The organism is Pseudomaricurvus hydrocarbonicus (assembly GCF_011602365.1).
Taxonomy (GTDB): Bacteria; Pseudomonadota; Gammaproteobacteria; order Pseudomonadales; family Cellvibrionaceae; genus Pseudomaricurvus; species Pseudomaricurvus hydrocarbonicus.
The window spans coordinates 230,686-288,356 of sequence record NZ_JAAONZ010000003.1; the positions used below are offsets into that span (position 1 = coordinate 230,686).

Genomic DNA, 57,671 nt, shown 5'->3' on the forward strand with positions numbered 1-57,671 from the left:
CGAAACTGTCGTTGGTGTTTGGCGAAACCGTCGTCAATGTTTAGCGGAACATAGCACTCAGAGATTCTTCGTTGCTCAGGCGGCGTACCGCTTCGGCCAGCATGGCCGACAAAGTGAGCTGGCGGATTCTACCACAATTCTTGGCGTCGTCACTCAAAGGAATGGAATCGGCGACAACTAATTCATCCAGCACGGAGTTGGTGATGTTGCTCATGGCCTTGCCCGACAGCACGGGGTGAGTACAGTAAGCGATAACTTTCTTTGCGCCGAACTCTTTCAGGGCTTTGGCGGCGCCACAGAGGGTGCCAGCGGTGTCCACCATGTCATCCACCAGCAGGCAGGTGCGGCCTTCTACTTCACCGATCAGGTTCATGACCTCGGCCACATTGGCTTTCGGACGACGTTTATCAATGATCGCCAGCTCAATGCCAATCTGTTTGGCCAGGGCGCGGGCACGTACCACGCCACCGATGTCCGGAGAGACAATGATCATGTCTTCGTAGTTCTGTCTGTGGATGTCGTCGAGCAGCACGGGAGAGCCGTAAACGTTGTCCACCGGGACGTCAAAGAATCCCTGAATCTGCTCGGCGTGAAGATCAACGGTGAGTACGCGGTCAATGCCGGCGCCGACCATCATGTCAGCCACTACTTTGGCGGTGATGGGGACACGAGAAGAGCGAACGCGGCGATCCTGGCGGGCATAGCCAAAGTAGGGGACGACGGCGGTGATGCGGGCGGCGGAGGCGCGGCGCAGGGCGTCGACCATCACGATCAGCTCCATCAGGTTGTCATTGGTGGGTGCGCAGGTGGACTGAACCACAAAGACATCGCGACCACGGACGTTTTCATTCAGCTCAACGGTGATTTCGCCATCGGAGAATTTGCCAACGGTCGCGTCACCCATGGGAATGCCCAGGCGATCGACGATTTGGTTGGCCAGTTCAGGGTTTGCGTTGCCGGTAAAGACCATTAATTCAGCCACGTGCGGTACCTTTTCTTGGTTAGGACAGTTCTGAGTGCGTCAGTGCAATTTCATGTTTGTACAGCAGTCGGGCGTTGTACAAAATTTGTAATAAAAGAGGTTAGCAGTTTTCGCCAATACTGGTCACTTATCGACATTCACCTGAAGGTGTTAACCACAGGATGAGAGCGTCTCATTCTCACGGCTGCTAATACAAAAACAGCCGACCTTTTCAGGTCAGCTGTTTTTATTGAGCTTTTACCAAGCTCTAAAATGGCTGGGGTGGAAGGATTCGAACCTTCGCATGACGGGATCAAAACCCGCTGCCTTACCGCTTGGCTACACCCCAGTGGTGTTCACCGGTTTAACAGTTGATGTACTTCTGATTGATTGACTCCGCGAGCAACAAACCCTTTCAGGTGATCCGGCGCTTTGGCCAGTACCGCCTCAGCAGAGGCTTTGTCGTCGAACGGGGCAAACACGCAAGCACCTGTTCCGGTCATCTTGGCATCGCCATATCGGCTTAACCATTCCAGTGCAGAATCCACTTCAGGGAAGAGGTTTCTGACCAGTGGTTGGCAGTCGTTGTGACCACCCTGCTCAAGAAAGGCCGCTACTGTAATGTCCGACGTGCCTCTTGTCAAATCTTTGTGTGAAAAAATTTCAGCGGTGGAAACGTGGCAGTCGGGGGTTAGCACCAGGAACCAATCTTCTGGCATTTCAACAGCTTGCAGCTGTTCGCCGATGCCTTCTGCCCAGGCAGTTTTGCCGCGGATGAAAACCGGTACGTCGGCGCCAAGCTGGCGCCCCAGTTCGGCGAGAGTGTCAGTATCGAGCTGCAGCCCCCAGAGGTGGTTAAGGGCCAGCAAGGTGGTCGCTGCGTTGCTGCTGCCGCCGCCGATACCCCCTCCCATCGGCAGCCGCTTGTCGAGATGAATGTCGACACCCAGTGGCGGGTTGTCCAGATCCACTCGGGCCCGATGTTGTTGAGCATAGCCCTGAAGTAAGCGGGCTGCGCGTACAATGAGGTTGTCTTCGGTGGCGACGCCGGGGATGTCCGGCTGCAGGGTGATCTGCTCATCCTGGCGGCGCTGATAGTGCAGCTGGTCGCCAAAATCCAGCAGCTGAAACAGGGTCTGCAGGGTGTGGTAGCCGTCACTCCGTTGTCCGGTGATGTGTAAAAACAAATTCAGTTTGGCCGGCGCCGGCAGCGTTATCGAGTTCATGTGGGTATGGGTCTTGAGTAAGGTCTTCAGTGTAAGTGGGTCAGTTAGTGTCAGGGAGCGCGGTATAAAGGCGCCAGACACGCCGTCAGGCCGGGTTTCACCGCCCGACTCAATGCAACTGCCACTGGTTAATGATGAAGGTCAGTTTGATGTCGCTGTCCTGGTCCGCCAGGCGATGGCGTGCCACCACTTTACCGGGTAGTTGCCAGCCATCAATCTGCTGATAGCGGGGGTAGCTGATGTCCCAGCCGTTTTGCTGCAGCGTTTGCAGGGTGCCATCCTCATAGTGGATGCTTTGGTTCACCGGTTGATTGGGGGCCGGGATGCCTTTTACCCAATAGTTCAGTTCGCTGACCGGCAGCCACCAGCCCAGGGTGTTGTACATCAGTTGTTCGGCGGTGGCCGCGAACCGCGCTTCCTGTCCGGCTTGCTCTAAAGAGACCTGGTTGTCAGTGCCGCGCACCCAGGTGCTACCCTGCCCCAGAGGGCCGTTGAGCAGGATGGCGAATTGTTCCGGCAGCTGTTTCCAGTTGAAATAAACGCTGCCGGAGTGATCGGGGACGCGGATGCCAAGTTTGCCCTGCACCTGCCAGTGGGCGATATTTCCGAGAACGGTGCGGTAATCATCCCACTGGGTCAGCGCGGAGGGCGCGGCGGGTAATGGGGGTGTTTGTTGGGCACTGTCGGGCATCTGTTGACCGGCACAGGCGGTGAGCAAAAGCAGGATCGTTGCCGCACTGGGCAGCCGGATGGCTGGCACCGACGAAAGGCAGTAAGCAAAAAAACGGGTTGGTGTTTGTGTCATGAGTATGGTCGGTTGCAGACCAAAGGTTCGCACCGGGGTGCTGACAGTGGCTTGGGTATCGCCGCTGTCGCGCGGGGCTGATCTTTGGTTGGGTGTCGGGTCATTAAGTTGCCGGTGGAGAATGTAGTGTTCCGAGCGCGGCGCGGTGCGCAGATGATAGCGCGTTTTGGTCAGGGCGTCGTGTTTGACGCCTCTGAGGATTTCAAGCGATCCATCACGGCGGGAATGACCCGGCTGCTGGGTTCCAGTCTCATGCCCTCTGCCCAGACTTTTTCGGCCTCGTCGTGCTCACCGTTCATCCACAGCACTTCACCCAGATGCGCAGCAATTTCATGATCGGGAAAGGCTTTCATGGCTTCTCTCAACCTCAGCAGGGCCTCTTTCATGTTGCCCAGGCGATATTGCACCCAGCCCATGCTGTCAATGATGGCGGGGTCATCAGGTTTCAGTTGCAGAGCCTGGGAAATCAGGTCGTGGGCTTCGCTGTAGCGGTCGGTTCGATCGGCCAGGGTATAACCCAGGGCATTTAAAGCGGTGGCATTGTTGGGGTCCTGTTGGATGATGCTGCGCAGATCACTTTCCAGCACATCGATCATGTCCAGCTGTTCGCTGACCATGGCGCGGCTGTACAGCAGGGCCGAGCTGCCGGGAAACTGGTTCAGGCCCTGGGTCAGAACATTCTTCGCATCCACCAGGTTGAGGTGACGGCTTAACACTTCGGCTTCGAGCAGGTAAAACCGTTCAGCCTGGCTGGGGAATCGATCGCGAGCGGCATTGAGTCGTTTGTGGGCGGCTTTGAGTTGTCCGCCACGGACCAGAATGTCGGTGGTTTGCAACATGGCCGGCATGAAGTCTGGCCCGGGTCCCACCAGAATGTAATTCTGCAGGGCCTGGTCCCAGAGCTGGCGCTTTTCGGCAATTCGGCCGAGATAGTAGTGTGCCGAAGAGCGGTGGCGCTCGAAGGTGGTGAGTTCGGTAAAGTACTCTTCGGCTTCGTCCAGCAGGCCGCGTTCGTTGCAGATCAGGGCGAGAGAGTACAGCAGCTCTGGATCGTTAGGGGATTCTTCCAGCAACAGGGTAAATTGTTCCTGCGCTTTTTCGAGGTCGGTTGATGCCAGGAGGCGGGCGTACTGCAGCCGCAGGCGTTTGTTTTCAGGGTGGCGGTTGACCAGTTGAGCCAGGCGTTTGATGGCTTTTTCAGGCTGCTGTAACTGGGTCAAAATGGTGGTTTCCAGAATCACCGCGGGTATCAGTTCTTCGTCCACGTCCAGAGCCTTGCCCGCCATCTCCAGAGCTTTTTCCAGCTCATTTTGCTGTTGATACAGCAGCCCCAGACCAATCAGCAACTCGGTATTTTGCGGGTATTGCTCATGCAGTTGCAGAAAGGATTGTCGCAGTTCTTCGCGTTCGGGCTCCGTGGCTTTGGAGGCTTGAGCGGCAATGCTTTGATAGATCGGGGTGCTGTGGTGTTGCAGCAGGTAGTTGGAGTGCTCGACGGCTTCCATCAGGCGTCCGCTGCGGGTGAGTTCGGTGGCAGCAATAAAGTGGGCTTCCAGGTCATCCGGGCTGATTTCAACCCACAGCAAGGAGGTGTTGAGCGCCGCCTGGCGGGCATTAAGGTAACGGGCAATGCGGGTGGCTCTTGCCGCAACACCCGGGTCGCGAGTTTTGTGGGCCTGCTGGATGTAGTTGCCGAGCGCGATGTCGTAACGTTCGCGACTGCCAGCCATTTCGGCAACCAGTAAAGAATAGAGCGTCTCGGGGGCAAAAGGACGACTGGGTTTTTTGACCTCTGCGGCAGATTCCGGGTCAGTAGCGGTGTCGCTGGCCGTCTGGTTGGCGGGGGCGGTGAGTTGAGTGGCGCAACCCTGCAGGAACAGGGCGGTGAAGATCATGGTGCTGAGAAGTCGTCGTGTCATGAAAAGGCTGCTTTTCTCTCTCGGGAATTAAGGTGGGCTGAGGATGGAGTGCTCCGCTCTATGACCCGCGTGAAAGCGACCAACCATCCGTGTCATAAAACGAGTGTGAACCATCAACAGGCGTCCCAAAGTTAATAATGGCCATATGAGAGCCACAATCTTTGAGACAACCATACCGGTGAAAGGTTGCCAGGCTCAATAGCCAGTATAGTTTTGAATTTGCCGAACCGGCAGTTCTTTGCATGCAATATGCCATTTCTTGTGAATTATCAACGGCATATGGCGCAGACTCGGGTTGCGTGAGGGCATTTGGGGCGCGGCATATCACCGAGTTTGCCGGGGGCCTGCCGGAAACCCTCTGACACGAGCTGGATTCAGACTGAAAGACCGTCCTGATGCAGTGGATTGTTGGGCGCTGATTGCACTCTCTGCAAGTAATCCGGCGTCAATTTTGTAATAATGGCCCATTATTCAGGGTAGGGCCTCTTGCCAGAAAGTGGCTGTAGCCGGAAAATCACGCCCTTTGACTTGTACTTGTGAACATTATTAGCGCTCTATGACTCTGCTGGCTTTTGGCATCAATCACAATACGGCTTCCCTGGACATCCGGGAACGCGTGGCCTTTGCACCCGAGCAGATGCGGGAGGCCTTGTTGAAGGCCTGCGACTACCCTCATTTGGAAGAAATTGCGATTCTTTCCACCTGTAACCGCACCGAGGTTTACGTTGACCTGCTGGAAAGCGCTGACCCCGCAGCGGATCCGGCCAAGCTCTATGCGCCAGTGCAGCATTGGCTGGAAAGTTTTCACCAACTCAACCCGGCGGATTTGGACAGTTGTCATTACTGTTATCGAGACGAAGAGGCCGTTGGCCACATGATGAAAGTGGCCAGCGGGCTGGACTCGCTCGTGCTGGGGGAGCCGCAGATTCTGGGGCAGATGAAATCCGCCTATTCCGTCGCCTGCGACGCCGGTACGGTGGGACGCAGCTTGCACAATGCCTTTCACCAGGTCTTCGGGATAGCCAAGCGGGTTCGCACCGAGACGGCCATCGGTGAAAACCCCGTGTCGGTGGCCTATGCCGCGGTGTCTCTTGCGCAGCAAATTTTCTCTGACCTCAAGCAGGATACTGCGCTGCTGATCGGTGCCGGTGAAACCATTGAGCTGGTGGCTCAACACCTGGCGCAACAGGGAGTTGGGCACATCATTGTGGCCAACAGAACACTGGAGCGCGCCAGTCTGCTGGCGGAGAAGTTTTCGGCAGAAGCGGTGTTGCTGGCTGACATTCCGGATCATTTACACCGCGCTGACATTGTCATTACCTCCACCGCCAGTCAGTTGCCGTTATTGGGCAAGGGCGCGGTAGAGTCCGCCCTGAAAAAACGCCGGCACAAGCCGATGTTTATGGTGGATATCGCAGTGCCACGTGATGTGGAGCCGGAAGTGGGCGAATTGGATGACGTGTACCTGTATAGCGTCGATGACTTGCGGGAAGTGATTGATGAAGGCAAGCGCTCCCGCCAGCAGGCCGCAGAAAAAGCGGCAACCATTGTCGCTGATGGTGTCCGCCAATACCTGCGTGAACAGCGGGCGCTGGATTCGGTTGCCACCATTAAAGCGTATCGGCAGAAAGCCGAGAGTGTTCGCGATCAGGAATTGAGCAAGGCGTTAAAATCCCTCGAATCCGGTGCCGCCCCGGAACAGGTGTTGAGTCAGTTGGCGCGTGGTTTGACGAACAAACTGTTGCATGGACCGACCACACGTTTGAAGAAAGCCGGCGCTTCTGGCGATAACCAGTTGCTCGATTTGACCCATGAATTATTTGATTTGTCGGGCGAAGATACGGTGCGTGCCGATAGCAAGCCGACCGCAAACGGGCCGCTTACCTCTGCCGTGCCGGATAGTGCTATGTCTGCAGGCAAACCCTGTAACGATGAGCCGTTGGCCACTGAGCGGCCCGGCAGTGAATCAGCTGACGCGGTGTGTTCTGGCCGTAAGCACCCTGAGAACACCCTGCCTGACCATCAGCCCTCTGAGCGTAAACTGCACGACTTGTAGCACCCTTTAACCTCCGCTGGGTGGCAGGCCTGCTGATGAGCGCCTGCCTGCTGGCGTATCAGAATATAATGACATAACCCAAAATCATCGAGCTGCGTGGTGTTAGCCAGGCTCACTGAATATTTTGAGAATTCGACTATGAAAGCTTCAATCCGGGAAAAACTGGAAAATTTGCAGGACCGTTACGGTGAGGTTGCCGCGTTATTAAGCGATGCGGAAATCATCTCGGATCAAAACCGTTTTCGTGACCTTTCCAAGGAATACGCTGAGCTGGAACCGGTGGTGAAGTGCTTCGCGGAATACTGTCAGGTGATGGAAGACATTGATGAAGCCAAATCCCTGTTGAAAGACGGCGATGCGGACATGCGGGAAATGGCCCAGGAAGAGCTAAAGGAAAGCGAATCCCGACAGGAGCCTCTGGAGCTGGAACTGCAACGGTTATTGTTGCCCAAAGACCCCAATGATGAGAAGAATGTGTTTTTGGAAATTCGCGCCGGAACCGGTGGCGATGAGGCGGCTATCTTCTCCGGTGACCTGTTTCGCATGTACTCCAAATACGCAGAAACCCAGAAGTGGAAGATTGAAATTCTCAGTGAAAATGAGGGCGATCACGGCGGTTATAAAGAAATCATCACCCGTATCGTGGGGCAGGGGGTGTATTCCAAGCTGAAGTTTGAGTCCGGTGCGCATCGGGTGCAGCGGGTACCCGACACGGAATCCCAGGGCCGCATTCACACATCCGCCTGTACGGTAGCCGTTATGCCGGAAGCGGACGCCATGGAAGAGGTGGAAATCAACAAGGCCGACATTCGCGTGGATACATTTCGGGCCAGCGGTGCCGGTGGTCAGCACGTCAACAAAACCGATTCGGCAATCCGCATTACCCATCTGCCCACGGGCCTGGTGGTGGAGTGTCAGGACGAGCGCTCCCAGCATAAAAATCGCGCCCGGGCGATGTCACTGCTGGCGTCGCGGCTGAAAAATGCGCAGGAGGAAGTGGCGGCCAAAAATATTGCCGATGAACGGCGTAACCTGGTGGGTAGCGGGGATCGCTCCGAGCGCATTCGCACCTACAACTTCCCTCAGGGGCGGGTGACTGACCACCGTATTAACCTGACCCTTTACAAGTTGCAGGAAGTCATGGAAGGCGAGCTGGGTGAAGTTATTCAGCCACTGGTGAATGAGTATCAGGCCGATCAGTTGGCGGCACTGGCCGATTAGGTTGAAGAGGTCTTATGCTGAAAACGATTCGTGAATGCCTGCAGCGGGCCGGTGAGTTGGTTAACAGCGACTCGGCCCGTTTGGACGTCGAGCTGCTGTTGGCTCACGTGGTGCAGCGGGACCGCACCTATGTGTTCACCTGGCCGGAGCGGTGTCTGTCGGACTCAGAGCAGGCAGCATTTGATCGCCTGATGTCTGAGCGCGCGGCCGGCCGGCCGGTTGCGCACCTGCTGGGGAGTCGTGAATTCTGGGGCCTGGAGTTGGATGTGGATAACTCTACCCTGATACCCAGACCGGATACCGAAACGCTGGTTGAAACCGTGTTGGGGTTGTCGTTGCCCGCACACGCGCAAGTATTGGATCTGGGCACGGGCACTGGCGCTATTGCGCTGGCGTTGGCCAGTGAGCACCCGCAATGGCGTGTGACGGCCGTCGATTATTCTGAGCCGGCTGTCGCGCTGGCTGAACGCAATCGGAAAAAGTTTGGCCTGAGTAATGTTACGGTGCAGCTCAGCAATTGGTTTGAGCAGGTCGAGCCTGCCCATCTCGAAGAGCCGCTGGCACAAGAACCGCTAGTAGAAGCACAGCCGGACGGAATTCAAGCGGCCGTCGGTTTTCAGCTGATAGTCAGTAACCCGCCCTATATTGATGAGGCGGATCCGCACTTAACCCAGGGCGATGTGTGCTTTGAGCCTTTGTCCGCATTGGTGGCGGCTGATGCAGGTCTTGCCGACCTGAAGCACATTATTGAAGTGGGGCGTGAGTATTTGTTGCCGGGAGGCTGGCTGGTGCTGGAACATGGCTATCAACAAGGCGAATCGGTGCGGGCGTTGCTGAGTTCAGCCGGCTACACCGAGGTCAGGACGGTTCAGGATTATGGTCGCAACGATCGTATTTCCCTGGGGCTTTTTTGGGGCGAGGCGGGGTGAGCGTCTTGCTGGGGATGCTCTGGCTTTTATTACCGGAGCCACGTTTGTTAAATTTAAACTCCGCGGTTGTCAATTTTAAGTTCCGACGTTGTTCGCCCAACGTTGTTTCGAATCCGATAAACTGGCCGATACCTGAGACGTGCTATGAATGACGAACAGTTGCTGAGATACAGCCGACAAATTATGTTGCCACAGTGGGATATTGCCGGTCAGGAAACACTGTTGGCCAGCCGGGTTCTGATTGTGGGATTGGGGGGACTGGGATGCCCCGTTGCCATGTACCTGGCCGCTGCGGGTGTTGGGCAGCTGGTGTTGGCAGACTTTGACGATGTGGATCTGTCGAACCTGCAGCGTCAGATTGCGCACGGTGTAGCTGACATTGGTCGGGCCAAGTCGGTATCGGCGCAACAATCCTTAAGTTTAATTAATGATGATATTGATGTCATTGCGCTGACGGATCGCATGGAAGAGGCACAACTGCTGGAGCAGGTTTCCCTGGCCGACGTGGTGGTCGATTGCAGTGATAACTTTTCAACCCGTCACGCCATTAACCGGGCCAGTGTGGCGACCGCTACCCCACTGGTGTCCGGGGCCGCGATTCGGTTTGAGGGGCAGGTGTCCGTGTTTGATCCCCGACAGACGGAGGCGCCATGCTACCGATGTCTGTACGCGGAAGAGTCCGATGAAAATTTAACCTGTTCGGAAAGTGGTGTGATTGCTCCGCTGGTGGGCATCATTGGCTCGATGCAGGCGCTGGAAACCCTTAAGCTGCTGGCCCAAGTGGGACAGACTCTATCAGGTAAGCTGTTGATGTTTGATGGGCTGACCTCAGACTGGCGAAGCCTGACCTTGCCTCGTGATCCGGCCTGCCCGGTGTGTGCTCCTTGATCCTTGCCGCTCGGTAAGCGCTGTTTTTGTCTGCCCAGGTAAGCGCTTACCTGTCATTCGTTAAGACGGTTCCGTCGTACCCCGAAATCCTTTTTAAACTCAGTTCCTTGGGTGATGTTTAAATAAAGCCCGAGACAATGGTTTGTCTTGGTGAAGAGCGGGGTAATTGGGTCGGCTGGTTTGGAGTATTCCACGCCACTGGACTCTGATAGGATATCGGCCCCCCATCAATGTTGTGAATCTGGACGCGAACGCAGTTCAACGTTGACATGCCTGAGTGCTTGCCGTCGGGGCAGTGTTCGCAGTCGGGGCAGTGATTCGCATTAGGGATAGTCATTAGAAGTATGGATAGACATTCGCCGGAAGAGATGCCAGTGGAATACAGCATCGGAGAGCGCATCAGAGCGCTTAGAGTTCAGTTTGACGGCCTGGACTATTGTCAGGCTGCCCAACACCTTGTGACGCTGGTTGCCGAGCAGCAGGCGATTGATCGCTGTGTGCTGGTCAGTTGCACTGAGGGTGAGTTGTGCGCTGACGCTGTGTATTCTGAATTTGCTACGGAAACCCCCAATCGTTTTCTGCCTGCGTCATTTTCAGACCTGGAGTTCTGTTCAGGTCTCAGTCCGCAGGCCGGTTTTAATTCCATTCCGCCCGCAGTCATTCATCAGGTTTTCCAGTCGGGCAAGCCCATCGAATGGGAAATTCCCCATGACTCGACACGCAGCACAGGTGATTTTTTTGAAATAGCAAAAGGTGAGCGGCAGCCTGGCATTCGCAGTTGGTGTCTGAAGGTGATCGGTGACCCCCAAAAACCGGCCGCGGTGTTTTGTTGTGGTTCCACAGGGGAGCTGGAATCCTTGCAGAAGGCTATGCAGAGCCTGGACTGCCTTTGGGTGTTCAGTGATTTTCAATTCCAGCAGATGGCGATTGCTCGTCAGGTTCAGGCGTTAGAGGCAAAGCTGCAACAGCAGACCTCTGCCTTGCCGGTCAGTGAATATTATTTGAGTTCTATCCTGGCTCATACCCCGGCCCTGATTTCCGTGAAAGACAGTCAGGGCAGCGTTGTCATTGCCAGTGATTCCTTCAAGCATGTCGAGGGCCTCGATAAACTGAGTTATGTGGGAAAGACGGCCTTTGGTGTTTTTGATGAGGGGCTGGCCAGTCGCTTGACAGCGCTTGATGAGACGGTGTTAAAAACGCTGCAGATTCATGAGCACGATGGCGAGGTTCTGCATGTGGATGGGCGCAAGCATACCTATCGTGCGGTTAAGTTTCCAGTGAAGGACGCTCAGGGCAATTACTCGTATGTGGGTACCATTTGTACCGACACGACTGCGCTGAAAAATGCTGAAGATGCGTTGAGGCAGCAGCAGTCCAGGCTGAATTTTATGGCGTTTAACGATTCACTGACGTCCCTGCCAAACCGGACGTTGTTCTACGACCGGATTAATCACGGTATTGCCCGCGCTCGGCGCCAAGAGCAAAAATTGGGCGTTATGTTGTTGGATCTGGATCGGTTCACTGCCGTCAATGATCGCCATGGTTACGAGGCCGGTGACTTGTATCTCAAAGAGGTGGCCAGGCGCCTGACGCGAAATATTCGTAACATGGATACGGTGGCTCGACTCGGTGGTGATAAATTCGGTTTTTTGGTGGAAAGCCCTCGCTCGCACAGTGATGTAAGGGTGGTCGCTGAAAAAATTCTGGCCACCATTGCGGAACCGGTTTATGTGATGGGGCAGCGGCTGGAAGTGACTGGCTCGCTGGGGGCAAGTGTATTTCCTCAAGACGGTACAGACGCCAATAGTTTATTGGCCCACGCGGATATTGCCATGTGCAAGGCGAAAGAGACGCACAGGAATAAAATTGAATTTTATGTTGAAGGGATGAGCGCGGCTCTGGGCAGTTTTGTTCTACTCGAAAATGATCTGCGAGCAGCCATTGAACATGATCAGCTGAAGTTACTGTATCAGCCGCAGTTTGATTTGCAGACCAACAGTCTGGTTGGGATGGAGGCTTTGGTTCGCTGGCAGCACCCGGATAGAGGGATGATTGCTCCAGAAAACTTCATTCCCCTGGCGGAAGAAACCGGATTGATTGTTGAGCTTGGGGATTGGGTGTTGCGTGCCGCCTGCCGGCAACAAAAGCGCTGGCTGGAAGCGGGCAATTATTGTCAGAGTGTGTCCGTGAATTTGTCGCCTCGCCAATTTCGGGGAGATGCCTTTGTGCAGCGATTGGCGGATATTTTAATCGAAGTGGAATTGCCAGCCCGTTATCTGGAACTGGAAATTACGGAAAGCTCAGTGATGGAACATGCGGCCGAAAGCATTCATATGATGAATGAACTCAACGGTATGGGAGTTTCTCTGGCGATTGATGATTTTGGTACCGGGTATTCTTCACTGTCCTACCTCAAGCGGTTTCCCATTCAGAAACTCAAGATTGATCGCAGCTTTATCAGTGATGTGGCCACCGATCAGAACGATGCGGCGATTGCCAAATCCATCATTAACCTCGCCCATAACATGGCGTTGAACGTCGTGGCAGAGGGGGTCGAAAATGAGCTTCAGGCTGAGTGGCTTCGGGACAAAGGCTGTGATATGGCTCAGGGGTATCTTTATTCCCGACCCTTGTCGGCACAGGGTGTTGATGAATATTTGATGGCGGGTGAGTTTTTCAGTCAAGAGAATCTTGGCGCTCTGGGTAGTACGGCCAAGCGCGGCTAAACAACATCGCCTGCGGCATGGCAGGGTATGGTAATATTCATCAAGTTGGTGTCATGGAACATAGACCGTTGGGGTGCTTATGGAAGGTTTAGAGTATTGGATTTGGGTGGCTGCGGGCATCCTGTTGGTGTTGATGGAAATTGTGATCCCGACGTTCACCGCCTTGTGGTTTGGTGTCGGCGCGATTGTCGTGGGTGTGGCCACACTCTTTTTTCCCGAATTAAGCTTGACGATCCAGTTGCTGATGTGGGCCGTTTTGTCGACGGCCATTACCGCTTTCTGGTTTAAATTTGTCCGCCCCATGAAGTCGGGCATGGAAATGGCCAAACTGTCGCGGGAATCCATCGTGGGCGAAGTGGGAATGATCGTTAAAGACATCAATGCTGAAGGCAAGGGTGTAATCCGTTTTACGGTACCATTATTGGGCAGTAATGAATGGAATGTGATTTCCACAGAACCCCTCAAGGCGGGTGATCGTGCCATTGTGAAAGACTTTTCCGGCAATTCTCTGATTGTTGAATCCATCAAATAAGGACTGTTAACCATGTTTCCAGCAGACTCGAATCTTTTTCTGGCCGCGATCATCGTGATTGCGGTGGTCGTCACGGTGGCCAAGGGCGTGCGCATTGTGCCGCAAGGCAGCAAGTGGCTGGTGCAACGTTTGGGTAAGTACCATACGACTTTAGACCCAGGCTTGAACTTCACCATACCTTATGTCGATGACGTGGCGTTTAAGATGACCACCAAGGACATCGTTCTGGATGTCCCGAGTCAGGAGGTCATTACCCGGGATAATGCGGTCATCATCACCAACGCAGTGGCTTACATCAATATTGTGGATCCCAATAAAGCCGCCTATGGGGTGGAGGATTTTGGCATTGCCATTCAGACCATTGTGCAAACTACTCTGCGTTCGATTGTGGGTGAAATGGATCTGGACGATGCCTTGTCGTCGCGGGATTTGATTAAGGCGAAACTGAAAGATGCCATTTCGCAGGACATCGCTGACTGGGGGGTGACGCTGAAAAACGTCGAGATTCAGGACATTAATCCATCTACGACCATGCAGTCTGCCATGGAGGAGCAGGCGGCCGCAGAGCGTCAGCGGCGGGCGACGGTAACCAAAGCCACCGGTGACAAAGAGGCGGCGATTCTTGAGGCAGAGGGTCGTTTGGAGGCCTCACGTAAGGACAGTCAGGCGCAGGTGGTGTTGGCGAAAGCGAGTAAGGAAGCCATTGAAATGGTGACCACCGCCATCGGTGAAAATGAAATGCCGGTGATGTATTTGTTGGGCGAAAAGTACGTGCACGCTGTGCAGGATTTGGCGCAGTCACCCAACAGCAAAATGGTGGTGTTGCCGGCGGATATTCAGGCGACGCTGAAAGGTATTCTGGGGCGTTAGGTTCGGGTTGACGTCAACCTGGCTCGTCACCGCGGCTTCAGGTGATGGCCAGCGTCAGCTTCTGTACCGACGGTGACAGGCTAAAAGTGCCGCTCAGGTTCAGGGTCAGGTCCATCAGCTCATCCCAGGCATCGGCATTGCGCAGCCCTTTGATGGCTTTGTCGATGCCGTTGGCTTTTCTCAGTAACATCTGCAATTGAGTCAGTTTTAAGCGGCGGGTGGCGGCTTGCACTAACGGTTTGCGTTTGTCCCAGACACCTGCGCTTTTGGCGGCTCGGTCGAAAGCTTGCCCCTGCTGCATGGCGTGCGAGATTTGTATCAGAGTGCGAATTTCACGCGCCAGTGCCCAGAGGATCACCGTGGCATCGGTGCCTTCACCTTTGAGCCCTTGCAGTGTGCGCACGGCGGCTCGGGCATCCCCGTGCAGGGCTTTATCAATCAAACTGAAAACATCAAAGCGAGCGCTGTCGGCAACTGCGCCGGCGATCATCTCGGCGCTGATCTGGCCGTCAATCGCAATCAGTTTTAATTTTTCAATTTCCTGGGCGGCCGCCAGGAGGTTGCCTTCGATTCGGGCTGCCAGCATTTCGATGGCATCTCGACTGGCAGACATGCCCGCCTGCTGTATGCGCTGGTCAATCCAGCGAGGTAATTGCGGGGCGGCAATGGGCCAGATCTGTACAAAGTCAGCGACTTTTTCAACCGCCTTAAACCACTTGCTGCGTTGGCTGCTGCCATCCAGCTTGGGCATGATGACCAGCAACAGGGTGTCTTCGGGAGGCCTTTCGCAGAAACTGGTGAGGGCTTTGCCGCCCTTGTCGCCGGGTTTTCCGTTATCGATACGAACCTCGAGAATTTTCCGCTCGGCAAATAACGACAGGCTGTTCGCTGAAGTGAGCAGCTGATCCCAGTCGAAATTAGGTTCAGCGTGATGCAACTCCCGCTCGGTAAAACCGTTTTGACGGGCCGCTGCGCGAATCAGGTCGCAGGCTTCCTGGACCAGCAGGGGTTCGTCACCGCTGATAAGGTAAACGGGAGCCAGCCGTTTGCGCAGAGCTCCGTTCAGTTGATCAAGGCGAAGTTTGGCCATTGTTCTCGTCGGTCAGGGGTTCGATGGGCTGCTGGGCTTCACGGACGGCGTCCGGATCGGGTTGCGGAACCGTCGCAGTCCCGGACGCCTGCGCCTGGCTGGCAAAGCGCAGGCGTGTCAGAATCTGCTGCACAATGCTGTTGCGCATTTCCTGCTGAATCAAACGCTCTTCCTCGGCCTTGGCAACCACGGCATTGCTGTCAAAACTGTAGGAGCGCACGTTACTGGCGGTGGTGGCCGGGACGGTCAGGGTGCCGGCGGCATCTTCAATGCGGTAATCCACCTCCAGGGAGAGTTCATACTCGGCGGCTAAGGCGGCATTGCCCACAGAAACGGTGCGTCGCTGCTGTTTTTCCCGGCTGATATAAATCCGGTATTGGGCGTCGTCGGCGGATGGAGTCGCGCTGACGTCGTTTGAAGCCAGGGCGCGTTTTAGGTCGGTGATCAATGCGCCGTGACTGTCCTGGGCGCTGACATACACGCTGTTGATCTCCAGCGGTATACTGGTAGAGCCTCTCAGGTGCCAGCCGCAAGCGCTTAATAGTGTGGTGGTGATAGCGGTGGCAACAAACGTTGTGATCAGTCTTCTCATACTGCTTCCATATTGTCGTTATGTGTTGAGTGCCAAGAGCGTTTTTCAGCTGGCGCGTACTCATCGAGGCTAACGGTAAACCGTTCAAACCAGCGTCTTTGAGCTTCCGTAGTCGCTTGGGGCTCAGGCATCATTACTTGTCAGCCGCAACCTCCGTTCGGGTGCCGCGGCGACTGTCTTCCATCTTTTTGTGATATTGGTGTGGGGTTATTTCACCGCAAAGGTCACCAGCTTGCCGGGAATCACCTTGCACATTTTGATCTCTTTGCCTTCCAGAAACTTTTGCACATTCGGGTCGCTTTTGGCCAGGGCAATGATACTGTCCTGATCGGCATCAGCGGCCACATCCAGCTTGGCCCTTACCTTACCATTAATTTGCACCACCAGTTGAATGGAGGTTTTCACCAGGGCGGCTGCGTCCACTATTGGCCAGGCGGCGTCTACCACCTGATCGCCGTTGCCCAGAGTTTGCCACAGGGCGTGAGCAATGTGAGGTACGATCGGTGCCAGTAACAGCGTGGCGGACTCCAGAGCTTCGCGTTCGACCGCGCGGCTTTCCGGGGTGGCGCGATCGGCGTTGCGAGTGATGTCGTTGAGCAGTTCCATCACCGCTGCAACGGCGGTGTTAAAGGTCTGGCGGCGTCCGTAATCGTCGCTGACCTTGGCAATGGTTTCGTGCACCTTGCGGCGCAGGTCTTTCTGCGCGTCGCTCAGCGCAGCCACGGTTTCGGTCGTCAGCTCGGCGACAGCACCGGCGGCCAAATGCCCGTGAACGGTTTTCCACAGGCGGCGCAGGAAACGGCTGGCACCTTCCACGCCGGAGTCGCTCCACTCCAGAGTTTGCTCCGGGGGGGCTGCGAACATGGTGAACAGGCGCACGGTGTCCGCACCGTACTGATCCACCGCCGTTTGCGGGTCGATACCGTTGTTTTTGGATTTTGACATCTTGGTCATGCCGCCCATCAACAGCTCGCCGGCTTGTGGGTGGGTGGCTTTGATGACTTTGCCCTTGTCGTCTTTTTCCAGCTCGACATCGGCGGGGTTAAACCAGGTTTTGCTGCCGTCGTCGTTTTGCAGGTAGAAAGAATCGGCCAGTACCATGCCCTGACACAGCAGTTGCTTGAAGGGCTCGTCGGAGCTGACCAGGCCTTCATCGCGCATCAGCTTGTGGAAAAAGCGGGCGTAGAGCAGGTGCAGAATGGCGTGTTCGATACCGCCCACATACTGATCCACTGGTAACCAGTAGTTGGCGCGCTCAGGATCCAGCATGCCCTGTTCGAAGTCCGGGCAGGTGTAGCGGGCGTAGTACCAGGAAGACTCCATGAAGGTGTCAAAGGTGTCGGTTTCGTGCTCGGTACCGGCACGGTACCAGTCGGCTTTACGCCATTCGGTGTCGGACTTGATGGGGCTGTTGGTGCCGTCCATGATCACGTCTTCGGGCAGCAACACCGGCAGCTTTTCCATCGGCACCGGAATTTCACCGCCGTCTGGCAGGTTCAGCATGGGGATCGGGGTGCCCCAGTAACGCTGGCGGGATACCCCCCAGTCGCGCAGTCGAAAGTTGGTCTTGACGGATCCTTTGCCGGCGTCGTACAGCGCCTTGGCAATCGCGTCGAAGGCTTTCTTAAAGGTCAGGCCGTCAAACTGGCTGGAGTTCACCAGCTGAATGTCGGTTTTACGCGCGTACCACTCCTGCCATTCGGTGCTGGAAAACTCGGTATCGCCCTTGGCGGTGCTGGCGATAACCTGCTGGATGGGCAGTTGATATTTGTTCGCGAAAGCGAAATCACGCTCATCGTGAGCCGGTACGGCCATGACGGCACCGGAGCCGTAATCCATCAGCACGTAGTTGGCGACCCACACCGGGACTTCTTCGCCGGTGAGTGGGTGGATGGCTTTCAGCCCGGTATCCAGCCCTTTTTTGTCCATGGTGGCCATATCGGCTTCGGCCACAGAGTTGGTTTTGCACTCTTTGATGAAGGCCGCGAGCTCGGCATTGTCTGCGGCCAGCGCCAGGCTGATGGGGTGTTCGGCTGCCAGGCTGACGTATGTGACGCCCATCAGGGTGTCTGGACGAGTGGTGTAAACGTCAAAGCTGACATGCTCTCCCACCGCGGTGGCCAAATCAAAGGTCATCTCAACGCCTTTGGACTTGCCAATCCAGTTCTTCTGCATGGTTTTGACCTGTTCCGGCCAGTCGGGCAGGCCATCGAGGCTGGTCAGCAGTTCGTCGGCGTAGTCGGTGATTTTGATAAACCACTGGGGAATTTCCTTGCGCTCCACCAGCGCGCCGGAGCGCCAGCCGCGACCGTCGATGACTTGCTCATTGGCCAGCACCGTTTGGTCCACAGGGTCCCAATTGACGGTGGCCATCTTCTTGTAGACCAGGCCTTTCTCGTACAGGCGGGTGAAGAACCACTGTTCCCATTTGTAATAGCTGGGCTGGCAGGTGGCCAGCTCACGACTCCAGTCAAAGCCAAAGCCCAGGCTTTTCAGCTGGCCTTTCATGTAGTCGATGTTGCTGTAGGTCCATTTGGCCGGGGCCGTTTTGTGGGCAATGGCGGCGTTTTCAGCCGGCAGTCCAAAGGCATCCCAGCCCATGGGGTGCAGGACATTCTTGCCCAGCATGCGCTGATAGCGGGAGATCACATCGGTGATGGTGTAGTTGCGCACGTGCCCCATGTGCAGCTTGCCGCTGGGGTAGGGGAACATGGCCAGACAATAGAATTTCTCTTTGGTGGTGTCTTCTGTGACTTCAAAACACTGCTGAGTGTCCCAGTCTTGCTGGGCCTGGGCTTCAATCGCCGATGGGTGGTATTGCTCTTCCATTGTCTCCGTGAACCTGTTACTGGACAGTCAGACGGTCTGATGTCGCGGGAATTTAGGGGTGCGGGAACACCGTAAGGGCCTGTCCAGAAGGTGTTGCAGGCGTGGTTACGACTGCCTTGCCTCGTCCCGGCCGGGGTGCCACAAAGCGCAACATTATAGGCCCAGTCGAGTGAGAAAGCGATGCGACATTGCCCCTATAGAAGGACTGGTCAACAGAATGTTCGTCCCCATCGGCCCTGCAGCCGGATCTGGAATTCCCGGTCGCGAAAAACATTCAGCCGATCAAGCGCTTAAACAGGGGGCGCCGGCGCCGGGCAGTGCACTCTTGTGCCGCAGGAGCGGGCGCGAGGAGCATAAAGCTTAAAATAGGTTGACAACGTTGTCTCAGGTGTTTAGTTTTACATCAAGACAACGTTGTCCTCCTGCTGGGGTTGTGTGAGCGGGGAGTTGTTTTCTAAATAACTAAGAGCAAGTGAACTCTAGTCTGAGGAGAGTTAATCATGGCGATAAATCTAAGGGGTGCTATCCGCTCGATCAACAATGCAGTGTTGGTTGGCGGATCTTTAAGTGCGTTGGCGTTATCCGGAGTGGCGTTTGCTGCCGAGGAATCTGCGCAAAAAATAGAAGAAGTTGAAGTTCTGGGTATTCGCCAGAGTTTGCAGAGAAGCATGGATGTGAAGCGCTTTTCTAACTCGGTGGTCGATGCCATTACGTCAGAAGATATTGGTAAATTCCCGGACAAAAACGTGGCGGAGTCTCTGGCCCGTATTCCCGGTGTGGCGATTTCACGAGAGTTCGGGGAAGGCCAGGGCGTCACCATTCGTGGTATGGATTCGTCCCGTAACTTGACGCAGGTCAATGGCCAGGCAGTCGGTACCTCCCAGTGGTTTGTACTGGCGGATGCGACCCGTAACTTTAACTTCGAGCTGCTGTCGCCCGAGATGATCGGCAGTGTCGAAGTGTATAAGTCGGCGCAGGCGGATATCGATGAAGGTGGTTTGGGGGGAACAGTAATCCTGAATACCCGTAAGCCATTGGATATGGACGCTAACACCATCAACTTGTCCGTCGATGCGCAGTATGGAGATCTGGCCGAAGAAACCGATCCTTCTTTCTCCGGCTTGTACAGCTGGAAAAACGACAGCGAAACCTTTGGCGCCATGATTGCGGTCTCACGTCAGGAGCGTACGGTTCGTCGTGAAACCACTGAATTATTTACACCGGCTTACTTTACCCAGTATGACCGTGACTGGAACGCCGCTGAAAACCCCGGCACGCCTTTCATGGCACCTGCTGGTGCCAGCGAACAGGGTATGGTTCCCTGGGGCGTGGGTTCTGCCCTGTTTGAACAGGAGCGTGAACGTACCGGTGTTGATGTAAACCTGCAGTGGGCTCCGACTGAGTCGTTCACCACCAGTCTGCATTATTTCAACTCAGAGATGACGGCTGATAACGTTAACTCCAACCTGATTGCTATTCCGTTCCGCGGTATCTTTGGCCCCAACGATGTGTCCGAAGGTACGGTTGAAAATGGCATCATTACTGAATTGGCGGTAGACGGTGGCGATCCTGCCGGCTGGGCAAACCATGTAGCCTTCGATAATATTTATCGCGACGGCTCCACTATGGAAACTGAAATCGTCGATCTGGACTTTGAATTCCAGGGCGATACGTTTGGCATCCACGCGCAGCTGGGGACCACTTCCGGTGAAGGGGTTAACAATGACTTCTTTACGGAGTTTTTTGCATACTCGCAAGATACTCGCGTTAATTTTGATTTCACCAACCCCGGTGGTGATGCGCCTGCCATCGATTACACTCGCAGTCCATGGTTGAGCAACCCGACGGATGAAATGGCGCTGACGGGCGTTTTTGATCAAACCAACAAGACTGACGATACCGAAGATTATTTGCAGGTGGATGCCAATTTTGATGTGGCTCTGGGACCGGTCAATGAGCTGAAGACGGGTATCAAGTTGCGTTCGCGCTCTTTTGAGCAGGAACGTATTAAGTCGGAAATGGCCGGCGGCGCAGCGGGTACAGAATCCTTGGGCTGGGCTGGAGATTTCACCACTGGCAGCTTTACCGTTGACCACGATGAAACCAGCATGGGCTCTACTACGGTATTCCTGCCGAGCCAGGGTATGATGCTCAATGCGTTTAATGCTCTGCCGATCTGTTCTGACGGTGGGCCAGCATTGTGCCGTACCGATTACGCCATTGAGCGCACGTCCTCTTACGAAATTGAAGAAGACATTAACTCAGTTTATGCCATGGCGTCCTTTGAGGGTGAGCGTTTCCGCGGTAATGTGGGGGTTCGCTATGTTGAAACCGAGACCACTTCCAGTGGTTGGGATATCGCCAATGATCGCCCGGTTTCTGGCGATGGCTCCTACGATAACGTGCTGCCCAGCCTGAACTTTGTGTATGACCTGACCGATGATGTTCTGGTGCGTTTCGCGGCCGGCAAGACCATTGCTCGTCCAGCGCCGTTCGCACTGTCTTACGCGGTTAACCTCACACCTGAAACCAGTTCAGGGACTGCGGGGAATCCAAACCTGGCGCCGGAAGAGGCAACCCAGTTTGAATTGGGGGCGGAATGGTATCTGTCGGATGCGTCTCTGCTCAGTGCTACGCTTTTCACCAAGGATATTGATGGTTATATCTACACCACCACCAAGTCTGGCACCATTAATGGAACTTACATTAACGCTCTGACAACTTTCGAAAATGGCGACAAAGCCGGTTTGGAAGGGGTTGAGTTGAGTGCACAATACAGTTTCGACAACGGTTTTGGCCTGGGTGCGAACTACACCTACACCAACCAAACGGATGGCGATGTTAATTTGCCCGCGTTGTCTGAAGATGTCTTCAATGCGACGGCTTATTACGAAGGCAACAGCTTCACGGCCCGTGTGAACTACAGCTATCGTTCAGAGTTCTTCCGGACTCTGCAGGAGAACGGCATGTTGTTCGGCGATGATCAGGTGCAGTGGGATGCGCAACTTTCCTATGCCTTGACCGATAATGTAACGCTGCGCGCTGAGCTGCTGAATATCACCGATGAAACCATTGATGATGTGTACTATGCCGGTAATGGTCAGAAGGTGACGGGTACCCAGATCTATAACGGTCGCCGTTTCTTTGTTGGCGCCAACTTCAAGTTCTAATCCTTGAAGGCGTATGACATCAGTGCATGAGAGAGTGAGCGAGTGTTGTTTTTTCGGGCAAGTTTTCTCTGGCAAAGTGGCTTGATATAAGGCCATTTTGCCCTGGTCCAGGGACGGGCCGGATGCACCGGATGAGGCTGAGATGGCCTCTATGACGTGTAAATTACAGAATTTTAATTGATGGCCAGGTATGACAACGTTAAACAGTTGCTGGCGGTCAAGAGGTTTGGAAATGTCTTCCACAGTTATGAATGATGACACCTTGTACCTGGGTGTGGATGGCGGCGGAACCAAGTGCCGCGCTTGTCTGGTGTCATCCTCAGGAGAGGTGCTGGGAACAGGTTTGGCGGGCCCGGCGAACCCCTTGCATGGTTTGACGCGGACTTTGGCTTCTATTACCGAAGCCGCTGAGCAAGCAGCCGCCTCCGCAGGCCTTCCGCAGTTGGTCTTAAAAGATGTCGTGGCCGGTGTGGCCCTGGCGGGAATCAACCTGCCGGGCATGTTTGTCACCATGAGTGAGTGGCAGCACCCCTTTGCAGAAATGCATTTGACCACCGATTTGCACGCTGCCTGTTTGGGGGCGCATCGCGGTGGCGATGGCGCCGTCATTGTCGTGGGCACCGGCTCGTGCGGTTTTGTGTCCGTCAAGGGGCAGAGCGCGACTTTGGGGGGGCATGGCTTTTTACTGGGTGATATGGGCAGCGGCGCCTGGATGGGACTGGAAGCAATCAAAGCTGTATTGAAGGCTGAAGACGGTCTTTCATTACCAACCACTCTGGTGGATCAAGTCACAGATATTTATGGCGTCAATGGTTTGCAAATTGTCGAGCGTATGAGCAAAGCGTCTTCGTCGGAATTTGCCCGCCTGGCGCCGTCGGTGTTGGCGGCGGCCGCTGCCGGTGACGACGTCGCTCGGGCCATTGTCGCGCAGGGCGCTGGATACATTGATGATCTGGCGAAAAAACTGTTGTTGATGGCGCCGCCGCGCTTGTCCATGCTGGGGGGGATTTCGGCTCCCCTGCAAAAATGGCTGTCGGATGACGTCTCCAGCAAGGTGCAGCCTCCGCTGGAGCAGCCAGAAATGGGCGCCGTCTATTTTGCTCGGGAGCGTCATGGCTTGAGCGCGACAAAAGCGTTGGCGTGAACAATCTGAGTGGCCGTGGTCGCTCCAGCGCCAGATGATTTTTTTACAATAAAACTTATAAGGTAAACATGATGGATACGGTAGTGAGTCAAACAGAGCGGCATGGGTCCAGTGTCATGCCTATGTTCATTGTAGGCACATTGTTTTTTATCTTTGGATTTGTGACCTGGCTGAATGGCTCGCTGATTCCTTTTTTACAAATTGCCTGTGAGTTGACGCACATGGAAGCCTATCTGGTGACCATGGCGTTTTACATTTCCTACACGGTCATGGCGCTGCCCATGTCGGTGATACTGCGCCGTACCGGTTACCGCAAAGGCATGATGTTGGGGTTGGTGATCATGGCTGTGGGCTCACTGATTTTTATTCCCGCGGCTGAAGCGCGCATGTTCAGCATCTTTCTGGTGGCACTGTTTATTCTGGGGACCGGCCTGACCATTCTGCAAACGGCTTCCAATCCGTACATTGTGCATATTGGTCCACATGAAACTGCTGCGGTTCGCATCAGTATCATGGGCTTGATGAACAAAGGTGCCGGTATTGTGGCGCCATTGGTATTCACCGCGTTCATTCTCAGTGATATGTCCCAGTTTACCGAGGCGCATCTGGCAACACTGGATCCGGCTCATAAAATTGCCGAGCTGGAAGCCCTGTCTTCTCGCCTGGTTGCCCCTTATCTGATTATGGCGGTGATGTTGCTGGCGCTGGCGGCTATGGTGCATTTTTCACCGCTGCCGGAAATTGAAACTCAGCAGGATGACAGTGATGACAGCGCTGCCAGTGTCATGCAGTACCCCAACCTGATTCTGGGTGTGATTGCCCTGTTCTTTTACGTCGGGGTCGAGGTGATTGCCGGGGACACCATTGGCCTGTTTGGTAAAGAGATGGGCGTGACCAACTTTGGCCAGCTCACTTCTTACACCATGGTGTTCATGGTGTCGGCGTATGTCGTGGGGATGATTGTGATCCCGCGCTGGATTAAGCAAGAAACGGCGCTGGTGATTTCAGCCGTGCTGGGGCTGGTACTGTCGGTGATGGTGATGACCGGCAGCGGCGACAGCTATGCCGTCTGGAACGCGATGTTTGCCTGGACCGGTGTGCCGGAGATTCCCAATGTGGTGTTATTCATCGCCTTGCTGGGCTTTGCCAATGCGCTGGTGTGGCCGGCTATCTGGCCGATGGCACTGACCGGTTTGGGGCGGTTGACCAGCACCGGTTCTGCACTGTTGATTATGGCGATTTCCGGTGGCGCGATCTTCCCGTTTCTCTATGGTGCGATTGCCGATGCTTCCGGTGATTCACAGGGTGCCTACTGGGTTATGATTCCGTGTTACCTGTTCATTCTTTTCTACGCGTTGAAAGGCCATAAACTTAAGAGTTGGACGGGTCGTTAAGTGAAGCTGGAATCCGGTCGGGGGAGTGCCCGTTTGGGCCGCCGGGCTTCACTCACAGGGGATGGTGCATGAGTAAACCTGAACATATCATTGTCGTGGGTGGCGGTACCGCTGGCTGGATGGCCGCCTGTTTGTTGAGTCAGGCATGGGGCATTAGTGACAAGCGGCAGGACTCAGCCCCGACCCGAGTGACCCTGATTGAATCGGCTGACATTGACACCATCGGGGTCGGTGAAGGCTCCACCCCATACATGCGCGAGTTTTTTAAGCGACTCGGGATCACCGAGAAGGAGTGGATGCCGGCCTGTAATGCCACGTATAAATGCGGGATCAGTTTTCCCGAGTGGTCCACCAAGCCCGGACATGAAAGCTACTTTCACCCGTTTTTTTCCCAGCTTGACCTGGAGCCGGCCGCCGATTTTTTCAATAACTGTAATTTACGCCGACGCGGCCAACGGGTGGCGGCTCATCCCGACGAGTATTTTGTCGCCGCTGAATTGGCTCGGCAACAACTGTCGCCCATTCCCCGACAGTTGTTTGAGTTTGAGCACGACTACGCCTATCACTTTGATGCCGGATTGTTGGCGACTTTTTTAAAGAACTTTGCCCGCACGCGGGGTGTTAAACATGTGATTGATAATGTCACCGACGTAGCGCTGTGCAGCGAGGGGAATATCAAGCACCTGGCGACCGGTGAGCACGGCTGTGTGACTGCAGACGTGTTTTTTGACTGCAGCGGATTCGCGTCCCTGCTGATGGGCAAGGCGCTGCAGGAACCGTTTATTGCATACTCCGATACCTTGTTTAACGACCGGGCGGTGGCGCTGCCCACGCCGCTGGATGCCCGTCAGCCGATTCCTTCGGACACGGTTTCCCGGGCAGCCTCTGCTGGTTGGATGTGGCGTATTCCCCTGACCACTCGCTACGGCAATGGCTATGTGTATTCTTCTCGGTATTTATCGGCAGAAGCCGCCGAGCAGGAGCTCAGACAGCAGTTGGGTGCCGAGGCCGAGGGCGTTGAGGCCAGACACCTGAAGATGCGTGTGGGCCGGGTCAGCCAGCACTGGAAAAACAATTGTGTGGCTGCCGGTCTGTCGCAGGGTTTTATTGAGCCTTTGGAGGCGACGGCGATTGGTTTGATTCAATTTACCGTTGAACGTTTTATTGAACACTTTGAAAAAGGCGGCTTCACCGATGTACATCGCCAAAGCTTCAATGATCACGTGAACAAAGCTTTTGACGGCACCAGAGATTATGTGTCACTGCACTACCGACTCAATTCCCGCGATGACACAGCCTATTGGCGGGATAGCCGGGAACAGGGAAACACCTCCGCAAGCCTTGCCAAACTGATGCAAAGCTGGGAACAGGGAACAGATTTCGATGCAGCGTTAACCGCCGAAAAAGCGTTTCAGATCTATATGCGGCCTTCCTGGTATGCCATTTTCTCCGGTATGGGGCATTACCCGGAATTTTCGGATGATACGCTGGAAGACACCCGCTCAGCAGAGCGTTCGCGCCGCTTGTGTCGTCGCACGGCCAAAAAATTCAAGCCCCATCACGCCAACTGGCTTATGGCGATGGGCCAGTAGTTCAGCTTCTTTCGTTCTCCTTGTCTGTTCGAGGCTTTTGGGTAAATGTGTATTTACCCTTTTTTTTGCCTGAAATAAAACCGATGCAGCTTTGCCGTTGCTGTCTTAAACCCGTATCGACGCTCTGATGTCACTGGGTACCAATATTTGCATTGACGAAATTGATTATTTCCCGGAGTGCTTTTTGTCTGCCGGCTTCGCTCATCAGGTGATGGTTTTCGTCTTCCAGCTTGATCAGTGTGGTGGATTTTTTGGCCCGCTTTAGGCTTTTGTACATGCCTTTGGATTGACGAAAGCGCACGACTTCATCATTTTCGGCATGAATCAAGAGGACGGGGGCCTGGAACTGATCCGCAAAGTTGATTGGCGATCTGTTCTCCAGTTGCTGGTCATTCAGCCTGCGATTCGCGATCAGCCGTTTCCAGTAATTAGCGCTGAGTGACTTTGTGCCATGCTCAAACTCTTCCGTTGTTATCAGCCGGTTCAGATCGGAAACACCGTTAATGGCAACAACACACTGGTACACATCTGGCGTGAAAGCACCACCAGCAAGGGCGGCATAACCACCGTAACTGGCACCGACAGTACAGACTTTGTTGGGGTTGATGATGCCCTGAGCTGCTAAAAACCCCACGCCATCGGTAATGTCATGCTGGACTTTTTGCCCCCATTCGCCGTGACCGGCTTTGGCGAACGCGGCACCGAAGCCGGCAGAGCCACGAAATTGTGGCTGCAGCACCAGGTACCCCTGGTTGGCGAAGGCCTGGGCCAGCCAGTCAAAACGGATGGTGTCGTTGGTTTCGGGTCCGCCGTGGGGAAGAATGATGGCCGGCAAGTTTTGCAATGTCTCAATCTTTTCTCGGGGCACGGTCAATAAGGCCGGGATAACAAGTCCGTCCCGGGCTTGATAGCGAATGGGCGTAACCGGATGAATCGTGCTGGCAGGGATGTTGGGACGCGTCGAGCCCAGATGCACCGGATCGGCATGGCGAGAAAATAAATAATAGTCACCGGAGTAGCCGGATCCCTCAACCTGGATCAACACCTGCCCCAAAGCCTGATTGGCGTCGATCAGGTGTACGGATTGTTGAGGGAATTGCGCCATGATGTGTTCGAGCTGTGTCTGCAAAGCCGGGTCAAACATTTGATAGCTGGGGTGAAAGCCTGTGTACCTAATGCCCTGAGCAATGCGGTTGATGTCGGTGATGATCGCATCTATGTCTGCATCCGGTTTGCCAAACTGTGTTTTATGAAGACGGCCGTCCACGAGTGACATTTCATAGTAGGAGTCATGGTCGCTGGTGGCGTCTTTTTTAATTGCGATGATGGCGTTCAGGTCGGGGGTGAGCGCGGCAAATTGATAGTTGGGCAGATCGGTGGTTTGTTCGAAAATGACTTTTTCTGTGCCCTGATTGTGAACGATGACGGCGTGTTGGCTTTTCAGCGGATTGTAGACAACTTCGACGACAAGCTCACCAGCGGGGTTTAAAAAATAATCCCGTGTGTGGTCGCTGCCGCGCTCAAACAGTTTGGGGTTTTTCGGATGTGCCAGATCGACCATCATCAGCGCATAGGCGGGGGTTGGGTCAGAGTTGGATTTGCCTACGAAAGCCGGCATATAGACGGAGGTGTGGTCGGGATTGATACCGACAATTTTTCCCAGGCCAGTCTGCCCTTTGTAGATAACGTCACCGGGAGTGAGCAGTTGTTGTGGTTTGCGGTTGTCTTTATCCAGTAAGAAGGCGGTTTGCAAACTGAAGGCTCTGCGGTAGCCGGACAGTTTTTTATAGTGAGAGCCAATCAAAATGAGTCGCTCATCATCAATAAAGGACAGCTTGTGCGGCAGAATGGCGGAGATGTCGTACGCAGCCTCCATGGTTTTGTGCTGTCGAGAATAAATAACCACAACGTCGTTATCGTGTTTGGTGTTGCGAAAGGCAAGGTAATTTCCGCTCGGTGACACGGTCATCAATTGCAGCGCCGGCAAAGCCGCGTAGTCACTCAGTGTCGGCGTGGCGGCGGGGGCCGCTTGCAGTGGGCAGGTGGTCAAGACCCAAGTGGTCGCCAGGCTGCCAAGCCAGGCGAATTTTCTCAATGTTAACATCCGTTGTTTCGTCCTTGTGGCTCGCTGGGGGTGGTAAGCTTTCCGCTAATTGTCTTTGAGGCTGCTTCCCGCCGCTAACGCGCGGCCGTTGCGTTGACCATTGGCCGATTGTGCTCGGACGTGAACCTTACCCGAGACGTTAACCGGTGCCGAGTATGGGTGCCAGTTGCTGTCTCCGTCCTGGTACTCCAGTGGCAGACCCGGCAAAGGGGCTTTGATTTCCAGAACTCCGTTGCTGAGTTTAGCGCCCACGGTAGGGATTCGATAATGGACATTGTACTGGTCCAGCTTAGGCAGTTCTTTTTGCGCCAGAGTGTTGGCAAACCGATTCCACTGTTGCTGACGCAACCGTTGGTCGCCGTCGCTTAACGGATCGCGACTGGAATAGGTTTGGCCCTGATGGTTGTAGTCGACTTCCCAGTCGGCCTGGTGCCAGGCTCGTTCGGCCAGCGCGGTCAGGCGGGGGAACATCATATAATCGGCCTGCTCGTCAGTGCGAGTCACTTCCGTCCATAGGTGGCCCTGAAGGCCGTAAAACTTCACCTTGGGATTGAGGTGGCTATCACCATCATCAAGGGTCATTGGCCGGCCTTGACGGTCGGTCCAGCTGGCGGCGTGAGCGGGCAGGTTGTCAGGCATGAACTGGAACACTTTTTCTGTGCTGGTGCCGCGGCTTGCCCAGTAATAACCTCGCTCCAGCGGATCGGCCGCATGGGGAAAATCGAAGTAGGTGGCATCCGGAGTGGAAATCACCACCTGCCATTGGCGGTTGGCCTGTTCATGAGCACTTTTATGACCATCCCAAAACAAGGGGGTCCAGGCGTTGGACTGAACGGCGGCAGGCATATTGTGCACACGGGTTGCCGACATGCCATCGTTCCAGCCGGCCGGCACGATGCCTTTATTGGCGACTAGGTTGGCGACCTTTTCGACAAAATAGCCCGTCAGGTCGTGGGCAGTGTTGAGGTTAAGCTCGTCATCGTTGAGCAATGCCTGGCAGGCGGGCGACGCTATCCAGGCCCCGGCGGTTTCATCCGCGCCAATGTGATAGCGGGTCAAGGGCACGCCGGCATCGCGGTGCAGATTGATGACTTCATTGATGACTTTGTTGACGAAGCGATAACTGGAGTCCAGGCAGACATTCAGCGTATTGTCGTGATAGAACTGGATGGATTCATATTGGGTGGTGTCCTGTGGGTCAAGCAAACGGTACTGATTGGCTTCCGCGTACTTTTCTTCAGCGATCAAGCGTCGATAGCGCGCCTCCATGGACACGACGGCCGCGCGTGAATGCCCCGGCATATCAAACGAGGGAATGACCTCAATATGCCGTGCCTGGGCGGCTTGCAAAATCTCGATGTAATCTGCACGGGAGTAGTGGCCGTTGGCCGGGTTGTCGACGGCGGGGCCGCTGCCCAGCTGTGGCATCAGGCAGTGATTTTCAGCGGGGTCGTGGCAGCGGCGACTGCCGATGTCGGTGAGCTCGGGCAATCCCCGGATGGCCACTCGCCAGCCCTCATCATCGCCCAGGTGGAGGTGCAGGCGGTTGAGCTTGTAGCGCGACATTTGTTCCAGCAATTTGATGACGTAGTGCTTGTCGCGGAAGTTGCGGGAGACATCCAGATGCATGCCGCGGAAGGCGTAGCGGGGACTGTCGGTAACGGTGAGCAACGGGATACGGGTGCTGTCGACAAACATCAGGCTGGCCAGGGTGCGCAGAGCGTAAGCGGCTCCCGTGGCGTTGTACATTTCAATCCGAATACCGCTGTCCTTAACCTCCAGCCGGTACCACTCTTGTGTGTTTGCAGTCTGATCTGCGTTCAGCGCGGCGGACTCAGTGTCTGCCAAAGGGGTTAGTTGCTTGAAGGTAATGGGCACACCGACATTGTTGTGGCTGATGCCATAGCGCTGTAATTCGTCCAGCGCGGGACGGAGACTGGCCATGCCCGGAACATCCCCTTGCAGACTGATGCCCTGGTCGAGGGACAATTCCCCGCTGCCGATGTTGACCTGTTTGGGTGTTGGAATGATCGCGCTGGCCAGTTGCTGACGATCCAGCAGTGTGGAGTCTGTTTGTTCAAATAGCGCGCTGCTGGTTGCCAGCGAGGTCTGATCTTCCGGTGTGCGTTTCAACTGCTTGTCAAGGTCGGTAAAGTCCCCCGCATGGGGCAGGATTTCGAGGCCGGTGTCTGCATCGGTGACAGGGATGGTACTGCGGACAATTTCGGGTTTGAGTTGCTCTGCCGCGTCCAGCAAATAATAGTTGGGCATAATGTCGGTTTTTGACAAATGCCAATAGCTGCCGCGAAACTGGATGTTGACGGTTTCACCGGCCGTTATGCCTTGAAAATCTTTGCCGGGCTTCAGTTGGTGCAGGTCACCGTTGAGGTGGGTGATGGTAAATTCATTCCCTTCAACGGACTGAATCGGTGTCATGTCGGAAAAATACAGCACCCAGTCCTTCGATGAAATGCCCTCCGGAGAGCTGAGTGACAGCTGTCCGCGAAAACAAAAGCCATCCGAGCGCTCACTGTCACAGCCGGCATCGGTGCGGTTATCCAGAACTTGATAACGAACCTTGAGGGATTGTGCCATGTTGGCCAGGGCGTGCTGATCAAGATTGATGGCTGAGGCCTCAGTGTCAAGCTGGCACCCCGTTAGGGTGGTCAGTGTTGCCAGCGCCGGGATCAGCAGCGCTAAAGCCGTTTTTTTAAAGTATTTATTCCGGGCTGGTGTCGGCATAGATGGTCTCGGTAGCAAAAAAGAAGAGTAAAAAAAGAGTAAAACCTTGTTGGAAAAGCCCCACTCGGTACAAAGCCTGTACGACCTGTTTTCGCCGTCAAAAACAGGTCGCCATTAGGGCGGTGGCGTTACTTGTGTGCGGGGTGAGTCCAATGTGTCAGTCGAGTCCTAACTGAGTCAGTAACTTTTGGTTTTCACGCTCAATGTGTTTGTAAAAGTCTTTGTGTTCAAGTTTTGCGGCAGCCTCTTCGTCAATAACGATGACCGCGTTCTGGTGCATTTGCAGAGCGGACGCCGGGCAGGAAGCCGACATCGGGCCTTCAACGGTGGCAAACACCGCGTCAGCTTTACTGCTTCCGGTGGCCAGCAGAACCACTTGTGCGCTGTCGAGGATGGTGCCGATTCCCATGGTGATGGAGAGGTGTGGCTGGAACTCGTCGGCAGCGAAAAAGCGGGCATTGTCGTCGATGGTGGCTTGCGTCAGGGTCTTCACCCGTGTTCGTGAGCGCAAGCCGGAAGAGGGTTCGTTAAAACCAATGTGACCATTGCGACCAATGCCCAGCAGTTGAATGTCAATGCCACCGCTTTGCTCAATCATCTGCTCGTATTCGTCGCAGGCGCTGACGGGGTTGCTGGCACTGCCGGGTGGCACAAAGGTGTTGTTTTTATCAATATCGATATGGTTGAACAATTGCTCGTTCATGAAGTGGCGGTAGCTTTGCGGGTGGTCGCCATCGAGCCCGAGGTATTCATCCAGGTTGTAAGTGGTGACCTGCTGAAACGAAACGGCTTGCGCCTGATTGGCTTCAATCAAAGTTTGGTACAGGGCCACCGGGGTGGAGCCGGTGGCCAGGCCGAGCACCGATCGGGGCTGTTTTTGTAAACGGCGAATAAAAATGTGTGCCCCGTATTCCGCGACCGCCTGGGGAGATTCTAAAATGACAACTTGCATGGTGGAGCTCCTGAGCTTCGCCGTGGTTCTGAGAGTTTTTTAGGAGTTGGTTGAACGGTGAACTTGATGCTGTCCGGCAACCCAGGTCTGAATTACCTGAAATTCATCCGTAAAGTGCACCAGGTCGGCGCGGTAGCCCCTGCGGATGCGCCCGAGAATGTCCGATTTTTGAATCATTTGCGCGGGGTAAAGAGACGCCATGCGCAGCGCTTCTTCCAGGGCAGTGCCCACCGATTCTACGCAGAATTTTACGCCGTCGATCATGCCAATGGCGCTGCCGGCCAAGCGACCTTCGGCATTGATCAGACAGCCGTTTTCTTCACAAATGGTTTCGCCGTAGATTTCAAAGCTCTTTTGAGCGCTGCCCACGGTGGCCATGGCATCGCTGACCAGATAGAGCTTACCGGCTGGTTTGGCTGCCAGTGCCACAGAGATGGCCACAGGGTTGACGTGATGACCGTCGGCGATGATGCCGCACCAGCTGTTGCGGTCGGCCAGAGCGGCCCCAACGACACCCGGGTCGCGACCGGTTAGCGGGCGCATGGCGTTGTACAAATGAGTAAAACCCACCAGACCTTCTGCAAGGGCCGCTTGTATGGTCTTGTGATCCGCATCGGTGTGACCTGCGCAGACCCGGATGCCGGCTTTGCTCAGTGCAGCGATTTGACCGGGCTGGGTTTGTTCCGGGGCGAGGGTTACCAGCGTGCTCATGTCGGGAGACGCACGCTGGGCGTCCATTATCCAGCTCAGGTCCCGATCCTGCGGCGGGCGAATGTATTCCGCTTTGTGAGTGCCGCGACGGGAAAGATTAAAAAATGGACCTTCGATGTGGACCCCGAGAACGCCTTTCACCGAGGCCGACATGGCATCCTGAACCGCCTGGACGCCGGCTTGCAGAGTCTCGGTGGTGTCGCTGATGAGGGTGGGGGTCATGCTGGTCGTGCCAGCCGTACGATGACCCGCCAGCATGGCTTTAATGCCCGCCAGGCTAGGCTCGTTGTTAAACAAAACACCGCCACCGCCGTTCACCTGTAAGTCAATCAGGCCGGGGGCGAGCACCCCTCCGTCCAGGGCAAGGCGCTCGATGTCAGCGGGCAGCTGTTCTTCGGGCAAGAGTTGAGTGATGTCTTCACCGTCCAGCACCACTGCGTAATTGTCCAGAAACTGGTAACCGTCAAAAATGCGGGCACCGATCAGAGCTTTTATCATCGCACTCAGACTCTCGAGAGACTTTAATGGTTGTGATCCTGGGCAGAGCCATGATCGTGATTTAATCCCACTGTACCAGATAGATTATTGCCGGACAACGTTGTCTTGTGTTCTTTCGCAGTGCTTTAGGCGTTCTTTAAGGCGATGTTGAAAAACGCGTTAACGCTTGTGGCCCGCCAAAACTCTGCCGGGATGCGGGATGCGGGATGCGGCTAAGGCGGACGGAAATCGCCGGGGGCTGTGGGATGGCAGCCCGTGCGAGATTTCGCACAGAAGTTGGATCCGGTGTTGGGTGAGCTGGGGTTTTGCGGGGCTGGGCGTGTTGGTTTGTGGCGAGTCGGTGTTAAGTGAATTCGGCCGTTGAATCGCGCACCACCAGCTGGGGGTGAAAGGCGCTTTCAATCTCCTGTTCGGGATTGTCGCCATTGCGGGTCGTGCGGGTGGATTGAATCAGCAGGGCGGTGGCGCTGGCGGCAATGTCACTGTTGGGCTGGCGAGCCGTGGTGAGTTTCGGCCAGGTCTGGCGGGAAAAGGGACTGTCCTCGAAACCCACGATGGATAATTGCGCGGGAACCTCTACGCCTTGCAGGCGAGCGGCAAAGAGGGTGCCGGCGGCGATTTCATCGTTACAGGCAAAGATAGCACTGGGGGGATTGTCCATGGCCAGCAGGGATTGGGTGCGTTCAACCCCGGATTCGAAGGCGTATTGGCCCTGCAGTATCAGGCTTTCATCTTCCGCCAGGTTGTTGTCGCGCAGGGCCTGGCGATAACCGGCTTCCCGCTCCCCGGAAGAGGAGTGCACCGTATCACCGGACAGGAAACCGATGCGCGTGTGTCCCAGGTCGATCAAATATTGGGTGATCTCCCGGGCGGCGTTGTGGTCGTCGACCACCACGCAGGGCGAGAGCTGATCCGGTGCCTTGGCGCCGGAAATGATTCGCACGAATTTGATCCCGCGCCGGTGCAGCTCGGTGACAATCTCTGCCCGTTCAGAAACCGGCGGCGTCAGTACCAGGCCCGCCAATTGTCCACGTTCTACCATTTCTGCCAGTTCATCGGTGATGGTGTCGGAATTGGCATCACAGGGGTGAATAACGAGTTCAAAACCCTGCCGGTGGCATTCTTCGAGAATGCCGTGCTGCATGCCGATCACATAGTGGCTGTTGGGGTTGTCGTAAATAAAGCCAATGAAGGAGGAGGCGCCACGGAGGTGGCGAGCAGACAGATTGGGCTGGTAATTCAACTCTTTCACGGCAGCCCAAACTTTCTTTTGCAGGGCATCACCGACAGAGGGTTCGTTGTTGATCACACGGGAAACCGTCTTAAAAGACACGCCTGCCAGCTTGGCCACATCCTTAATGGTCGGTTTCATGGTTTGTCGGGATACCTGCAAATATAAAGGCGCAAAGGGTAGTGGGTTTGCTGGCTTGAGGCAAGTTATAACACGCCTGTTCACTGGGGTTATGGCCAATTTCTGGGCGTTACTGGACGAGGCTGGCGGAAGGGTTGCAGGTTGTTGACTATGCTTGTGGTGAGTGAATCGTTGCACACTGCTTCTGAGTCTTTCTTTGACTGAGCACTGCTTCCGCCGGGAGCTGAATAAATGAAAGAACCTGAACAACCGCCCACAGAAAAACTGCCCGAATCGGGTTTTTGGCATGATTTGAAAGATAGCCTGTTCACGATCGAGGAGCGCACGGCTCTGTGGATGCTCCAAGCGGCTGACCCAACCCGTATTGACTTGCAGCGGTTACAGAGCTGTTTTCGCATGACGGACGTCATTCGCCAGGCCAGGGAAACCGCGGACCATGAATACCTGACCTGTTTGAATTGTGGTTATGAATATTTTGCCCGAGGGACCCTGACAGTACAGCCGTGCCAGACGTGCGGGGGGTGCTTTTTTGCGGTGAGCAAACCCCATTAACGAGGGCTGTTAAGCCGGGGCGCACGCTCGAAAAACCGCAGCTGTTTTGGGCGGAGCTCCGCCAGTCCAACCTCATGCGGATCTGCTGGAGAACCTTCCCGAACTTGAGCTGCTGCAATGCAGGGCTCCCCTCACGGCATTCACTATTCTCTTTTTGTGGCCATCCTTGCTACTCTTCCTTTACTTGTCCATCCGCCTGCCAGGGATTTCGGTCTGTGTTTCGTGCCTTGCTAAAGACGTTGCTTTTACCTCCCGCACTGCCTTTTCTGACGGCAGCGATTGCGCTTATTTGCTGGGTGCGCTGGCCGCGATTTGCCCGGCTGCTGTTGTTCGCCTCGCTAGCCACACTCTGGTTGCTGTCATTGCCGGTGGTTGGCAACAATCTGCTGGCGTGGCTGGAGCGGGACTATGTTCCTCTAACTGTTGTTCCTTTAACTGGTGTGCCGCTAACCGGGGTTCCACTCACAGAGGTTTCCCTAACCGATGCTCCTCTGACGGGAGAGCGTGTTGTGTCACTGGCTGGGCAGCGTGTTCAATCTGCTCAGGCCATTGTGGTGCTGGGGGGCGGACGAAAAACCGGAGCTCAGGAATACGGGGGCGATACGGTTAACGATCGCACCCTGGCCCGGCTGCGCTACGGCGCCCGCCTGCACCGACAGACTCAGCTGCCGGTATTGGTCACCGGAGGGCGTGTGTTTGAGACGGAGCGGCAGGCCGAAGCCGATCTCATGGCCGGGGTGTTGCGTGAAGAATTTGGCGTGCCGGTTGAATGGCTGGAGACCCGCAGCCGCACGACGGCGGAAAACGCCCGGTTTAGCGCTGAGTTATTACAGCGTGAAGGGATCGCAAGCGTGTTGTTAGTGACGCACGCATGGCACATGCCCCGGGCGCAATGGGTGTTTGAAGCCGCCGGCCTGAAGGTGGTTCCAGCACCTATGGGGTTCACCGCGGCGTTGGACGATCCGCAATCCTCTGTGGCGTCGGGGCCGGACTTTTTGAGTTGGTTGCCCAGTGCCCGGGCTTTGCAATCCAGCCATTGGGCTCTGCACGAATGGTTGGGGGGCTGGGTCTACCGGTGGACGGAAAGCCAGTAAAGTGGGTTATGGGACGTGTTGTTAAACGAGGAGCAACGCCGAAATAACAATGTTGGCGCATAAAATGACTTCGAGGGTTCGTAAAGCCGCTCAGGGAAGGCCGTGAACGGGTAAAACCCGATAAGCCATTTTTTAAGGCATAACCAGGTCTTGAGAGGCCTTGACCGGTGTTTTCAGGTGTTTCACGGGCCGTTAGGTCGAGCAGACGTGTTTTGGGGCGACAGATCGTGCTGACAGTGCACGAAATTAGCGCATTTGGCTGGCAGTGTGCCCAAATCAGGATCGAGCGCCAGTGTGTGGTGGTTGTAGGAATGGGGTTTGGGGGCAAGTTTCAAACTGGCGCGACCTTTGCTAACTAATAATCCGAGAATGTTAACTAAGAGGGTTCAATCCGGTGGTAGAAGTCGAAGCTGTGATTGAAGATCACGAAAAATTGCAAATGGAAGCGGTGACCCGGGTCTACCGCGAGCGCCATTCAATCCTGACCCTGATGCGCCAGTTGAACCGTCTGGTCAACGCTATTCAGCGGCACCGCGGGGTGAGTCTCGCACACCTCGCCGGCGATGGCTTGTTCATGGAAGATGTGAATCAGGTGCAGGCGCAGGTGAATAAACGCCTGTTGGTGCTGCGCAACACCTGCGATCAATTTGATCATCTGGTGTCGCCACGGGAGCAGGAAAATATCCAGCATGGCTGGAATACGGTGTGTCACAACTGGGAAGGTGACGCTCTGTTGGAGAACTTTGAATACCACTCGTTCCTCATAGAGCAGTTGTTGCAGATGAGTGTTCGTCTGGCGAATCGATTGGAAGAGCCCCTGATGTCGGCCAGTGGTTTATCGGCAACCGTCGAGCCGGCAAACCCGGTGCATTCGGAGCTGATTTTACCGCTGGTGTGTCGCAACGTTCCCGAACTGATTGAGCAGCTGGCCCGCATTCGCGGTTTGGCCACACACGCGGCGGTGGTGGGTGATTGTGATGCGGAGCACGATAAAAAATTGCAGTATTGGTTGCAGTGTGCGGAGCGGCAAAACCGGGAACTGATCCATCAGATTGATGGTATCCGGCACGAAATCAAAAACAGCTGGAAGACCCTGACTGAGCTGAAAAATTATGAGCTCAAGCTGGCGTTTTTCCTGAATACGATCTCCAAGGACATCATTCACGGTGATTGCGCCAAGGCAGATGCCCGGCAGTTGTTTGTGCTCGGTTCTGAAATTATTGAGGCCTATGTTGACGCGGTGGATGGCGGTATCAGCTTGTTGCAAACCGGTCTGGAAAAAGAGCTCGAAGGGTGGCTGGTGCAGTTGTAAGCTTTGGCAGTAGACAGCTTTCAAGCGGAGGCTTCACAAGCTGCAAAGACAGACGTTAGCGATCCATCAGTACCTTGCGGCTGCAAGCGGACACACTAACGGGCGGCTTGAGCTTTCTCAAACAGATAGATCAAATCGCTGCGGTAACTGCCGAGCTTTTCAAATAACCGTTTGCGCTGCTTGTCGGACAGCGAAGCGTGCAGTCTACTGATCAAGATCATGGTTTGATGGCGGTTTTCGTCCAGCAACTGTTGATTGTCTGGTGTCCAGCGTGACGCTTCACCGGAAATCAAGTCATTGAGCTGTTGCTGCAGTTGTTCTTCAGAGAGGTTGAAGCGGTTTTGGAACAGTTGATCCGCTTTGTTCATCCACAGCCTTTTTTCCTGCATGTCGACTTCTGTTAAAAAGTGAAGGTTTTGGCTCCATTCGCGGACCCAATGCTTCTGTTGCGGGTCCAGCCGCCCAATCCACGTTTTCGCCGTTTTTTCAAACCGTTTGGCCCGACGCTTGGTGCGTTCTTCCGGTGTTTTGTCCAGCACCGGTTCCGCTTCTTCTTCGATATGTTCATTCAGGTTGTGTTTGAATTCGGACCACTGCGCCTCCGAGATGGATAAAAAGAGCCGTTGAACGTCCGGTAGCAGGTAGTCAAGGCTGGCCAGCCACAGTTCGCTGGCCCTGGCGCCATAGACGGCCAATATTTCCGGCTCGATGCTGGCGTGTTGCAACTCGGATTCCAGTTCATCCACGGTGTTGGCGTAGGTGATCAGCTGGGTGTTTTGGTGCCAGAGGTGAAAGCGATCGAGCACCGTTTCCAGTTGGTCATCCTGAGACGGGCTGAGGGATATGTAGTCTTTTACTTGCCAGCCCAACCACCAATCCATAAACGGGTAACTGACCCTCAACGAGCAGTTGGTTAAGGTGAGGGCCAGCAGCGTAGCCCAGGTGAGGGCTTTCAGTTGTCGCAAAAGCCGCGCCCGGCCAGATCGAACAGAGCCAGAAAAGGGGGTGATGAAATAGGTCATATTCATCCCTTAAGTATAAGAGCATTATCGCAAAGGGGTTGGGCAATTGAGCTGTGGGTGTGGTAATATGCGCCGCCTGACAGTTCGAACGTTTGTTCGGGTTTGTGCAGTAAAGGTCTGTGTTGCTCTGAAGCGTTTTACGTCATCAGATTCAATTGGATCCGTGTAACTTGATAGCAGCAATCCAGGGAAGGTTATGTTTCGTTGGTTAAATATTAGCGAAATATATGGATGTCATAATAACAATAATTTAAATATATAGTGCTTTATGAATACTCAAATACCGTTTGAGGCCGAGTCTGTGCAGTTGCAAAACCGCCTGGGCCGTCTGGTCGCCGTTACACTTCGATGTTTTGTTCGGGATGGCCGTTACAGTGTCATTTTGGTGGCATCGAATGAATTTCCCGCTCGCCAATTAACCAACAGCGCCGAGCACCTCGCTTATCAGTTGACCCAGCGTCTGGAAGTGCCGCCTGAAAAGGTGGATTTTATCCAGTTTCAGCCCGGTGAAGAGCCTGAGTGGTTTCGCTGGAGCTTTCAGTGGGTAGGGACCTCACCACTGCAAGGCAAAAGCCTGCCCATGAGCAGCGTATCCTGTGAAACGTTCCTGATGCCGTTACTGGCTGAAGGCAGGATGGTGTCACTGTTGGGAGGCCGCGCGTCAGAGGTCGCCTGACAAGGCCGATTTCTGTGGCACAGAACACCTTCCGGACCACTCCTCGGCCTTTGGTTGAATGAAGCTCAGCGTCAGTGGCGAATTGAGGCCTGCCTTCTTGTGGGTTAAGCCCGGTTTGAGGGTTTGGCTGGCTTGAGAGTCAGCTCGGCTTGAGGATTGGGTCGGCTTTAGGGTCTAGGGCAATGCTCGCCGAGCGACAAGCCCCCTGACGCCCATCAACAGCAGAAAGCAGACGCCGATCAGGGGCAGGCTGCCCCAGCGCATGAACGGGGTAAAACCCTGCATGGGGGTGACTTCGCCCGTGATCACCGTTTGGACAAACTGCTCGCTGGTCTGCGTAAGCTGCCCTTTGGGGGTGATGAAGGCACTGATGCCGTTATTGGTGGCGCGGATGACCGGGCGACCTGTTTCCAGGGCCCGCATCTGCGCCATTTCCAGGTGTTGGGGTGGGCCCCAGGAGGCGCCAAACCAGGCATCGTTACTGATGGTCAGAATGACATCCCGGTTTTCACTGTGCCTGGCCACCAGATCCGGGTAGACAATTTCGTAGCAGATGGCGGTGGCCAAACGCAGGTTGGCAATCTGCAGCCCGGCTTGATTTTCGGGGCCGCGGTTAATGATGGAGGTGGGCAGGTTGAAGAACTGGATAAGGCCTCGCAGTACATTCTCCAGCGGCACATACTCCCCAAAGGGCACCAGGCGTGTCTTGTGGTAGATGCCTGCGGCCAATCCCAACCCGGCGGCACTGTTGTAATAGTCGCCGCGCTGCTGGTCATCAAACAGAATGCCGGTGATCAGGGCGGTGTGGGTGGCGACCGCCTGCTGATTCACCTCCTCCAGAAACGGCAGGGCACGGTGGTAAAGCAGCGGAATGGCGGCCTCCGGCCAAATGACCCAGTCCGACTGCCAGGCGGGTTTGGACAATTCACGATAGCGCTCAAGGGTGGGCTGCAGAAAGCTGGGTTGCCACTTTTTCTCCTGTGGGATGTTCGCTTGCACAAGGGAGACTTGCTTGGGGGGGGCGGACGCGGTCGTCCATTCGATGCCCCGCAGTATCTGCCCCCCCCCCCAGAGGCCCGTCAGCACTGCCAGTGTGGTGATTTTGGCGGTCAGCTTTTGCCCCACCAGCAAATACATCAAACCGCAGCTGCTCAGCAGAACCGCCAGTGACACGCCGTAAACACCGGTGACCGGCGCCCAGCCCGCCAGCGGGGTGGGCCATTGGCTGTAGCCGGCGAACAACCACGGAAAGCCGGTTAAAAACCAGCTTCGGCTCCACTCGCCCAATACCCAGATCAGGCTGAAGCACAGCAGGTGGGGGCCTAAAGGCATCGCTGAGCTGACTGACACGTGGGCGGCTGAACTCTGGTCGTTGGCTTTGGCTGTGGTGGCCTGCGCGGCTTTTTTGAACGCCCGCGGGTTCACGGTGCCGGGCTTAAAGCGGGGGTGCTGGAAAACTTTGGGAGTCCACACCGTCAAGGCAAAGGGAAGGGCGAAGACCAGCGCCAAAAAGCTGACGAACAGGGCGGTCAGTAAGGTCGCCAGCCAGAGGGGGGCATGACCATAATCGTGAATGCTGACATACACCCAGGAGGCGCCCACGGCAAATAAGCCCAGGCCAAAAGCGAAACTGATGTTGAAATTTTGCCTTATTGGTTGCTGCCACAACAGCAGGGCGAAACAGGCGGGTGTCAGGATGCTCAGCGGCCACCAGCCCAGTGGCGCGAGCGCCAACGGGGTAAGCCCGCCGGCACACAGAGCTATGGTTACCCGCAGCCATTGAGGAAGGTCCGCCAAACGACTGTTGGCAGTATCGGTGCGGGCGAGGGTTGTCATGTTTGGGCTCAGCTGGGGGTGGAGAGTCGGACCAGGTGAATTTGGCGGTTGTCAGCGTAGAGAACACGGAATTGGTAGCCGTCGATATCGGCAACCTCATTGCGTTGTGGCAAATGGCCGAAGGCGCGCATCAGAATACCGCCAATGGTGTCGAATTCGTCTTCATTAAAGCCCGACTCAAAGTACTCGTTGAAGTCTTCAATCGGGGTCAGGGCCTTGATGATGTAGTCGTTCTCGCCCACTTTGCGGATGAAGGCATCGTCCGTATCTTCATCGGTTTCATCTTCGATCTCGCCGACAATCTCTTCGAGGATGTCTTCAATGGTGACCAGTCCGGAAATACCGCCATACTCATCAATGACCAGGGCCATGTGGTAACGGTTTTCACGGAATTCGCGCAGTAACACATTGAGACGCTTGCTCTCGGGAATGATCGTGGCCGGGCGAATGACGTTATCCAGCGCAAAATTATCAGTCCCGTTGAGGATCAAGGGCAGCAGATCCTTGGCCAGTAAGACACCGCGAATATCGTCGGTCGACTCTCCGACCACGGGGAAGCGGGAGTGCCCGGATTCGATGACGAGAGGCAGCAGTTCAGATGGCTGGGCATTGATATTCACCACCACCATCTGTGAACGGGGGACCAGAATTTCACGAACCTGCTGGTCGGCAACATCCAGTGCGCCCTGGATGATCTCCAGCTCTTCAGCATCGACGACTTTGTTTTCAGCAGCCTCTTTGATGATTTCGAGTAGTTCTTGCCGGGACTTGGGCTCGGCGGTAAAAGCGTTGAGCACTTTATCGAGCCAGCTTTTTTCGGTCGGGCGGGTCGAGGTGGACTGACTACTCGGAGGGTCTTCGTTCATGGCGCTGTTGATCTCCTGATCAATATACTGGGGTTTCCGGGGTTGATAATAGGGTGTTAGGCGATGGTTTCATAGGGGGGCGGGAAACCCAGCTCGCGCAGGATATCGGTTTCCAGTTGCTCCATGATTTCTGCATCCGAGTCATTAATATGGTCATAACCGAGTAAATGCAAGGTGCCGTGTACCAGCATGTGAGCCCAATGGGCGTTCAGGGTCTTATTTTGCTCGCTGGCTTCCTCGGTGACCACGGGGGCGCAGATGACCAAGTCGCCCAGCAGCGGCAAATTCAGCTCGGCGGGCAGATCGGCAGGAAAGGACAGGACATTGGTGGGCTTGTCTTTCTGGCGATACTGATGGTTCAGTTGCTGGCTCTCTTCGCGGTCGACAATGCGGATGCTCAATTCCGCCTGTTCGCCAATGGCTTTTTGTGGCGTGCCATGTCGGCTGACCTGAGTCAGCGCGGCCAGGGTCCACTGTTGGAGCTGCGCTTCACTGGGGAGGTCACAGCCCTGGCTGGCGAACTGGATGTCCAGGCAGAGGTCCACGGCGGGCTCTTGGTTATCAATGTCTGTTTTCATCAAAGGCTTCTGGCTTGCCCCATGGGAATTATTGTTGAGTGGGGCTTCATTCAGATCTCTGTTCATTATGTGTCATAAGTGCTCAATCTTGGCGGTTGCCCAGGCCAGATCTATTGGGCTGGGTATTGGCCTTATTGTCAGCTTCTTCGGAGGATTCGTAGGCTTCGACAATGCGTTGCACGAGGGGGTGCCTGACCACGTCTTTGGAATCAAAATGGGTGAAACTGATGCCGTTGACACCTTTCAAGACGTCAATGACATGCTTCAGCCCGGAAGCGTGCCCGCGGGGCAAGTCAATTTGGGAAGGATCCCCGGTAATCACCGCGGTGGAGCCGAAACCAATACGGGTCAGGAACATTTTCATTTGTTCGCGGGTTGTGTTCTGGCTCTCATCGAGAATAATGAATGAATTGTTGAGGGTACGACCGCGCATGTAGGCCAGGGGGGCCACTTCGATGACGCTGCGCTCAATCAATTTGCCCACGGTTTCAAACCCCAGCATTTCATAGAGTGCGTCGTATAGAGGGCGCAGATAGGGGTCGACCTTTTGTGACAGATCGCCGGGTAAAAACCCCAGCTTTTCGCCGGCTTCGACGGCCGGGCGAACCAGCAGGATGCGTTCGATTTCGTCATTCAGCAGGGCTTCTACCGCGCAGGCTACCGCCAGGTAGGTCTTCCCTGTGCCCGCCGGTCCGACACCAAAGTTGATGTCGTGAGTCTGAATCGCGCGCACATAATCCTGCTGGTGCTGTCCGCGGGGTTTGACCGTACACTTCTTGGTGCGGATCAGGGTCAGCGAGTGCAGGTTGTCCTGATCTTTGGCCGGCTTTTGCTGGCCTGCAGGTTTTTGGGCATGGGTTTCTGACATCGTTGGCTCTTGCTCTGAATAAGGCGAATGATGGGGATTTCGGCTGTGGCTGGTGGATCCACGGTGACGTTCGTTCTGGGCTTGTTGCAGTGCCAGGTGGATGTCGTCCGGGGTTAATTCGGCGCCAGCATCGGTGTCGCGGTAAAGCGTTTTCAGCAGGTGACCGGCGATCCGTGAGGTCGCTGTATCCCCAAAAATGGAAAACTGGTTGCCGCGGTTGCGAATTTCGATGTTCAAACGGCGTTCGATTTGTCGCAGGTGCTCGTCAAATTGACCACAAAGCGCGGCCAGTCTGCGGGTATTGTTGGGCTCTAGGTCAACCCGGTAAGGGCTGTCGGCCTGAATGGGGGAAGAAGTGTTCAAAATGTTAGTGTGGCCGTCCTTCGTTGCAAGTCTTTAGCGTAGATTACTCCAAATAGGGTCGCGAGGGGAGATCTATACTTCTGCTAATCGGTTCTAAAAAGAGTCTTCTTTATTCTGCCAGACAGAAGCGGGATGGCCTTCTGTCCGGCAGCGGGTTCTCGTCGGTGGCAATGGCTTAGTTGTCAATGGCTTATTAGTTGTCAATCGCTCAGTTGGCAACGGCTCAGGCATCATCCAGTTCAGAGCCGAGCAGGGTGCCGCGCAAGGAATTTGGCAACGCTTCTTCGATCAGGATGTCGGCAAATTTGCCAATCAGTTGGGGCTGATCGCAGCGGAAATTCACCACGCGGTTGTTTTCGGTCCGGCCAGACAGTTGGCCCGGATCTTTTTTGGAGTAGCCACTCACCAGGACCCGTTCGGTATTGCCCACCATTTTGCGGGAAATCTCGAAGGCCTGCTGATTGATGCGCTGTTGCAGCATTTTCAGACGCTCCTTTTTGACCGCCTCAGGCGTATTGTCTGGCAGGTCGGCCGCAGGCGTACCTGGTCGGGGGCTGTAGATGAAACTGAATGACAGGTCGAAGCCGATGTCCTGAATCAGGTTCATGGTGCCTTCGAAGTCCGCCTCGGTCTCTCCGGGGAAGCCCACAATGAAGTCGGAGGAGAAACAGATGTCGGGGCGAATTTTTTTCAGGCGACGCATTTTGGACTTGTATTCCAGCACCGTATGACCGCGTTTCATGGCCATCAAGATGCGATCAGAACCGCTCTGGACAGGCAAATGCAGGTGACTGACGAGTTCGGGCACCTCGCCGTAGACGTCAATCAGGCTGTCCGAGAATTCCACCGGGTGTGACGTGGTGAAGCGAATCCGGTCAATGCCATCGATGGCGGCGACATAGGTGATCAGCTCGGCCAGATCCACCACGGAGCCGTCTGGGCCTTCAGCGCGGAAGGCGTTGACGTTTTGACCCAGTAAATTGACTTCGCGCACGCCCTGGCTGGCGAGGTGGGCCACTTCAGCCAGCACATCGGTCACCGGGCGGCTGACTTCTTCGCCGCGGGTGTAGGGCACCACGCAAAACGTGCAGTATTTTGAACAGCCTTCCATGATGGAGACAAAGGCGCTGACACCGTCCGCCTCGGGTGCGGGCAGATTGTCGAATTTTTCGATTTCCGGGAAGCTGATGTCCACCACCACGGCGCCATTGCCCTTGGGGGTTTCCATCATTTCCGGCAAGCGGTGCAGGGTCTGTGGGCCAAAGATCAGGTCAACGAAGGGCGCGCGCTTGGCAATGGCCTCGCCTTCCTGGCTGGCCACGCAGCCGCCCACACCGATGACGAGATCCGGCTTTTTCTCTTTGAGCTTCTTCCATCGCCCCAACTGGTGAAACAGCTTGTCCTGGGCTTTTTCCCGGATGGAGCAGGTATTGACCAGCAGAACGTCTGCTTCTGCAGGGTCGTCGGTGGGGATCATCTGGTGTGATTCACCCAGCAGGTCGCGCATACGATTGGAGTCGTATTCATTCATCTGACAGCCGTGGGTCTGAATAAACAGCTTTTTAGTGGGCTTTTGCACCGAATCAACCATGAAACTACCTGTGTGGACCTGTCTGTATAGGGCTTTCTGTAGGTACCGGAAGAGCCCGGTACAATGAAACTGAAAGTTCAGCGCAAATCTGCTGAACAAAAATTAGCCAAAAAAACTTGGGGCGGGCATTATAGCGGTGACAGGCCCCATTGCCCATACGGCGGAAGGAATAAATCCGCTATTTTGTGCTATCCTTGCGCGCCCCGCCAGTGGTGAGGGGTGGTGCTTACCTTAAAGTGTAACGGCCCGTTAACGTCTTGCGGCGAGAGCCTAATGACGCAGAGTCTAACAGCATGGAATTTCAGAGCAGATTTATGTCCGACAAGCCCATTTACAAAGTCATTTTTTATAACCAAAGCCAAGTGTATGAGGTGTATGCGCGGGCTATTTATCAGAGTGATATGTACGGTTTTATTGAGGTCGAAGAGTTTATCTTTGGCGAGCGTTCTCAGATGATTGTAGACCCGGGCGAAGAAAAGCTGAAAAGCGAGTTTGATAAGGTCACCCGTTCCTATATCCCTATGCAGGCGATCATTCGAATTGATGAGGTGGAGAAAGAGGGTCCGGTCAAAGTCACAGAGATTAAAGGGGGCGATAAAATTGCCCACTTACCCCGCTCCGGGGGAGTGACACCGCCCAAAGGCAGTGCAGATTAACGGGTCAGACCCGTCAGATGTAAGCCAATAAAAAGCCCGGAATGTCCGGGCTTTTTATTGGCTGTAACAGCGTAAGCTTTAAGTTATGGCAGTTTGAACTGAATTGGCAAAGAAAATGCGAATTCGTTGCCGTCAATTCCGTCGGGCATCTTGGGGAAGGGGGTGGCGCGCTCTACGGCTTTCAGGGCCTCCCTGTTTAGCATGTCGTGCTTGGACGATTCGACCTCGGCGACGTTCTTGAGGTTGCCGTCACGGTCAATGACCACCGCCACGCGTACACTGCCTTCCTGGCCGCGAGCGATGGCACGTTTCGGATAGCGAATGTACTGGTAGGTCCATTTCAGCAAGTTGGAGTGGTAAAGCTGACGACTGAGCAGGCTTTCGGCGGTGAGGGCTGGGCCGCTGTCTTCTTCGTCAAAGCTGTCATCGTCAAAATCTTCATCCATGGGCTCTGCCTGCTTTGCCGCGACTGCCGGCTTGGCCACCTTTTTAGGCTGCGCAGGGGCTTTGGCCACAGTTGCCGGTTTGACCGGTGCGGCTTGTTTCTCTTTGGCGGGAGCCTTGGGAGCAATCTTGGGGGCAGAGGCAATAATCTTGGGCTTTTCGATCAGGGAAGGGCCAGTAAGCGCCGGGGCGGCCATGCTGGCACTCAGGTCCGGATCTGGTTTGTTGGCATTGGTTTCCGTTTTGGTCGATGCAACCTGCTGGTCTGCAGAAGCTGCTTGAGGGTTACCCCAATTGGCAATGGCGTTTACACGAGCTGCGGAGGGTTTGATGTTTTCAAATTGCGCCAGCAGATCGTTGTTGACGTCTCCTGCGGTCAGCAGGCCATCGCGAAAGTCTGAAGACAGCGGCACGTTGCCGATCCAGGTGCGCAGTATCATGTTGAAAAAGTCCGCCGACTCGATGCTTCCCAGTTTGGTGTCGTTCAGGGTGACGGCGACGGTATTGCCGGCCCCGCGAATGGACAGCACATCACCGGCTTTCAGCGAGCGTTTTACCAGAGAGGTAAAGGCCACCATATTGTTGGCTTGTGCCGTCAGCAATTGAGGCGGGTTGTTGATCGCCATACCCTCGATCCACATGGAGTTCAGGCGGCGCGATGACAGACGTTTGGCGGTGACGCGCAGTTCCAGGCGCTTGCGACCGGAGCTGTTGAGTAGCTCATTGGCGTTGCTGGATAAGCTGTCGGTATAAAGAGCACCGATAAACGCCTCTTTATTCAGTTCTTTGTGAACAGAAAGGCCGTTTAACAGCGAGTCTGCCAAAGCTGATGGTAGGTGAAACATTAAAAGGGCGAATAAAGCCCCTCGGGCAAGACAAGACATAGTAGATTGCTCTTTTTATTAGTTGGAAATCTCATGGCCAGATAAGGTTGGTATACCCCGGGGTTTGCTCGTTACCCTGTTTGCAGGGCGAGCGGTGCCAATTCCGAAGCCTCCGAGAGCGCCTCTGCAGGCACGGTTGGCGCTTAAATTGTTGCTTTATCTACTCTACAGAAATTCGGTCTGACTGCAAGGTCAAAAAGCATCGATAGGGCTGAAATTCGCCTTAAATTAGGCTGCTGTCGATGGAAAATACGCCCTCAGGCATAAAAATATATTAATCAGTCTTTGTTGGTTATATTTCTTGCCCTGAAGTGGCTGTTCTGTCGAAGATAGGGTCGCTTTTTTGCAAAGATCCGCTACAGTGTTGCCGGTTCCAGTCGGGCCTGTTGTGTTCAGCAAGCGCAAAAGCCTTGGATGTCAGCCATGGATATTATGATGATATTGTGCTGAGTGGGTGTCTTGAAAGCCAGCTATTGCCAGTGGCTGCCCGACAGAGGCCCGCTTACCGCTTACAGAGCCCCGCTGAGCAGAAGCTCCTGCTGTCAGGGAGGCGAATTGTCATTTCACGGTGACCGCTTTCTGGTATACGAATGCCCTTTCGAGTTGTGAGATTGTTTTTATCATGCATAGCAAGCCAGCCAATGAGTACCCCCGAGCTCTGATAGAGCAGTTGATTTCGGTGATTCCGTTTTACAAGCAGATTCACCAGCAAGATAGCTGGCAGTATGAGTTGTTGCTGCAGTATTCTCAGGTGCACGCCTATGAACCGGGTGAAATTGTGGTTGAGCGCGGCACTCCGGGATCCTGGCTTTATTTCCTGCTCAAGGGGCAGTTGGTTGTTTTGGCCAATAACAATTCACCCGCGGTGAACTATATTACCCCCGGTGAAGTCTTTGGTGACCTGGCCATGCTGTTGGGGCAGAGCCGCAGTGCCACGGTCAAGGCGGATGAAAATTGCCGGGAAATTCTGGTGTTTGCGATGGACTTTTCGGTTTTTGGTGCCCTGGAAGACGTCCATAAAGTGAACCTGGCGACCAAGCTGAATTACTACCGTAACCTCATGCACAGCCTGCGCTGGAAGCTGGAGGTGTATCGTAGTAAGTACGCAGATCACCCGCTGGCCGATAAACACCGCTCGATCAAGCTCTACACCGGGGCGAAAGAGACGAAAGATGAGTTGCGGGCACTGCACCAGCAGACTTGTCAGCTGGGAGAGTTGCTGGTGCACTGGAATCAGGCTTTTGGGCGCTTGACGGTGTCCGACACTCTCGCGCCCAATGAGGATCTTGTGGCTGCTATCAAGGTATAACGCTTGTTGCGAAGCTCTTGAGGGTTGAGATCAACAGCAGGGTCTAAACGCCAGTGCCGCCTGGTGATGACGGACCGTTGGCGGCGGCGGGGCCGTGGGGTTGGCAGGGTTTGGCTTCAGGCTCATCGGTGGGGCTGCCGTAATGATATTCGTGCCAACAATTTAACATTTCTTGGCTTGAGAAAGGTGACTCTTGCCTCCAGTCTAGTCATCCTCTCCTGGGGTGTGTGAACATACAATGAAAGCTATAAAGCAATACCTGAGTTACATCTGGTCAAATAGGAATTATCGGATTTCCGCTTATCTGGCGGTGTTAACCCTTGTCTGGTTGGGCAGTGGATTGGTTGTTTCATCTTCAGAAGACAATGTCGTTCAGCCACACGCCAAGCCCCTCCCCAAGAAGACTCTGGTCCGGGCACGTTACATCGACGCTCAATTCTATCAACCGGAAGTTAATATACGCGCCCGTACTCAGGCGAATCGCCAGGTGTCTCTGCGCGCGGAACTCAGCGGTAAAGTCATTGCTTTGCCCCTGGCCGAAGGGCAGACGGTGACCGCGGGTGAGGTCGTTTGTGAGCTGGCCTTGGAAGATCGTGAATTGCGCCTTCTGGAGGCCCGCTCGGTGGTGGCACAGGCGCAGCTGGAGTACGACGGAGCCTTGCGGTTGAAAAGCGGTGGGTATCAATCCGCTACCGCCATTGCGGCGGCCAAGGCCCGCCTTGACAGCGCCAAAGCTGCCCAGTTGCGCAGTAAGCTGGATCTGGAAAACGTCAAGCTTCGGGCACCTTTCTCCGGTGTCGTGGACAGCTATACCGTCGATGTTGGTGATTTTATGGAGCGGGGTGATGAATGCGGGGTGCTGCTGGATCTGGACCCCTTGATTGTTCGGGGGCAGGTGTCCGAAACCGAGGTCAACCGCTTGCAGCGCGGTAAAAAGGCCTACGCCCACTTGTTGACCGGCGAACATGTGGAGGGGGTGGTCTCTCTGGTGGGATTCGGCTCAGATGAAGTGACCCGTACGTTCCCCGTCGAGGTGCGTGTCGACAACCCCGAGTTAAGTCTGCGCAGTGGTATCACCACGAATTTAAGCGTGCCGACCGAAGGCGTTAGCGCTCATGTGATTTCTTCCTCGTTGTTGTCCCTGGACGATGAGGGGCAGGTCGGGGTGCGTATCCTGAGCGATGATCGCCGGGTGGAGTTTGTGCGGGTCAATTTGATTGGTGATCACAAACAGGGCGTCTGGGTAACCGGGCTGCCGCCTCATGCGCTGTTGATTACTGTCGGGCAAGAGTATGTCAGTCAGGGCGAAGTGGTGGACGTAACCATCGATGAGCCGTCAGAAGTGAAAGCGTCCGTGGAGGGCATGGCGGCCTATAGAGAGGTGCAGCCCGTGTCGGCATTGACCTTGCCTGAACCGGCATCGGGTGCGGCCGAGTTATGAGTATACTGACAACCGCGGTGACGCATTATCGCAGCACTTTCTGCATCATGTTCCTGATTGTGGTGGCGGGCCTCTACAGTTATAACGCCATGCCCGTGTCGGCACAGCCGGAAGTGGATGTTCCCTACGTCTATATTGGCGTGACGCTCGACGGGGTGTCGCCTGAAGATGGTGCCCGGTTGCTGGCCCGGCCGCTGGAGCAGGAACTGGAAGCCCTCGAGGGGCTGGATGAGATTATCGCAACGTCCCGGGAATCCCATGCCACCCTGCTGGTTAAGTTTGAGGCGGGTGCCGTCGACATTGATAAAGCCATGCAGGATGTCCGCAACGCGGTGGATCGGGCGAAAGCGGAGTTGCCTCAGGATGCGGATGAGCCCATCGTCGAGGAGATAACAGTTTCCGATTTCCCCACCATTACGGTGGCACTGACCGCTGACCCGGGCACCAAAGAGCGGTTGGTGTATCAAACCGCCAAGATGCTGCAGCGGGAAATAGAAAGTTTGACGGATGTGCTTGAGGCCAATCTTGCCGGTCACCGCGAAGAGGTGGTCGAGGCCCTCATCAACCCCGCGCGCCTGGAGCATTACAACATTACCAGCGATGAGCTTATCAGCGCGGTGGTCGGCAATAACCTGCTGGTGCCGGCAGGCCAGATTGATACCGGTCAGGGCAAGTTTTCAGTCAAGGTCCCCGGGTTGATTGAAACCTATCAGGATGTGTATGCCATACCAATTAAGTCGACCAGCGAAGGGGTGGTCACCTTGGGGGATGTCACCGATATCCGCCGCACCTTCAAAGACGCTGAAAGCTTCACCACCGTGGATAATCAACCGGCGATCTTACTGGAAGTGAACAAGCGTACCGGTGGTAATCAGATTCAGGTGTCGGAACACGTCCGCCAGTTAGTGGAACATTTGTCTGAACAGACACCGCCGGGTGTGCACGTGTCCTTTGCCCTGGACCAGTCAGAATTTTCTGCCGGCATGGTGGCTGAAATGTCCGGCAACATTATCACCTCCATGGTACTGGTTCTGGTGATTGTGGTGGCGGCGCTGGGGTTTCGCTCCGGTAGCCTGGTCGGAATGGGGATCCCTTTCTCTCTGCTGCTGTCGCTTATCGGTCTGCATTATCTGGATTTTGCCTTCAATATGATGGTGATGTTCGGGATGATGTTGGCTCTGGGGATGCTGATTGACGGCTCTATTGTGATCACCGAGTTTGCCGACCGTAAAATGGCAGAAGGTATGAGCAGTCAGGCGGCCTACAAGATTTCGGTAAGGCGTATGTTCTGGCCCGTGGTGGCTTCCACCGCGACAACACTGGCCGCTTTTTTGCCCATCATGTTCTGGCCGGGGATTGCCGGTGATTTCATGCGCTACCTGCCCGTGACCGTTTTCTGTGTGCTGGTGGCCTCGCTGTTTTATGCGTTGCTGTTCGCCCCGGTGATTGGTTCTTTGATGGGGAAATCGGAAATCGCGCCCGACGTTCAGGCTTACCTGCGCAGCCTCGAAACGGACCCACCAACCGAATTGCCCGGGCACACCGGCCGTTATGCCCGTTTGCTGGAAACCGTGCTGCGCCGACCGGTGGTGTTCTTTTTGGGGACCCTGGTGGTGTTGGTGGCGATATTTTTAGCCTATGGCCGTTTTAGCAATGGCGTGGTCTTTTTTACCGATACCGAAGAAAAGTACGGCATTGTCGCGGTGCGGGCCATGGGCAACCTTTCCGTTGAAGAGGCTCGCTTGCTGGTGCGGGATGTGGAGTCCCGGGTGCTGGCGGTGCATGGTGTCCATTCCACGTATTCATCCAGTGACAGTGGTGGCGGTGGCCGCGAGAGCTCCAAAGATGAAATTGGCACGGTGCTGGTTGAATTAAAAGATCCCGATAAAATTGGTTATTCCACTCGCCTGGTGTTTGAAAATATCCGCAAGGCCACGGCAGACATGCCTGGGATTATTGTGTCTGCTGACGCCTTTGAAGGCGGTCCCCCGGTGGGTCGGCCAATCCAGATTCAGCTGGAGTCTCTCGACAGTGACAAGCTGCTTGCCGAGACCTTGAAAGTGCGCCATCACCTCGAATATGGGATGGAGGAATTGCGCGATATTACTGACACCACGCCACTGCCGGGTATCGAATGGGAAATGTCCGTCAACCGCTCCCTGGCCGCCCAGGCCGGGGTGAATGTGGTGGAAATCGGACGAGCCGTGCAGCTGGTGACCAGTGGTGTTCTGATCGGTGAGTATCGTCCCGATGACGCGGATGAAGAGGTGGAAATTCGCATTCGCTACCCCAGTGATGTTCGCGGAATTAACGCGCTGGATAACCTGCGGGTCAATACCCCCAAAGGGCCTGTACCGATTACCGGTTTTGTGGAACGGATAGCCAAACCGAAAGTGGACAAGGTTGAACGCATTGACGCCATTCAGGTTATGAAAGTCCGTGCGGATGTGGAGGAGGGCATTCTGGCGGATGACAAGGTGGCTGAGATTAAGCAGTGGCTCGAGGCGAATCCACTGGACAGAGATGTCAGGGTTGTCTTTCGCGGGGCAAACGAAGAGCAGGAAAAATCGATGAATTTTTTGGCCGTGGCATTTTCACTGGCATTGTTTCTGATGTTCGTGCTGTTGGTAACCCAATTTAACAGCTTCTATCAGGGGCTGTTAATTCTGTCGGCGGTCATTATGTCAACGGCGGGGGTATTGTTGGGACTGCTGTTGACCGGTGGTGTGTTCAGCACCATTTTAACGGGTGTGGGCATTGTGGCGCTCGCGGGGATTGTGGTGAATAACAATATTGTGCTGATTGACACCTACAACTACGTGCGTAAGGACAACAAGGAATTTACCGTGAAGCAGGCGATCATCGTCGCCTGTGCTCAGCGGTTGCGTCCGGTGTTCCTGACAACCGCCACCACCATTTTGGGGCTGTTTCCTATTGCGGCGGCGGTGAGTGTCGATTTGCTGGGGCGAAATGTGGTGGTGGATGGGGTTATTACCTCACAGTTCCAACCGCTGGCCTTTGCCATTGTCTCCGGTTTGCTGTTTTCAACCGCGTTGACACTGCTGGTGACGCCGGTGATGCTGATAATGCCCAGCCGCTTGCTGTACTTATACCGGCTGCTGGTGCTGCCTAAAATTGAGCCGCTGCTGACGAGACTGAAGCGCGCGCCGTCGAAACAGGCGTAGGCCCGCCACCGATGCCTTTGCATCGGTTCAGGCGCAGAGGCGTCGATGGCGGCTATTTTACTGCTGTGACGGTTCAAGCGTGGCGGTTGTTGCGATAGCCGTTTGGCACCCTGATCGAGTTGATTATGTTTTTACTGAAAGCCCTGTATGTGCGCATTTTTACGTTGCTGGCGATGTTGGTGACTCTTTGGGGCAGCTGGCAGTTGTTGCAGGGTCAGTGGTTGTGGCTGGCACCAATGTTAACCTGGACCCCGCTGTGGGTGTGCAATCTGTGGCGCTATCACCGGGGGAATATCTTTTACCAGGATGAGCGCGAATACCCGGCAATGGCCTTTGCACTGCTGGGGGTCGGGCTGGTATTGGTGCTGGGTGAGCGTGACGTGATTCTGTGGAGTACGCTGGCCGGGTTGTTCGGACTGTTGTTGTACGTGTTTGTAGCCTCGAGCTTGACCCGGGGGGTGCGCGAGCCTGCGGGGGATAAACAGCGGTTGTCACACCTAGAGTTCCAGCTTGATAGTGGTGCACCGGTGTCTTTGCCGGTCACCGCTGAAAACCAGTGGGTGTTCTTCTTTCACGCCACCGGCTGCCCTTATGCCCGTATGGCGATGCGGGAGCTGTTGCAGGTGCTGGCCAGATACCCTGGCCGCCTGAAGCCGGAACATGTGGTGGCGATTTTTCCCGATCAACTGCCGGGCTGGGCCCGTGAATTGCAATTACAAGGCGGACGTTGCTGGGGCGATACCCGGGGGGACGCCAGCCGGCAGCTGGGCCTGTGGCTTCGCGGAGGCGACGGGACTTTAGGTGCGGGTCAAAACGCACTGCGTCCTGCGCTGGCAGTGCTGGGCAGTGAGGGTGATGTAAAATACTGGGAAGTGGCCAAAAGTTTTCGCCTGCCCCCGTCACTGCAGCAGAACTGGGGGCGTTTAAGCCAGTTATGAGGCGGTTCTGACAGTGCGGGCAGCCCTGACTTAAGGCCGGTCTGTTTGGTTAGCTTAAGTTGTGCGGTTTTGGGCGTGATCCCGCTGGCATCGCCAGGGTTGAGTTACAGCGCCCCATTCGGTAAAAAGCGGTTGTCCGAGTGTTCTTTGATCCACATCAGTAATTCCTTGCTGGGGGGAGCTTTGCGCAGGCGCAAGGCTTTAACCAGACCAATTACCGGGGATTCCGCACCAGCTTCCCAGCCACTGATCTGCATTTCCGCTAGCGTGAAAAAGCGCACCAGATGTACGATTTGATCGTTGGTGAGTGATTCTGCCGTGGCGATCCATGTGTCTTTGGGTTGCCGCATCAGGGGCGCTTGCTGGGCTTTGTCCTCTGCGCTGATCTGCGTGTTCAGGTTGTTGATCGGCTCGGCAGAGCCCAGCGCAATAAATTTTTCCAGAATGGCCGGGTCGATATCAAACGCAGCCGAATTGTCCGATTGGGTGGGATCCCAGGCGCCAACGCTCATAAAAGCTCTCATGTCGGTAAATGCATAATGGTGAATGTCCGGTGGCATTATACCTGATGCACAAAAATTTAACCGGTGTCGGTAAAAGGGTGGCCCCTGTTGGATGGCCTGATGTAGACTGTACGAATAAACAGTATTTTGTGTTTTTGAGTTATGTCTCGAAAAATCATTCACGTGGATGCCGATTGCTTTTTTGCGGCCATTGAAATGCGCGACAACCCCGATTTGCGCGATCGGCCAATGGCTGTGGGAGGGCGCCCCGACAAGCGGGGCGTCATTTCCACCTGCAATTACGAGGCGCGCGAATTTGGTGTGCGGTCGGCCATGGCATCGGCTTATGCCTTGCGGCTGTGCCCGCGACTTACCATCGTTCCCCACAGCATGCTCAAATACCGTGAAGCCTCACAGGTCATGAGAAACATCTTTCTGGATTACACCGATCTGGTGGAGCCTTTGTCGCTGGATGAAGCCTTTCTGGATGTCAGTGATTGTGAGCGGCACCAGGGCAGCGCCACGCTGATTGCGCAGGAGATCCGTGGGCGCGTGGCCGAGGCGTTGGGCATCACCGTATCCGCGGGGGTGGCCCCAAACAAGTTTATTGCCAAGGTGGCCAGCGATTGGCAAAAGCCGGATGGCCTGACGGTGGTGACTCCTGCGGAGGCAGACGCATTTGTGCGCAGGCTTCCGGTCGACCGGATTTTTGGGGTCGGCAAGGTGACTGCGGAGAAGATGCAGCGCCTGGGGATTGCGACCTGTGGTGATCTGCGGCGCTACTCTGTGCACGAGCTGGAGGAGGCTTTTGGCAGCTTTGGGCCGCGGCTTCATCGCCTTTGCCGTGGCATTGATGAGCGAGACGTGTGCACCAGTCGCCGCCGCAAGTCGTTGAGTGTCGAGCACACCTATGAAAAGGACCTGGAGAACCTGGCGGCGTGTGAGGAGAAACTGCCGGATTTGCTGGCAGAACTGAAGCAGCGCTTGCAGCGTCTGGAGGACGATTATCTGGTGGTCAAAGGTTTTGTCAAAGTCAAGTTTGACGATTTTACCAGCACTACTGTCGAGCGTGCAGGGACCCAGGCCCGCCTTGAAGATTACGCTCAATTGCTGGAAGAGGCGTTTGAACGAGGTGCCAGACCGGTTCGGCTTTTGGGGGTGGGGGTCCGTTTTGTTGACCTAACTCAAAAAGAATCAAATATTCAGTTGGATTTTTTCGAGGACCCAACAGCCCCTCAGCCCCCTTCCTAGCGGGTTTCTCGGTTTTAATCACATCTGCTTCACATCTGAATTTGCCTGTCAATTCTACCCATTTTTTTTCTGGCCACTATAATTCGTCGCCCTAGATTGAAACGCAAAATGTTAAGCAGAGGTAGTGCTGGGTGATCGTTTTTACCGCCACCAATATTCAAACCCAAGATGTTTATGTTGGGACTGCCAGAGAAAGTGTTGAAGAGGAATGGGCAGACCTCTTATCCCAAGCCGATAACGGTACCAGTGGGCAATTCTTTGAACAGCTCAGGGCACAGGGTTCTGATGGGTTCGAAGTGGACACCTGGGCTTACGGCGAAAGTCCGGCCGAAGCTCGTGAATCCATGCGCGAAGCGCGTGATGACTTGGGCGCTCAACCGATTAAGTCGTCTCGGGGAAAAGCCGCTGGCCGCAGCACCGGTGCGATACAGTCAGCCAGTATGAAAGCCTTGATGGCGGCATTCGAAGAGGCCGTGAGTGACGACAGCGACGTTGACGTTGATGATTTGGACGGCATTGACGTTCGGTCTGAGCGACGCTCCGGCTCTGAATCGGCCGAGACTGAAGCGGGGGCTCCGGCAGCCGATGCCAAGGTTTCTGAGGCGGTGTCTAAAGACTCCGTCCGCGGACAAGCTACGGCGTCGCCACAGGCGGAGGCTCAGCATGAGCCGCGCCAGCGGCCTGAAACGGATTCAAGGGCGGACGGCGACAAGATGAACGCCCGGCTGGCGGCCATGAAGGCTGCTCAGGAGCGGTTGTTGCGTGAGCGCCCGACAAAGTCCTCAACCCCGGCAATCGGGGCCAAACCGACGGCCGCCAAAGCGGCTGGTGCTAAGCCGGCGGCACCGGTGAAAATGGCAACCGGGCGCACGGGTTCAGCGGCGAAGGAAAAACGCATTCGTGAAGCGATTGAGGCTGAGCGGGAGCGCCGGGAAAACCTGCGGCATACCAACAACCGTGACGAGCAAACCGAAATGAACGTGGTGATGGCCCGCATTGAGATGCGTCGCCAGGCCACGAAAAAAGCCAATGCGGAAAAGGCCAAGCAAAGCGCGGCTGCCCGGCGTGCAAAGCAGAAAGCTGCGGATAATGCCGCCGCTGAAGCTGCCGGCAACCGGATGAGCAGTCGCCGAAAGCCCGCTGCTGAGCCCGCCGTGAAGGCGAGCGCTGAAAAGCCGGCGGTTGCCACAATGTCTGCGACACAAGCAGCCGCAAAGGCAGGCGTTAGCGACGCAGACAGTTCTCAGGCCGCTAAGCTGGCCGCCGGTCGAACGGGCTCCAGCTTGAAAGAAAAGCGGATCAAAGAAGCCATTGAGCGGGAAAAGGCCGAGCGTTTGGCCCGACAGCAAGAGCAGCGCGCTGCCGAAGCTCAGGAAATGGCCGCCATCCTGGCTCGCCTGGAAGAGCGAACCAGGGAAGCCGAGCGGATGAAGCGCAAGCGGTAAACCGCAGTGGCGAGGCTCTAGTGTCGAGTGGCGAGGAAAAGACTTAAAAACAGCGGCTCGCCAAGGTTTAATCAGTCAAAGACAAGTTGAATCGGCTGGCCAGAGGTAGCATGCTGAAGTGACTCGCCACTCGCCCAAGGTGAATGGCGCAGCCAGAGAGGGCAGCCTGGGCTGGCTCGCCACTACTCGCCATTAACTAGTAAGGTGAATTGCAGCCAGAGAAGCCACCCTGGGGTGGCGACTCGCTACTTGCCCTTGGGCGTCAGCGGCTGCCCTTCAAAGCGCACCCCATCCCAACCCTGAGACATAAAGTTGCGAATGTTCTGGTGGTCTGTACCTGCCGGATGCTCCAGCACGTCCTTGCGGTAGTACTGCCCGAAACAGGCCAGCGTTTCGGGTTGGCTGAGGTTGTTTAACCGGGCAAACGCCAGCAGTTTGCACGACCCCTGATTCTGCTCTGGTTCGTTGGTTAAATCACCATTGTGAAAGCGGGTTGGCTCGAAAACATAGTGTTCTTCGATGGTGGCCATCGTG

General features: G+C 55.2%; 42 protein-coding genes, 1 tRNA gene and 1 pseudogene (1 of these 44 running past the window's edge). 22 read left to right on the top strand and 22 right to left on the bottom strand.

Annotation, left to right across the window (positions count from 1 at the left end):
* Nucleotides 1-40: 40 nt before the first annotated feature.
* The 5 genes from G8770_RS05580 to G8770_RS05600 form a co-directional block, all read right to left on the bottom strand.
* The gene (locus G8770_RS05580) at nt 41-970 is read right to left on the bottom strand and encodes a ribose-phosphate pyrophosphokinase (protein WP_167183623.1); all 930 of its coding nucleotides are present in this window, start codon (nt 968-970) and stop codon (nt 41-43) included.
* 265 nt (nt 971-1,235) lie between these two features.
* Nucleotides 1,236-1,310 (bottom strand) — tRNA-Gln (locus tag G8770_RS05585).
* A 7-nt stretch (nt 1,311-1,317) separates the two neighbouring features.
* Entirely contained in the window at nt 1,318-2,187 is an 870-nt protein-coding gene (ispE, locus tag G8770_RS05590; RefSeq protein WP_167182951.1) for a 4-(cytidine 5'-diphospho)-2-C-methyl-D-erythritol kinase, read from the bottom strand.
* Nucleotides 2,188-2,296: 109 nt separating this feature from the next.
* Nucleotides 2,297-2,992 (bottom strand): lipoprotein insertase outer membrane protein LolB, encoded by a 696-nt coding sequence (lolB, locus tag G8770_RS05595; RefSeq protein ID WP_167182954.1) that lies wholly within the window; start codon nt 2,990-2,992, stop codon nt 2,297-2,299.
* A 170-nt stretch (nt 2,993-3,162) separates the two neighbouring features.
* On the bottom strand, nt 3,163-4,911 hold the full coding sequence (locus G8770_RS05600; protein ID WP_167182957.1) for a tetratricopeptide repeat protein: 1,749 nt from the start codon (nt 4,909-4,911) through the stop codon (nt 3,163-3,165).
* A gap of 556 nt (nt 4,912-5,467) precedes the next feature.
* Between G8770_RS05600 and hemA the strand changes: the two are divergent.
* The 7 genes and pseudogenes from hemA to G8770_RS05635 all read left to right on the top strand — a co-directional run.
* Nucleotides 5,468-6,739: pseudogene (gene hemA, locus G8770_RS05605) on the top strand (glutamyl-tRNA reductase); the annotation flags it as partial.
* A gap of 366 nt (nt 6,740-7,105) precedes the next feature.
* On the top strand, nt 7,106-8,188 hold the full coding sequence (gene prfA, locus G8770_RS05610) for a peptide chain release factor 1 (protein WP_167182963.1): 1,083 nt from the start codon (nt 7,106-7,108) through the stop codon (nt 8,186-8,188).
* Nucleotides 8,189-8,205: 17 nt separating this feature from the next.
* On the top strand, nt 8,206-9,117 hold the full coding sequence (prmC, locus tag G8770_RS05615) for a peptide chain release factor N(5)-glutamine methyltransferase (protein ID WP_279537111.1): 912 nt from the start codon (nt 8,206-8,208) through the stop codon (nt 9,115-9,117).
* A 144-nt stretch (nt 9,118-9,261) separates the two neighbouring features.
* Nucleotides 9,262-10,005: a HesA/MoeB/ThiF family protein gene (locus tag G8770_RS05620; RefSeq protein WP_167182968.1), complete on the top strand. Its 744-nt coding sequence runs from the start codon at nt 9,262-9,264 to the stop codon at nt 10,003-10,005.
* Nucleotides 10,006-10,349: 344 nt separating this feature from the next.
* On the top strand, nt 10,350-12,731 hold the full coding sequence (locus G8770_RS05625; protein WP_167182970.1) for a putative bifunctional diguanylate cyclase/phosphodiesterase: 2,382 nt from the start codon (nt 10,350-10,352) through the stop codon (nt 12,729-12,731).
* 79 nt (nt 12,732-12,810) lie between these two features.
* Nucleotides 12,811-13,263, top strand: a complete 453-nt coding sequence (locus G8770_RS05630) for an NfeD family protein (RefSeq protein WP_167182972.1) — start codon at nt 12,811-12,813, stop codon at nt 13,261-13,263.
* 12 nt (nt 13,264-13,275) lie between these two features.
* Nucleotides 13,276-14,133 (top strand): SPFH domain-containing protein, encoded by an 858-nt coding sequence (locus G8770_RS05635; protein ID WP_167182974.1) that lies wholly within the window; start codon nt 13,276-13,278, stop codon nt 14,131-14,133.
* Nucleotides 14,134-14,170: 37 nt separating this feature from the next.
* Here G8770_RS05635 and holA read toward each other — a convergent pair whose 3' ends face one another.
* From holA to leuS, 3 genes are all read right to left on the bottom strand, one after another.
* Nucleotides 14,171-15,223, bottom strand: coding sequence for a DNA polymerase III subunit delta (gene holA, locus G8770_RS05640; protein WP_167182976.1), 1,053 nt, complete (start codon nt 15,221-15,223; stop codon nt 14,171-14,173).
* The gene (locus G8770_RS05645) at nt 15,204-15,815 is read right to left on the bottom strand and encodes an LPS-assembly lipoprotein LptE (RefSeq protein WP_167182977.1); all 612 of its coding nucleotides are present in this window, start codon (nt 15,813-15,815) and stop codon (nt 15,204-15,206) included. The genes holA and G8770_RS05645 overlap by 20 nt, the downstream gene beginning before the upstream one ends.
* Nucleotides 15,816-16,022: 207 nt before the next feature.
* A complete protein-coding gene (gene leuS / locus G8770_RS05650; protein WP_167182979.1) occupies nt 16,023-18,644 on the bottom strand; it encodes a leucine--tRNA ligase in 2,622 nt (873 codons plus the stop codon).
* A 500-nt stretch (nt 18,645-19,144) separates the two neighbouring features.
* On the opposite strand from leuS, the gene G8770_RS05655 reads away from it, so the two are divergent.
* The 4 genes from G8770_RS05655 (at nt 19,145) to G8770_RS05670 (ending at nt 25,944) form a co-directional block, all read left to right on the top strand.
* On the top strand, nt 19,145-21,814 hold the full coding sequence (locus G8770_RS05655) for a TonB-dependent receptor (RefSeq protein WP_167182982.1): 2,670 nt from the start codon (nt 19,145-19,147) through the stop codon (nt 21,812-21,814).
* A 232-nt stretch (nt 21,815-22,046) separates the two neighbouring features.
* Nucleotides 22,047-22,958, top strand: coding sequence for an N-acetylglucosamine kinase (nagK, locus tag G8770_RS05660; RefSeq protein WP_167182985.1), 912 nt, complete (start codon nt 22,047-22,049; stop codon nt 22,956-22,958).
* Between the two features lie 71 nt (nt 22,959-23,029).
* A complete protein-coding gene (locus tag G8770_RS05665; RefSeq protein WP_167182988.1) occupies nt 23,030-24,352 on the top strand; it encodes a sugar MFS transporter in 1,323 nt (440 codons plus the stop codon).
* A gap of 68 nt (nt 24,353-24,420) precedes the next feature.
* Entirely contained in the window at nt 24,421-25,944 is a 1,524-nt protein-coding gene (locus G8770_RS05670; protein WP_167182991.1) for a tryptophan halogenase family protein, read from the top strand.
* Between the two features lie 130 nt (nt 25,945-26,074).
* On the opposite strand, the gene G8770_RS05675 is transcribed toward G8770_RS05670, so the two are convergent.
* The 5 genes from G8770_RS05675 to G8770_RS05695 form a co-directional block, all read right to left on the bottom strand.
* On the bottom strand, nt 26,075-28,048 hold the full coding sequence (locus tag G8770_RS05675; RefSeq protein WP_167182994.1) for an alpha/beta hydrolase family protein: 1,974 nt from the start codon (nt 28,046-28,048) through the stop codon (nt 26,075-26,077).
* 45 nt (nt 28,049-28,093) lie between these two features.
* A complete protein-coding gene (locus tag G8770_RS05680) occupies nt 28,094-30,790 on the bottom strand; it encodes a family 20 glycosylhydrolase (RefSeq protein ID WP_167182997.1) in 2,697 nt (898 codons plus the stop codon).
* Nucleotides 30,791-30,947: 157 nt separating this feature from the next.
* Nucleotides 30,948-31,742, bottom strand: a complete 795-nt coding sequence (gene nagB / locus G8770_RS05685; protein ID WP_167183000.1) for a glucosamine-6-phosphate deaminase — start codon at nt 31,740-31,742, stop codon at nt 30,948-30,950.
* A 39-nt stretch (nt 31,743-31,781) separates the two neighbouring features.
* The gene (nagA, locus tag G8770_RS05690) at nt 31,782-32,951 is read right to left on the bottom strand and encodes an N-acetylglucosamine-6-phosphate deacetylase (RefSeq protein ID WP_167183003.1); all 1,170 of its coding nucleotides are present in this window, start codon (nt 32,949-32,951) and stop codon (nt 31,782-31,784) included.
* 343 nt (nt 32,952-33,294) lie between these two features.
* Nucleotides 33,295-34,323, bottom strand: coding sequence for a LacI family DNA-binding transcriptional regulator (locus G8770_RS05695; RefSeq protein WP_167183006.1), 1,029 nt, complete (start codon nt 34,321-34,323; stop codon nt 33,295-33,297).
* Nucleotides 34,324-34,554: 231 nt separating this feature from the next.
* On the opposite strand from G8770_RS05695, the gene G8770_RS05700 reads away from it, so the two are divergent.
* The 3 genes from G8770_RS05700 (at nt 34,555) to G8770_RS05710 (ending at nt 37,281) form a co-directional block, all read left to right on the top strand.
* Entirely contained in the window at nt 34,555-34,875 is a 321-nt protein-coding gene (locus G8770_RS05700) for a zinc ribbon-containing protein (protein WP_167183009.1), read from the top strand.
* A gap of 215 nt (nt 34,876-35,090) precedes the next feature.
* On the top strand, nt 35,091-35,969 hold the full coding sequence (locus tag G8770_RS05705; protein WP_208022067.1) for an ElyC/SanA/YdcF family protein: 879 nt from the start codon (nt 35,091-35,093) through the stop codon (nt 35,967-35,969).
* A 394-nt stretch (nt 35,970-36,363) separates the two neighbouring features.
* The gene (locus tag G8770_RS05710; protein ID WP_167183015.1) at nt 36,364-37,281 is read left to right on the top strand and encodes a hypothetical protein; all 918 of its coding nucleotides are present in this window, start codon (nt 36,364-36,366) and stop codon (nt 37,279-37,281) included.
* Between the two features lie 95 nt (nt 37,282-37,376).
* On the opposite strand, the gene G8770_RS05715 is transcribed toward G8770_RS05710, so the two are convergent.
* A complete protein-coding gene (locus tag G8770_RS05715; RefSeq protein ID WP_167183018.1) occupies nt 37,377-38,303 on the bottom strand; it encodes a DUF6279 family lipoprotein in 927 nt (308 codons plus the stop codon).
* 268 nt (nt 38,304-38,571) lie between these two features.
* On the opposite strand from G8770_RS05715, the gene G8770_RS05720 reads away from it, so the two are divergent.
* Complete coding sequence (locus tag G8770_RS05720; RefSeq protein WP_167183021.1) at nt 38,572-38,979, top strand: hypothetical protein; 408 nt, start codon at nt 38,572-38,574, stop codon at nt 38,977-38,979.
* A gap of 174 nt (nt 38,980-39,153) precedes the next feature.
* Here the strand turns inward: G8770_RS05720 and lnt are convergent, their stop codons facing one another.
* The 5 genes from lnt to miaB form a co-directional block, all read right to left on the bottom strand.
* Entirely contained in the window at nt 39,154-40,815 is a 1,662-nt protein-coding gene (gene lnt, locus G8770_RS05725; protein ID WP_167183024.1) for an apolipoprotein N-acyltransferase, read from the bottom strand.
* 8 nt (nt 40,816-40,823) lie between these two features.
* A complete protein-coding gene (locus G8770_RS05730; RefSeq protein ID WP_167183044.1) occupies nt 40,824-41,681 on the bottom strand; it encodes an HlyC/CorC family transporter in 858 nt (285 codons plus the stop codon).
* A 56-nt stretch (nt 41,682-41,737) separates the two neighbouring features.
* Nucleotides 41,738-42,259, bottom strand: coding sequence for an rRNA maturation RNase YbeY (gene ybeY / locus G8770_RS05735; protein WP_167183047.1), 522 nt, complete (start codon nt 42,257-42,259; stop codon nt 41,738-41,740).
* An 82-nt stretch (nt 42,260-42,341) separates the two neighbouring features.
* Complete coding sequence (locus G8770_RS05740; RefSeq protein WP_208022068.1) at nt 42,342-43,490, bottom strand: PhoH family protein; 1,149 nt, start codon at nt 43,488-43,490, stop codon at nt 42,342-42,344.
* Nucleotides 43,491-43,713: 223 nt separating this feature from the next.
* On the bottom strand, nt 43,714-45,081 hold the full coding sequence (miaB, locus tag G8770_RS05745; protein WP_167183051.1) for a tRNA (N6-isopentenyl adenosine(37)-C2)-methylthiotransferase MiaB: 1,368 nt from the start codon (nt 45,079-45,081) through the stop codon (nt 43,714-43,716).
* Between the two features lie 314 nt (nt 45,082-45,395).
* Here miaB and G8770_RS05750 point away from each other — a divergent pair, with 314 nt between their 5' ends.
* Nucleotides 45,396-45,737, top strand: coding sequence for a DUF1820 family protein (locus G8770_RS05750; protein ID WP_208022069.1), 342 nt, complete (start codon nt 45,396-45,398; stop codon nt 45,735-45,737).
* A gap of 83 nt (nt 45,738-45,820) precedes the next feature.
* Here G8770_RS05750 and G8770_RS05755 read toward each other — a convergent pair whose 3' ends face one another.
* On the bottom strand, nt 45,821-47,065 hold the full coding sequence (locus tag G8770_RS05755; RefSeq protein ID WP_167183055.1) for a TonB family protein: 1,245 nt from the start codon (nt 47,063-47,065) through the stop codon (nt 45,821-45,823).
* 622 nt (nt 47,066-47,687) lie between these two features.
* Between G8770_RS05755 and G8770_RS05760 the strand changes: the two genes are divergently transcribed.
* The 4 genes from G8770_RS05760 to G8770_RS05775 all read left to right on the top strand — a co-directional run bounded on the left by G8770_RS05760 (nt 47,688) and on the right by G8770_RS05775 (nt 53,938).
* A complete protein-coding gene (locus tag G8770_RS05760; RefSeq protein ID WP_167183058.1) occupies nt 47,688-48,374 on the top strand; it encodes a cyclic nucleotide-binding domain-containing protein in 687 nt (228 codons plus the stop codon).
* 238 nt (nt 48,375-48,612) lie between these two features.
* Nucleotides 48,613-49,815 (top strand): efflux RND transporter periplasmic adaptor subunit, encoded by a 1,203-nt coding sequence (locus tag G8770_RS05765; protein WP_167183061.1) that lies wholly within the window; start codon nt 48,613-48,615, stop codon nt 49,813-49,815.
* A complete protein-coding gene (locus G8770_RS05770) occupies nt 49,812-53,000 on the top strand; it encodes an efflux RND transporter permease subunit (RefSeq protein WP_167183064.1) in 3,189 nt (1,062 codons plus the stop codon). Before G8770_RS05765 ends, G8770_RS05770 begins: the two co-directional genes overlap by 4 nt.
* Before the next feature lie 125 nt (nt 53,001-53,125).
* Nucleotides 53,126-53,938, top strand: a complete 813-nt coding sequence (locus tag G8770_RS05775; RefSeq protein WP_167183067.1) for a thioredoxin family protein — start codon at nt 53,126-53,128, stop codon at nt 53,936-53,938.
* Nucleotides 53,939-54,042: 104 nt separating this feature from the next.
* Here the strand turns inward: G8770_RS05775 and G8770_RS05780 are convergent, their stop codons facing one another.
* Nucleotides 54,043-54,450: a hypothetical protein gene (locus G8770_RS05780; protein WP_167183070.1), complete on the bottom strand. Its 408-nt coding sequence runs from the start codon at nt 54,448-54,450 to the stop codon at nt 54,043-54,045.
* Nucleotides 54,451-54,603: 153 nt separating this feature from the next.
* On the opposite strand from G8770_RS05780, the gene dinB reads away from it, so the two are divergent.
* Together dinB and G8770_RS05790 are read left to right on the top strand one after the other, a co-directional pair.
* Nucleotides 54,604-55,692: a DNA polymerase IV gene (dinB, locus tag G8770_RS05785; RefSeq protein ID WP_167183089.1), complete on the top strand. Its 1,089-nt coding sequence runs from the start codon at nt 54,604-54,606 to the stop codon at nt 55,690-55,692.
* A 131-nt stretch (nt 55,693-55,823) separates the two neighbouring features.
* The gene (locus tag G8770_RS05790; protein ID WP_167183092.1) at nt 55,824-57,137 is read left to right on the top strand and encodes a GIY-YIG nuclease family protein; all 1,314 of its coding nucleotides are present in this window, start codon (nt 55,824-55,826) and stop codon (nt 57,135-57,137) included.
* 245 nt (nt 57,138-57,382) lie between these two features.
* Here G8770_RS05790 and G8770_RS05795 read toward each other — a convergent pair whose 3' ends face one another.
* Nucleotides 57,383-57,671 carry the 3' portion of a HopJ type III effector protein gene (locus G8770_RS05795; protein WP_167183095.1) on the bottom strand. 62 nt of this gene lie beyond the right edge of the window, so the window shows 289 of its 351 coding nt (coding positions 63-351); its start codon lies off the right edge, out of view; it ends in the stop codon at nt 57,383-57,385.

Bases quoted from the DNA above. Each gene is read 5' to 3' on its own strand.
- G8770_RS05580 (WP_167183623.1), bottom strand. From the start codon at position 970: ATGGTCTTTACCGGCAACGCAAACCCTGAACTGGCCAACCAAATCGTC.
- ispE (WP_167182951.1), bottom strand. From the start codon at position 2,187: ATGAACTCGATAACGCTGCCGGCGCCGGCCAAACTGAATTTGTTTTTA.
- lolB (WP_167182954.1), bottom strand. From the start codon at position 2,992: ATGACACAAACACCAACCCGTTTTTTTGCTTACTGCCTTTCGTCGGTG.
- G8770_RS05600 (WP_167182957.1), bottom strand. From the start codon at position 4,911: ATGACACGACGACTTCTCAGCACCATGATCTTCACCGCCCTGTTCCTG.
- prfA (WP_167182963.1), top strand. From the start codon at position 7,106: ATGAAAGCTTCAATCCGGGAAAAACTGGAAAATTTGCAGGACCGTTAC.
- G8770_RS05620 (WP_167182968.1), top strand. From the start codon at position 9,262: ATGAATGACGAACAGTTGCTGAGATACAGCCGACAAATTATGTTGCCA.
- G8770_RS05625 (WP_167182970.1), top strand. From the start codon at position 10,350: ATGGATAGACATTCGCCGGAAGAGATGCCAGTGGAATACAGCATCGGA.
- G8770_RS05630 (WP_167182972.1), top strand. From the start codon at position 12,811: ATGGAAGGTTTAGAGTATTGGATTTGGGTGGCTGCGGGCATCCTGTTG.
- G8770_RS05635 (WP_167182974.1), top strand. From the start codon at position 13,276: ATGTTTCCAGCAGACTCGAATCTTTTTCTGGCCGCGATCATCGTGATT.
- holA (WP_167182976.1), bottom strand. From the start codon at position 15,223: ATGGCCAAACTTCGCCTTGATCAACTGAACGGAGCTCTGCGCAAACGG.
- G8770_RS05645 (WP_167182977.1), bottom strand. From the start codon at position 15,815: ATGAGAAGACTGATCACAACGTTTGTTGCCACCGCTATCACCACCACA.
- leuS (WP_167182979.1), bottom strand. From the start codon at position 18,644: ATGGAAGAGCAATACCACCCATCGGCGATTGAAGCCCAGGCCCAGCAA.
- G8770_RS05655 (WP_167182982.1), top strand. From the start codon at position 19,145: ATGGCGATAAATCTAAGGGGTGCTATCCGCTCGATCAACAATGCAGTG.
- nagK (WP_167182985.1), top strand. From the start codon at position 22,047: ATGTCTTCCACAGTTATGAATGATGACACCTTGTACCTGGGTGTGGAT.
- G8770_RS05665 (WP_167182988.1), top strand. From the start codon at position 23,030: ATGGATACGGTAGTGAGTCAAACAGAGCGGCATGGGTCCAGTGTCATG.
- G8770_RS05670 (WP_167182991.1), top strand. From the start codon at position 24,421: ATGAGTAAACCTGAACATATCATTGTCGTGGGTGGCGGTACCGCTGGC.
- G8770_RS05675 (WP_167182994.1), bottom strand. From the start codon at position 28,048: ATGTTAACATTGAGAAAATTCGCCTGGCTTGGCAGCCTGGCGACCACT.
- G8770_RS05680 (WP_167182997.1), bottom strand. From the start codon at position 30,790: ATGCCGACACCAGCCCGGAATAAATACTTTAAAAAAACGGCTTTAGCG.
- nagB (WP_167183000.1), bottom strand. From the start codon at position 31,742: ATGCAAGTTGTCATTTTAGAATCTCCCCAGGCGGTCGCGGAATACGGG.
- nagA (WP_167183003.1), bottom strand. From the start codon at position 32,951: ATGATAAAAGCTCTGATCGGTGCCCGCATTTTTGACGGTTACCAGTTT.
- G8770_RS05695 (WP_167183006.1), bottom strand. From the start codon at position 34,323: ATGAAACCGACCATTAAGGATGTGGCCAAGCTGGCAGGCGTGTCTTTT.
- G8770_RS05700 (WP_167183009.1), top strand. From the start codon at position 34,555: ATGAAAGAACCTGAACAACCGCCCACAGAAAAACTGCCCGAATCGGGT.
- G8770_RS05715 (WP_167183018.1), bottom strand. From the start codon at position 38,303: ATGACCTATTTCATCACCCCCTTTTCTGGCTCTGTTCGATCTGGCCGG.
- G8770_RS05720 (WP_167183021.1), top strand. From the start codon at position 38,572: ATGAATACTCAAATACCGTTTGAGGCCGAGTCTGTGCAGTTGCAAAAC.
- lnt (WP_167183024.1), bottom strand. From the start codon at position 40,815: ATGACAACCCTCGCCCGCACCGATACTGCCAACAGTCGTTTGGCGGAC.
- G8770_RS05730 (WP_167183044.1), bottom strand. From the start codon at position 41,681: ATGAACGAAGACCCTCCGAGTAGTCAGTCCACCTCGACCCGCCCGACC.
- ybeY (WP_167183047.1), bottom strand. From the start codon at position 42,259: ATGAAAACAGACATTGATAACCAAGAGCCCGCCGTGGACCTCTGCCTG.
- miaB (WP_167183051.1), bottom strand. From the start codon at position 45,081: ATGGTTGATTCGGTGCAAAAGCCCACTAAAAAGCTGTTTATTCAGACC.
- G8770_RS05750 (WP_208022069.1), top strand. From the start codon at position 45,396: ATGTCCGACAAGCCCATTTACAAAGTCATTTTTTATAACCAAAGCCAA.
- G8770_RS05755 (WP_167183055.1), bottom strand. From the start codon at position 47,065: ATGTCTTGTCTTGCCCGAGGGGCTTTATTCGCCCTTTTAATGTTTCAC.
- G8770_RS05760 (WP_167183058.1), top strand. From the start codon at position 47,688: ATGCATAGCAAGCCAGCCAATGAGTACCCCCGAGCTCTGATAGAGCAG.
- G8770_RS05765 (WP_167183061.1), top strand. From the start codon at position 48,613: ATGAAAGCTATAAAGCAATACCTGAGTTACATCTGGTCAAATAGGAAT.
- G8770_RS05770 (WP_167183064.1), top strand. From the start codon at position 49,812: ATGAGTATACTGACAACCGCGGTGACGCATTATCGCAGCACTTTCTGC.
- G8770_RS05775 (WP_167183067.1), top strand. From the start codon at position 53,126: ATGTTTTTACTGAAAGCCCTGTATGTGCGCATTTTTACGTTGCTGGCG.
- G8770_RS05780 (WP_167183070.1), bottom strand. From the start codon at position 54,450: ATGAGCGTTGGCGCCTGGGATCCCACCCAATCGGACAATTCGGCTGCG.
- dinB (WP_167183089.1), top strand. From the start codon at position 54,604: ATGTCTCGAAAAATCATTCACGTGGATGCCGATTGCTTTTTTGCGGCC.